Below are 57,671 nucleotides of genomic sequence, written 5' to 3'. Positions count from 1 at the left end.
CGACAAGATGGTACGCGCTATATCGCAGTTTTAGCTAACGGCGAAGAATTGAAGTTAAATTCACGTAGCGAAGCTGTTGATTACGTCTTACGTGACTACCACTTGCATCGCGGATAAGTTAATAAAAATGTAAATTTGCCGGCTAAGTTTTTCTTGGTCGGCAAATTGTATATAATAGAAAATAGGTGTAAACTAAAATGCAAAGCTATGTTAGCTAGAAGAAAGTCTCGATGTGTTCTGTTAGCTAGCTTATGTCAGGTAAATTTTAGTTGATAATAAATGCTAGTTTGGAATTCCAAGCGAGTAATTATTAAAGAAAGGGAATATATAAAGCTTTCCCCAAGTTTTTTAATTTGGTGCACATTTTATATATGTAATTACACATGCCAAGACAACAATTTTTAAGAAGGGATGAAGACAATGATGCAAGAATTGACTGGGGCATTATTTTTTCTGTCCTAGTTCTTGCGGTCATTGGGATGACATCTCTATATGTCGCTTTAACTCATGATTCGAGTACAAGTAGTGTTACGCGGGTCATGATCAGTCAAGCCTTATGGTATTTGATCGGGATCGTAGCGGTCATCTTTATCATGCAGTTTGATGCCGAACAACTGTGGAAGATTGCGCCTTTAGCGTATGGCTTAGGGATCTTACTGTTGATCTTAGTTTTGTTCTTTTATAGTCGAACTTACTATATCAATAACGGTGCCAAGAGTTGGTTTGCGATCGGGCCGTTATCATTTCAGCCTTCTGAAGTTATGAAACCAGCCTTTATCTTAATGATGGGGCGGGTCATTTCACAACACAATAGCGAATATCCAGAGCACACACCACGAACTGACTGGTTATTGCTCGGTAAATTGTTTGCCTGGACCTTACCTGTTGCGGTCTTGTTGAAGTTGCAAAATGACTTTGGGACAATGCTTGTGTTCTTTGCGATTTTAGGTGGGATGATCTTAGTTTCAGGGATCACCTGGAAGATCATTGCTCCGGTTGCTGGTGCAGTAACATTGCTTGGTGGCACGGCGATCTTTTTAGTTGTTTATGACCGTACTTTGTTAGAAAAAATCGGTTTTCAAGCTTATCAGTTTAAACGAATCGATGCTTGGCTTGACCCGTCAAGTAGTACAACGGGTAGTAGTTATCAATTATGGCAAAGTATGAAAGCAATTGGCTCGGGACAACTTTTAGGAAAAGGGTTCAATGTTTCTGAAGTTTACGTGCCAGTGCGTGAATCAGATATGATCTTTTCAGTGATCGGTGAAAACTTCGGCTTTATCGGTTGTTGTTTGTTGATCTTTATCTATTTGTTACTTATTTTCCAAATGATCCAAGTAACTTTTGATACGAAAAATGAGTTTTATGCTTATATTTCGACTGGGGTTATTATGATGATCTTATTCCACGTTTTTGAAAATATTGGGATGAATATTGGGCTGTTACCATTGACTGGTATTCCATTGCCATTTATCAGTCAGGGTGGTTCTGCTTTGATCGGGAATATGATTGGGATCGGCTTTGTCATGTCGATGAGGTATCACAATAAGAGTTATATGTTTAGTAACGGGACTGATTTTAGATAAAAAGGGGACTTTTTGATGAAAAAATTTTATTGTTATTCACGTTGCAGTACTTGTAAAAAAGCACAAAATTGGTTAGATGAACATCAAGTCCAATATGATAAGCAAGATTTAGTAGCACAACCGCCGACAAAAGAGGAATTGCTAGCAATTTTTGCTAAAAGCGAGCGTCCATTACAGTATTTTTTCAATACGAGTGGGCAAGATTATCGTAAAATGAATTTGAAAGAAAAAGTTCCTTCAATGACAAAAGAAGAAGCTGCGACGTTGATGGCACAAAATGGTAAACTCATCAAACGTCCCTTAATGGTCGATGAAACTAACGTGACTTGTGGTTTCAAAGAAGATATTTATCAAACAACTTGGTTATAATAAAAAATACGGCTGGCTCTTAACCACAAGAGTCAGCCGTATTTTTAGTTATGATTTTTTTGCGCAAACTTTTTAGCTTCACCGACAAGATGAACAAAAAGTTTAAATGAATCATCGTGTTCATTAAAAAGAGTTTCTGGGTGCCACTGAACACCAACAAAATTAAAGTTTTTTCCGATCGCTGCTTCAACGATTCCATCAGGACTGTATGCCACCGGTAATAGTTCATCGGCGAGTTCTTTAACAGCTTGATGGTGAAATGAATTGACCCGGGCTTGATCGCCAAAAGAGTCGGCAATCAAGTTTTTTTGTTCTACTTTGATCGAGTGGGTCAAAGCTTGCCAAGGTGCCGTTTTGTACTGATTATGCTTGATCGTGAGCTTTTGATAATCACTGAGATCTTGGTAAAGACTGCCTCCTAAAAAGACGTTAGCGATTTGAAGACCGCGACAAATGCCCAAAGTAGGGAGATTTTTTTCATAGGCTTGGCGCAAAAACTCGATCTCGAAACGATCAAGGTTCGAATCGATCGCACCTAATTTAAGACTGGGTTCTTCGTTATAAAAGTAAGGATCAACATCTTTTCCTCCGGGCAATAAAAGCCCATCGATCCGTTGAATAAGAGTATCAATGCTTTGAAGTGAACTGTTTGGTGAAATGATAACGGGAATCCCGCCAGCTTTAGTGACAGCATCAAGATAGGCTTGCCCGATATAAGAGATCGGAAGATTAGCGTGTTCGGGAATCAAAGTACCGTTAAAATTTCCAATAATCCCAATGATTGGTTGCACGTTATTTCCACCTTTCGAGTTATGTTTAGTACAAGTTTTCCTAATTGAAACTAATTCTCAATTCGACTACAATGATGATAGTATTATTTATTTAGTTTAGCGGAGGAATGAAAAATGTCAACTCTTGAAATAAAAAATCTCCACGTATCCATTGAAGACAAGGAGATTTTAAAAGGTCTAAATTTAAAAATGAGCACCGGTGAGATCCATGCGATCATGGGGCCTAACGGTACAGGGAAATCAACGTTATCTGAAGCAATCATGGGCAATCCTGCTTATGAAGTGACTGAAGGTGAAATTTTGTTAAATGGGGAAAATATTTTAGATTGGCCGGTCGATGAACGTGCACGTGCGGGCCTTTTTTTGGCGATGCAATATCCAGCTGAGATCCCTGGGGTCACCAATGCGGAATTTATCCGTAGTGCGATCAATGCACGTCGCCCTAAGGATGATCCAATTTCGATCCGCAAATACTTAAAAGACTTAGAAGAAACTATGGATTTCTTAGATATGCCATTTTCGATGGCGGAACGTTACTTAAATGAAGGTTTTTCTGGTGGGGAAAAGAAACGTAATGAGATCTTACAAATGATGATGATCAAGCCTAACTTTGCAATTTTAGATGAAATTGACTCGGGGTTAGACATTGATGCGTTAAAAGTTGTTTCCCGTGGGGTAAATGAAATGCGCGGACCTGAATTTGGTTCTTTGATCATTACTCACTATCAACGACTATTGAACTATATCATTCCTGATGTTGTGCATGTAATGATGGATGGTCGAATCGTTAAAGTTGGTGGCCCTGAATTGGCTAAGCGCTTGGAAGATGAAGGCTACGCTGGTTTGCGCGATGAATTAGGCTTAGACATCAAGTTAACTGATGATAAAGCATAGGGTGGTGGCTAAGATGAGTGAAAATAAAGCAGCTGTGCTAGCATTTGCCAAGCAAGTAGCAGAACCAGCGTGGTTTACCGATAAACGAGTAACTGCCCTTGAAACAGCTAAAGATTTGGCATTGCCACGCTTTGAAAAGATAAAATACCAACGTTGGCCGATCGAATTAACTAAGGATCCAAAAGTAGTCGTTAATTCTTTGCCCCAAGAAAAACGTGCGAAGATTACGGTAACTGATGATGTGGCGCTTGAATTTGGACAACACACAGAAATGATCGAACTTTCAGACGAATTAAAAGCGCAAGGGGTGATCATGTGTGACTGGCAAACAGCGCTAAAAGAGCATCCTGAATTAGTGCAAGCATATTTTATGGAAGCGGTCAAAGATGATGTCAATCGCTTAAACGCACAACATGTAGCCAAAGTAACTAGTGGCTTATTGATCTATATTCCTAAAAATGTGGTTATTAAAGAACCACTGACTTCCTATTTTATTCAAGACGCTACGGTCGACCAAGATTTTGTGCACCATGTATTATTGATCGCTGATACTAACAGTGAAGTTTCTTACTTAGAAAACTTACAGACTTATGGAGATCAAACTACAACTGCGAGCGTGATCGTAGAAGTCTTTGCTAAAGCAGGGAGTCACGTTAAATTTGCCAGCGTTGATCGTTTAGGGAAAAACACGACCGCTTATTTAAATCGCCGTGGTCATCTCGAACAAGATGCTAAAGTCGATTGGTCCATGGGGATGATGAATGATGGTAACATCGTTGGTGACTTTGACTCTGACTTGATTGGAGCTGGTTCGCACGCGGAAACTAAGGTTGTTGCGATCTCAACGGGTAAACAAGTCCAAGGGATCGATACGCGGGTCACAAACTATGGGCGTCACTCGATCGGACATATTTTGCAACACGGGGTCATTTTAGAGCGCTCTTCGTTAGTCTTTAACGGGATCGGGCATATTATTCATGGCGCTAAAGGTGCTGATGCGCAACAAGAAAGCCGGGTATTAATGCTTTCGACTAAGGCACGTGGGGATGCTAATCCGATCTTGTTGATCGATGATAATGAAGTTACGGCGGGACACGCGGCGAGTGTTGGTCGGGTAGATCAAGACCAACTTTACTATTTAATGAGTCGTGGTCTTTCCAAAGATGTAGCGGAACGCTTAGTAATTCGTGGCTTTTTAGGCCCAGTTTTAACCGCGATCCCAAGTCGTAAAGTTCAAAATGAACTTTCAGACATGATCGAAAGGAAGCTTGTTGATGGTCAAGAAAATAAGTGAGTTGCGCGCGGATTTTCCGATCTTGGATCAAACGGTCAATGGCGAACCATTGGTCTATCTTGATAATGCCGCTAGTTCGCAAAAACCAAAACAAGTGATCCAAAAGCTTGTTGATTATTATGAACATGACAACGCTAATGTTCATCGGGGCGTGCATACTTTGTCACAGCGAGCAACTCAAGCCTACGAAGCAACCCGTGATAAGGTCAAACGCTTGATCAATGCTCCAAGTGAACGTGAAGTAGTGTACACGAAAGGTACGACTGAAGCTATCAATTGGATCGCGCGGGGCTATGCCCAAAAGATATTGAAGCCAGGCGATGAGATCGTCTTATCATATGCCGAACACCATTCAAATATCGTACCGTGGCAACAAGTTTGTGAACAGACTGGCGCTAAGTTAGTTTATCTTGATTTAAATAAACGTGGCCAAGTTGAGCTAGCCGATGCCAAACAAAAGATCGGGCAAAAAACCAAGCTCGTTTCTTTAGCCCAAGTTTCAAATGTCTTAGGTGCTTTAAATCCGATTAAAGAAATTGCAGAGTTGGCACATGCTAACCAAGCGATCATGGTCGTTGATGGTGCGCAATCAGTCCCACATATGCCAGTTGATGTTCAGGCATTAGACATTGACTTTCTTGCCTTTTCTGGCCATAAGATGTTAGGTCCGACTGGTACTGGGATCTTGTGGGGCAAACGTGAATTACTTGAACTGATGTCACCCCTTGATTTTGGGGGTGAAATGATCGATTTTGTCGAACTAGATCACTCGACCTTTAAAGAAGTACCATGGAAATTTGAAGGTGGGACCCAAAATATTGCTGGAGTGATCGGCTTAGGTGAAGCCATTGATTACTTATTATCTATCGGATTAGACCAGATCCAAGCCCACGAACAAGCTTTGATGGCGGATGTTTTGCCTAAGTTACAACAAATTGAAGGCTTTGAACTTTATGGTTCGCCTGATCCAAAAGATCACTTAGGGATCATTTCATTTAATCTAGCCGGGCTTCATCCGCATGATACGGCAACGGTTTTAGATATGGAAGGTGTTGCAGTGCGTGCAGGTCATCATTGTGCCCAACCGATGATGCGTAAATTAGGTGTCCCAGCAACGGCACGAGCAAGTTTTTATCTCTATAATACGCAAGAAGACGCAGATAAATTAGTTGATGCGTTACAAAAGACAAGGGAGTTTTTTAAATGAGTTTATCGAGTTTAGATAACCTATACCGCCAGATGATCTTAGAACATGCTAACCAACCACATCACCATGGCAATTTACCCACAGCAGATAAGCAGATCGAGTTACGTAATCCAACTTGTGGAGATGTGTTAGAGTTAGCTGTAAAACTCGATGACAGTGGTAAAATCGCCGATGTGGCATTTAGCGGTACGGGGTGTACGATCTCACAGGCCTCGGCTTCAATGATGACCGATGAAGTGATCGGTAAGACTCCAGCCCAAGTGGCAGAAATGGTTGAAGCTTTTTCAGAAATGATCACAGCTAAAACAGACAAAGATTACGAAAAACTTTTAGGTGATGCGGTCGTATTAGAAGGTGTGGCGCAATTCCCAGCGCGCATCAAATGTGCAACGCTTGCCTGGAAAGCAATTTATCAAGCCTTACAAGAAGGGGGACATGAGCATGAGTGAAAATACAATGCCCGAACTAGGTGGCGAATACAAATACGGTTTTAAAGATGACATTGAACCGCTCTTTACAACTGGTGAAGGATTAACCGAAGACATCGTAAGAGAGATCTCGGCTGCTAAAAATGAACCAGAATGGATGTTGGATTTTCGGTTGAAAGCTTATGAGTTATACCGGAAGTTACCAATGCCTGATTTTGGTCCGGATCTTTCACCCCTTGATTTTGAACATATCAATTACTTTAGACGTGATTCTGATCGCGTTGCGCGTGATTGGGATGATGTTCCCGAAGAAATCAAAAAAACCTTTGATCGTTTAGGGGTACCTGAAGCTGAACGTAAGTATTTGGCAGGTTCTTCGGCACAATATGAATCTGAAGTAGTATACCATAATATGCGTAAAGAGTTTGATAATTTAGGGATCGTCTTTATGGATACTGATTCAGCGGTGCAAGAATACCCTGAATTGGTCAAAAAATATTTTGGTAAATTGATCCCACCAGCTGATAATAAAATGGCAGCGTTAAATTCAGCGGTATGGTCAGGGGGAACTTTCATCTATGTTCCTAAAGGCGTTAAAGTTTCGGTTCCGATCCAAAGTTATTTCCGGATCAATGCAGGAAATTCGGGTCAGTTTGAACGGACGTTGATCATTGTTGATGAAGGCGCAAGTATCAATTATGTTGAAGGCTGTACTGCACCAAACTATTCTGAAGATAGTTTACACGCAGCCGTCGTCGAAGTTAATGTCTTAAAAGATGCTTATTGTCGTTACACCACGATCCAAAACTGGTCGGATAACGTGTACAGCTTGGAAACTAAACGGGCCCGCGCATTAGAAAATGCAACAATGGAATGGGTCGATGGTAACTTAGGTTCAAAAGTTACGATGAAATATCCAAGTGTCTATCTTGATGGACGTGGTGCTCGTGGGACAATGTTGTCGATCGCCTTTGCAGGAAAAGACATTGATTCTGATACGGGTGCACGAATGATCCATAATGCAAAAAATACGTCTTCTTCGATCGTTTCAAAATCTTTATGTAAAGATGGTGGGCGCGTTGACTATCGGGGCCATGTTCGCTTTGGACGCCATTCTGATGGTTCATTTGCGCATATTGAATGTGATACGATCATTATGGATGATAAGTCAGCCAGTGATACGATCCCATTTAATGAGATCTTAAACGGTAATGTCTCGATGGAACACGAAGCAAAGGTTTCTAAGATCTCCGAAGAACAACTCTATTACTTAATGAGTCGGGGAATCTCAGAAGAAAAAGCAACGGAAATGATCATCATGGGCTTTGTTGAGCCATTTACGAAAGAATTACCAATGGAATATGCCGTTGAATTGAATCGTTTGATCGAATATCAAATGGAAGATTCGGTCGGATAAGTCTAAACGCATCTTAGCTAGAGCTAGGGTGCGTTTTTTTAGTATCAAAAGAGAAAAAGGATAAAAGAACCTAACTACTGTAAGTAGTCAGGTATAAATCTTACGCAATCTCAAATGGATCAGGCATGAGATGCTTCTCTAAGAGATAAGCGGTTAGAAAGTTTAGTGTGGCTGGGGTTAATTGTTGGTAGTTTCTTTGTTCTGGGGTGGTAATCTGAACGCTTAAGTCTACAAGTGGGAAATTGCCAGCTTGAATGGTCACCTTACTTGCAATAAAGTAGCAAGTGTCTTGCGGATTAGTACTAATGATCGTGCAATCGGTCAAGAAATCCGCAATTGCTTGCGATTTTTTAGCTGCTAATAATAGGTTAGCATGAGCTTGAAAATCAAGTGTTTTTAACTCTTGGGTGTGAGAAGTAAGAGTAAAATCAAGAACTTTAGTTATTAGTTCCTCCATTTTAGTTTGATCATAAGACATTGTGTGCATCTTAAGTACCTCCAATTATTTAATGTACACACAAAGAGCCAGGGCGAGTTTCTCGCCCCAAAACAAAAAGCAGCCAATTTTGGCTGCTTTTTGCGATTTTATTGTAATTTTTACTCTTCAGTCGAGATTTCTAAGATACGTAAAAATGTTTGGCTATATTCGTTAGCTTTAGTATTGTCTAGTTTTTCTAAGCGATTAGCGAGTTCGGATACGTTTGGATTTAAATAAGTTGGTTCAGAGGTTGATTCAGAGACAGAAACAAGTGTTGCAAGTGAAATTTCAAATGCTTCAGCAATTTTTATGAGTGTCTTGATACTAACATTTTGGTCACTAGTTCTTTCCAAGCGTGAAATAAAATTGACTGAGAGTCCGCTTTTTTCAGCTAGTTGTTCTTGGGTCAAGTGAAATTTTTTACGAAAGTATCGGACGTTATTACCAATATTTACTATTTTAGAGACCCCCTTTATCTCTTATATAGTAATTAAAATTTTAAAGTTGTATAACGGCATAGATAAATACTTTTGTTATTGATTATAAACAATTTCTGCACATGTTTATATAATGATTATTTACCTTTGTGAAATATTCACTTGTGCACAGTTTTGTGGTATAAAATATGTGTATTTTAAATGTAAAGGAGCCAAATAAACATGAAAAATAAAAAGTTATTATTTGGGGCAACTGCATTAGCTGCAACGCTCACGACTGGAGTAAAGGCTCAAGCTGATAGCGTCAATACTACCCAAGCAACTACCCAACAAGCAACCACCCAATCACCAGCTGACCAAGTAACGGCTGCACAAGACAACTATGCACAAGCTAATAGTGCTGCAAGTCAAGCAGAGCAAGCTGCAACAGATGCACAACAATCAGTTGATAGTGCAAAAGAAGCTTTGGATTCAGTTCAAGCAACCAAAGATCAAGCGACTGATGAAGCAATCACGACAGCCAAAAATGAACTTACGGCAACAAACACGGCTAAAGAAGATGCTGAGAATACGGTTTCAGATTTGCAAACAAAAGTAGATGACCAACAAAAAGTTGTTAATCAGGCTCAAAGTGAATTAAATCAAGCTAACGATAATTTGACAGCTGCAACTGACGCTAAAAATAGCGCAGATGCAGCAGTTTCGCAAGCTCAACAAGCTGTAACTGACCAACAGCAAGCATCTGAATTAGCATCTCAATTACAAAATCAAGCTAATACCGAACAACAAGCTGTTGATTCCGCTCAAGATGCTTACGATACCGCCCAAGCTCAACAAACAACCGCTGAAAAGAATTTATCTGATGCTCAAACAAACAAAGAAACAGCCGATGCTCAAGTTGAAACTAAAACAGCGGAAGTAAGCCAAGTCCAAGCGGATGTTGATTCAGCACAAAAAGCTTTAGATTCTCAAGGTGCTAGTGATACATTATCACAAACACAAACAGATTACGATAATGCTGTTACTGCACAAAAAGATGCCGAATCTGATGTCACAGCTAAAACTGAAGCTAAACAAAATACTGATAATCAATTAGCTGATGCACAAAACGCATTAAATGATGCAACTACAGCGCAACAAAGTGCTCAAACAGCTGTCGACAATGCTACTTCTGCCCAACAAGCACAAGCATCTGAAGTTGCAAAACTTGAACAACAATTAGCTAATGCTAATCAAAGTACCCAAACAAGCAATATTCAAGTTTCTGTAACTGACGAGTTGAAAGCAGCGGTACAAAAATATGTTAATGATACTTATGCAGGAGCAGATAAAACAACCTTAAGTAATGATGCTAAAGCCATTCAAGGTGCTTGGGATACTCAACGGACAACACCTGTTAGTGTAACTTCAACAAAATATTCAGGTAGCGAAGCAATTATCATTACGACTAATGATTATTCGCCGATTATCATTAATTACACCCCTAGTCAATCAGATTATGACTTATTACCGCAAGCGGATCAATATAATGAGTACGGAGAACTTAGTCATATGACAAAAAAATTAACTCCATCCCAAATTTTAGAAATTGAACAGTTTGTTGCTGATATGATTAATGCGACGCGTGATGCTTTTGGTATCAGCGATAAAGTTGGTCACGTCATTTTAAATCAAGATGCTATTGATCTTGCTCAAGAACTTGCTTACCAAGACCCAGTTACTGTAAATAAAGATCTTGCTAAATCAATTGCCGAAAAATATGGTGTGTCGTACGCGACACTTTTAAATGAACTTCTTTATGAACAAACAGGCACTTATCTAGAATCACCAGATTTTATGTATAAATATCAAATGGTTTGGTTAAAAATTGATGTTGCTAGAACATTTCCAGGTTTACTTAATAGGGATTATAAAATTGTTGGTGGTAGTCTTGTCAATAAAAATGGAAACACTATTTATGATAACAATACTGTTGGGGCATACAGTAAATCAATTTTAGGTATTTCACCTTATCAACTAAGTCAAGTTAAGGACACTACTAATAAAGATTCATACTTTGGATTTAATACTGCTAGTTTACCACCACAGGATACTACAAATCCAATGGATCGTTTCATCTACATTTATCCAAGTATGATCACCGACCCAAGCAAATTTGATACGACTTCCTTGTCGCCATCAACTACAGATACTAGCGCTTTACAAAGTCAATTAGCCACTGCTAAAGACAAGCTCAATACTTTAAACTCTGCTTTAAGTCAAGCACAAGCTAATTTAGACTCCGCTAATACGGCTTTAACTAATGCACAAAATGCTTCTAATGCTTTGACTTCAGCTCAAGCTACTTTGCAAGCTGCTAACGACAATTTAGCAACGGCTACGACTGCTTTAGCCCAAGCAAAACAAGCTTATGAAGATAGCTTAAAAGACACTGCTACTAAAGAAGCAAACTTACAACAAGCACAAAATATTTGGTAGAAGTCACGGGAAAAAAGACTGCTGCGCATTATGCTACGTTAGAAGAAATTCTACTATTTCTAGTAAAAGGGGTAAAAATAGATGAAAGGACTACTATATAAAGATTTTCAACAAATTTGGGCGCATACAGCGTATTTTATTTTTAGTGGCAGCACTTTTGGTAATGCTTTTTTTAAAGGAAGCTGGAACGTTATTTTTGGCAATGATCTTACCTTTAACTCTAGCAGCATTACCAACCAGTTTGCTAGTGGCTGACCATGAAAGTGGCTGGGAACAATTTGTTGGTGTCTTTCCGCTTTCAAAAGGCAAAATAGTCCTAGCACGTTACTTGTTTTGTTTGTTGTTGATAATTTTAGTGAGTGGGCTAGTTTTAGCTTTGAGCTTGGTAGCACATGCTATTTTTGGACAATACAGTTTAGAACTTCATTTGATCATTGTGGGAGTTGGTTTGTTATTTGGCATTTTGTATGTCGTGGTTTTATTACCTTTTATTTATTCTTTTGGAACTTTTGGAAATACGATCGTTAATATAATTTTTTTAGCATTGATCATGGGTGGGGGTTATGCACTACAAAAAACAAGTTTTGGGGTAACCTTTATTACTTGGCTTACCCAAGTCAATAAGGTTTTGTTAATAATAGGAACAGTGTTGTTACTTCTTGGTGGCACACTTATTTCTTTACAGGCATCCATCATGATTTATACACGAACGTTTACTGCTTAAGAAAGGAAGCTATCATGAAAAAGAAACATTATCATCAACTAGCACTTGGCTTAGCGTTCATTTCAGTTATTTTGGCACTAGGACTGCTCATTTGGGGTGAATGTGGGACGGTTTTTATCGCAATTATTCCAGTCTTACTGGCGGGGGTATTAGAACAAATGAGTCGGCGCTAAAAAAATTAGTCTAATTGCAGTAAGTGCGCTACAATTAGGCTGATTTTTGGTATAGATAAACAATAAATGAGGTAAAAAGAGGCGAAAAAATTGCGTAACTATGACTATGAAGATGAGCCTAAAAAATATTTAACACCAGAAATCGTAAATTTGATCAGTAAATTATATGAACACAAAGGAAAGCAAGAGTTATTTATTGAAGCTAATGCTGATGAACTAACTACTCCCAACTAAGAATATCATTTTACAATTACACCGAGATCTGTATTCTTTTGCGGGGGATGGCGGATATTTTAAAACGAGTGATAATCAGATAACAGAAATCAGTGTAACCGGTGAAAAGAAAGTTCGCTTTAAACCAGTCCATGCTTTTGAAACTGAGCGTGCAATCGACAATTTAAGTTGAAAATTTTTTACAAGCATTACAAGTTAAAAAATTGATCCACTGCTTTTGATTCCAATATTTATTTTAGATTTTTTAAGTATCCATCCCTTCAATGATGGCAATGGGCGCATGAGTCGCTTATTGACACTGTTACTTTATTATCGCACTGGATTCATTGTGGGAAAATACATTAGTTTAGAAATGTTGATCGAGCAAAGTAAGCAGACTTACTATGAAGTTTTGCATGATAGTTCTGTAGGGTGGCATACAAATGAAAATGATTATGGACCATTCATTAGATATTATTTAGGAATTTTGTTAAAGGCCTATACGGAATTTGAAGATCGGGTAGAGCATTTACGCTATCGCCATTTAACAAAGCCACAGCGAATTGGAGTAATAATTGAACGGTCGTTAGGCAAGATCACTAAAAAAGAAATCCTAGCCCAAGCCCCAGATATCAGTAAGACTACGGTGGAAAGGACCTTGCTTGATTTACGGAAAAAAGGGAAAATCATAAAAGTTGGACGCGGAAGAGCGACAGCTTACATCAAAAAACTACTTCATAAATCAATTATCTACGTCATTTTCCCCAAAAATGACGTAGATAATTTAAAAATGACATAGAAAAAGAAGGGATTCACCGCAATTAGGTAGCGACCTAACGCAGATGAGTCCCTTCTTTTTAGTTTTGGCGCGGTTTTTTGTGTGCGATCACAACTAAGAGCGCTAACGCAATAATGACCTCTAAGACGATGTAAACAAGGCGTAAGGCGATCTTAGTTCCGCCTAGCCAAACATCAAAGATCACGGAAAATGCAACTAACCCGATCATTAAGTACCACTGTGAACGATCAAAGGCTGTCCCATATTTGAGTTCACGACGTCTGATCGAAGGTAACAAGGCACCTAATCCGATCAAAACAACGACCGAAACGATATTGATCACCAATTCGTACCACCAAGTATGACTAAAAGTCGTAACATCTTGGGGGGCAATCCCTAAAATCGTGGCTAAAGCAGTTACTGCTAGTAATAAGAAACCAACGAGATAAGCAAGCTTGTCGTTTTTAATGAAAACGTATTGGGATGGATATTTTTCAGGATTTTTGCGAATTCGCATGAAAGCATAAAAGATCCAACAAGTTACCCCAGGTGAAATGATCCCATTTAGATTTAAGAGCCAGTTAAAAATATCATTCATTTCTGGTAAAAAGACCCCTAAAAACATGATAAAGGCACACAGAACACAGGTGAGAATATAACCATTGACTGGTAAACCGTCTTTGTTAGTCTTACGTAAAAATTCTGGCATGTATTTATCACCGGTATCTGAGATCAACATACGTGTCATCGCATCCAATAAGACTGCCAGTAACGCACACATATAAATCACCGAAGTCCACGCATAAATGTACATAAAGGTGTCGCCTAAGCCAAACTGTTCTCCTAAAGCGCGAAAGGCATAGTAAGAACCGTTCATTTTTAAGTCATTGGGTAGATGATAGGCGTTAAAGTAGATCCCTAAGGCAAAAGAACCAAAGATCGTCAGAAAAGCAGTCATCACAGCTAAAGCGATCATGGCTTTAGGAAATTCGCGTTGGGGCTTTTTCATTTGGGTAACGTAAGGCGCGATAAGTTCACATCCGTTAACGGCATAGATCAACATCCCCAGTGTTGTCCAGTATTTCAAATCAAAATTAGGAATGATCGTATGGACCGTCATCGGTTTAGTCGCCATTTGACCGCCATTTTTTGCTAAGCCGATAAAGGCTAACACGACAAATAAGATCGTCATGATAAACATCATGCCCCCGCCAACTACACTTAGAAATTCCATTGAGTTAGCCAAACGCCGTTGAATAATAATAAAAATAATGAAAATAATAAAAGTCCAAAGCGTAAATTGTGCATTTGACATGGTATCTTGGAATTTGCCTGAGCCAGTAAACGCCCAACCAAAGCCAACTACCACGGAATTGGCAGAATCGACCACGTAAGGGACTGAGGCTGCCCAATAAGTCCAGGCGGTGAAATAACCTAAAAATTCACCGTTAGTGCCCCGGATCCACGAGCTTAACCCGCCACCTTCTTGGTTAAAGACCGAACCGAGTTGTCCGACCATCAAAGAATAGGGAATAACATATAAAAAGAGCATTAAGACCCAAGAAGTGATCACGGTCATTCCTTGGTTTTTAAAATTGTACATAATATCGTCAAAACCGATCACGGTCACAAATGCCATTAATGTCAAGATCGGCCAACTAATATATTTGCCATGTGTTTGGGTATTGTCCATGAAAATAAACCATCCTTTTTTATTAAATTACAACTAAAAAGCATATCTCATGTAAGGTTAAGATTCAAGGTGTTTTAGCTTTACTTGCTCAAAAGTAGTCTTATCTACTACAATTAAGAGAGAACAAATAATAGAGAGGTTATTTATGCTGATCGATTTTTTAAATGAATATTATGATGCCAACTTAGAAACGATTCATGATGTTGCTGGCAATATGCACCTTTCAGGGCGTAGCGAGCATTATGATTGTGACTTATTTGTGAAAATTTTTAAAGATAAAGACAAGTTTTATGCCGAACAACATGTCAACCAAGTTTATTGTCCCGACATCTATCTTGATAATGTGATCTATGAAGATAACTATGTTGTTGTTTTAAAAGATCGGATAATGGAAGATATTGAAAAAGAAGATCTCAGTTTAGACCGAGTGACCTACTTTGGCGAAAAATTAGCCAAGTTTCATGAAACATTGACGGGACATGTTTTAGTTCCCGCTGATACACGTCCTTTATCTGAGCGGATCAAAGAAAAGGTCGAACTTTTCCATGGTACGCCGTATGAAACGCAGGTAAATGAAGTTTTCAAACTCATTCAAGCTGACTTAGAGCCGGCTGATATCGACTATGAGTTATTACCTAAAGTTGTTTTGCATGGTGACTTTAGTATTCGTAATCTGATGGTCTATCAAGATAATGATGTTTTGATCGACTTTGAAAGGGCGCATTTAGGGGTCGCTTACGAAGATCTGATCAAGTTTTTCTATAATGAGGTTCAAGATCTTGGTTTGCGCAATGCCTTTTTAGCCGGGTATCGTAAGCAAAAAGAATTAGAGATCCCCAATTATAGTTTGCAACACTGCTTGTTGTTCCTATGTGCCTTAGATATTTTGGAATTTCATTTAACGCATGAAAAGCAAAAATTTGGTGAAATGGCTAGTGAAATGTTAGCCACGATCAAAAAAGGTGACGCTGATCTTGCCTTATAAAAGTAGGTGAGTTTTATTACCCAAATACATGACAAAGACAGACTTTTCGTGGTATTATTTTCTTAGTTATTGGAAAATAATTTCTGATAAAAGCCGTATAATAATTTTAAATAATAGAGGATGGAAAAACCATTATGGCAGATAAGAAAATGCATATTGCATTGCTTTTTGGCGGAAACTCGTCTGAACATGACGTTTCAAAGCGTTCCGCGCACACAGTTTACGACGCATTAGATAAGGACAAATATGAAGTAACAGTCTTCATGTTTACTAAGGATGGTTTCTTATTAGGTAACGAAGATTCCATGAAGATCTTTAATGGAGCACCTGAAGATGAAGTTGTCGCTGAAGCAATCAAGGATGTTGACTTCTCAAATCCGCTTGCAAACCTTCAAAATCTTTCTGAAGTAAAGGATGTAGATCTTTTCTACCCAGTTATCCACGGTAACATGGGTGAAGATGGAACAGTTCAAGGCTTATTCCGTTTATTGAACAAACCTTATATCGGAAGTGGGATCGCTTCTTCTGCTGTTTCCTTTGACAAAGACCTTACAAAGCAATTATTAACACTTCATGGGATCCGTAACACAAAATACGTTGTGGTAACGCCAGAAACACGTGCTGATCATCCATATGAAAAATGTGCTGCTGACTTAGGTGAAACACTTTTCATCAAACCAGCACGCCAAGGTTCTTCAGTTGGGATCCACAAAGTATCTGATAAGAAAGCCTTTGAAGAAGCTTTAGATGATGCTTTCCGTTATGACTACAAAGTCTTGATCGAAGAAACGATCAACAGCCCACGTGAAGTAGAATGTTCGATCTTAGGTAACCGAACAGCTAAGGCATCTAAATTAGGTGCAGTTGTGGTACCAGAAGGTGATGATTTCTACGATTACAACAACAAATTCGTGGATGCTTCGGGAGTTGTCTTTGAAATTCCAGTTGAATTACCAGAAAAATTGACTAAAGAGATCCAACAAATGTCACTTGATGCTTTCCGCGTTTTAGATAACCGTGGTATGGCACGCATGGACTTCTTAGTTGATGAAAATGATGTACCTTACTTTGGTGAAGTAAATACTTTACCAGGATTTACTAACATTTCCTTGTATCCTCAAATGTGGGCCGTTTCTGGTATCAACTATAAAGAATTGATCGATGAATTGATTCGCTTAGCAATCGCTGAATTTGAAGATAACGCTAAGTTACACTATGATTTCCAAGAATTAGGTTCTGAAAAACTTGGTAAGGGTCTTTTAACAGACGAAGATAAGAAGTAAAAAAATAACAAGGGATGCGGTTTGACCGTGTCCTTTTTTTTGTGAGAGAGGGAGAGATGATGACAAACTCAAGATCTGATCAAGGATTGCTGATCTTAAGTTTTATAATTATTTTTTGTAATAGTTTGATGTTATACTTACCGGTAACAGCTTGGCTCTTAGTATTAGGCTTACCGTTAGTGATTACATTATTGACGCACCAAAATAATAAGGGGTATTTTGCCAAACTATTTTATCTAGTAGTTTTACTTTTCTTGTGGTTGCCCTTTAGCGCGCTTAGTTTTTCGCTAGAACGCTTAAACCAATGGGCGCTACCGCTGACGTTAAGCTCGTGGATCTTTGCTAATCGTTATTGGTTACTTGCGCTAGTCGGGATAGTCGTGGGTATCTTATATTATTTGGCGTTGCGTAGTGCAACTAAGATCTGGGATTATTTTACGACCCCGGCTTCATTTAAAGAGACGCTCAAAACCAGTTGGCAGCAAACTAAGGGCCATTTTTGGCATTATGCTAAATATTATTTTTTGTATGGCTTTGGCTTATGGCTCTTTGATTTTCTAGGATTATGGGGGACTGCTTTAGTAACTACTAAATGGTTTGCAATTATTTATGCCGTTGTTTTTTGGTTATTAAAACAAGGACTAGTCTTGAGTGCTGTTTATTTTACTTTGCAAAAGACAGCGACGAAAAAATTACAGATAGTACCTAAAAAAGGTTGGTTTTATGGGAGTTGTGGCTTACTTTTAGGCGCGCTTTGTCTACAAGTTTTCTTAGCTTATCAGGGATTAAACGTTGATCCTGGAAAAACGCCGATCGTGATCGCTCATCGTGGTGTTGATGGCAATAACGGGGTCCAAAATACACTAACAGCGCTCAAAAATACCGCTAAAAAAGCTAAGCCTGCCTATGTTGAATTAGATATTCAAGAGACGGCCGACCGGCGTTTTGTAGTCAGTCATGATAGCAATTTGCGTAAATTAGCACATAAAAATATGAAGATCGCTGATAATTCATTAGAACAGTTAATGCAAGTTAAACTGACCGAAAAGGAAAAGCATGCTTATCTAGCAAGCTTTGATAGTTATTTGGCTCAAGCTAAAAAATTAAACCAACCGTTATTAGTCGAATTAAAAGTAAACCAAGGTAGCGGAAAAGAATTTAGTGAGTATTTTTATCAATTATATGGTACGAAATTAGCGAAAAAAGACCTGGTCCATTCAGTGGATCTTTTGGCGATCAATGCACTAAAGAAAAATTCCTCGCAGTTAAAAGCAGGTTATATTTTGCCATTTAATCTCTTCAGTTTAGCCGATAATCCAGCCGATTTTTATTCGTTAGAGTATAAAACGGCAACTAAAAACTTTATCACTCAGGCACATGAAAATAATAAAAAAGTTTATTTGTGGACGATCAATTCACAAAAACAAGCGTTAATGGCTTGGGTCTTAGGGGCGGATGGGGTGATCACCGATGAACCAAGTAAGATCAAACAAGTCTTTAATTCCCATCCGACTAAAACTTATGTGACTGCTAATCTGAAATTATATTTAAAGGGGATGATTTAATGCCACGTTGCAATTGGGCCGATATTAGTCCAGAAATGACAACTTATCATGATGAAGAATGGGGGAAGCCATGTCATGATGACCAAAAGCTGTTTGAATTGATGAGTTTAGAATTGATGCAAGCTGGGCTTAGTTGGCAAACTATTTTAGCTAAACGCCAAGCTTTTCGGGAAGTCTTTTATGACTTTGATCCTAACAAAGTCAGCCAAATGACAGAAACAGATGTTAAGCGACTTTTAGCTGATCCGCGCATTATTCGAAATGAGCGAAAAATTTTAGCAATCATTAATAATGCCCAACTTGTTGTTAAGTTACAACAACAAGGAAAAAGTTTAGCCGATTTGTTATGGCAAGAAGTCGATTTTTCGCCTAAAAACAATCAATTTACTGCGGAAAAACAAGTTCCCGCTAAAACAGAATTATCAGAAAGTATCGCTAAAAAACTAAAAAAACAGGGCTTCAAGTTTATGGGTCCAACGATCGTGTATTCTTTGATGCAGGCCAGTGGGATGGTCAATGACCACTTAGTCGGTTGTAGTGAACAATAACTAAAAAGACAAGCCAACAAATACGCTGGCTTGTCTTTTAATTTAGGTGCTTATTTTTTGTCTTTCTTGTCTTTTTTAAGTGCAGGATTGTTTTCCAAGTCAGTTCTGACAACTAAAACATCACAATCAGCAGTACGCGTTACATATTCTGTAACTGAACCGATCAAGAGACGTTCAACGGCGTTTAAACCAGTTGCACCGATCATGATCAAATCAATGTTCTTTTCTTCAGGTAGATCCTTAGCGATCACTGCCTTAGGAGCACCATATTCAACGGAATAAGAAACATTTACTAACCCTTCAGCCTTAGCTTGTTCAGCGTATCCGTCCATTGTTTTCTTTGCAGTTTCAGTTACTTGTTCGACCATTGCTGTATCAAAACTAGAAATGTTTTGGAAAGCACGTGTGTCAACAACGTGAACTAAATACAAGTTAGTATCTTTACCATTACGTTTAGCTACGGCAACAGCTTTTTTGAAAGCTAATTCTGATTCGTGCGAACCATCTACCGGCACAAGAATGTTTTTATATCTTTGTAACATATTAGGATCACCCTTTCTTCTTTATCAATTTTATTTTACTTTATTTGTTTCAAAATTGAAAGTAAGAACAATTATAGTAACAAATGCTTAATAGTAATATGTAGATAAGTGCTAAGTAATATTTAAAATTAGCTAACCAGACAATGTACTACTTATTGAGATCATAAATGATCATTTAGCTAAATATCGAACTAGATCTGCAAAAGGCAGATACTAAAAAAGACAAACCTCATCTTAGGTAATGAGTGTTTGTCTTTTACTAGTCTAAATAATGCTTATAAGCGCAGATAGGTAGGCATGAAAAATGAAAGGATCAAGACAAAAAACGCATCTAACAATAGCATAATGACTTGGAATAAAACGATACCGACAAAAGCAGAAATGATCGTAAAAATGCCTAAAATGATCAAGATGATCGCCCAGATCCGCATGGCTTTTTGGAGTGAGGGATTTTCTTGGGGATGAAACACACCAAAGAATGATTTTTCAAGATGTGTAGCCAAAAAGATCCCCATATATAAGACGATCGCGCCTAAAATGACCGTCAAACCTAAGGTCAAAAGTTCTTTCACGAGCTCAAATTCCTTTCTTAAAGAAAGCTAGCGGTCAAGAATAAATCTCAACCGCTAGCTAAAGTTTTTAACTTTAGAATATCCGATGATGCCGTTAATCATCCTTGTAGTTGAACCCGCGTGTAAGCAGGAAAATGTATCACTAGTCTAACTTTTGATTTCTAATAAAAGCATATCAGCCATTAGACATCGTTGATAACAAAACTTAAAGTTGTTCGGTCAACCTTACATTTATAGGATAACGCGTACACCTCAGAAGTTCACTATCATAGTAGCACAATTTTTTTAAGAATGCAACGAAACTAATAAAAGCGTTACCAATCACTACTCATTAAAGTTTATTAGGCGTTCATACTGTTCTTTTAAGGCTTTTTCATAACGACTGCTATCTTTTGGATGGTAGTAATGCGTATCTTTTAGCTTATCAGGTAAGTATTGTTGTTTGACCCAACCATGAGGATAATCGTGGGGAAATTTGTAGCCGATCCCGCGTCCTAATTTTTTAGCGCCTTGATAGTGGGCGTCACGTAAATAAGCAGGGACCTCACCATAATTACCCTTGGAAACATCAGCTAAAGCTTCGTCGATCGCAGTGATCGCAGAATTTGATTTAGGGGATAGACACAATTCGATGACCGCATTAGCTAGCGGGATCCTTGCTTCAGGGAGTCCAATTTTTTCGGCAGCCGTGATGGCTTGAACTGCGTGGGCTGCAGCATTAGGATTTGCCAAGCCAATGTCTTCGTAGGCGATCGTTAATAATCGCCGTACGATCGAAGGTAAGTCACCAGCTTCAAGCAAGCGTGCCATATAGTGTAGCGCCGCATCCGTATCCGAACCACGGATCGATTTTTGAAAGGCGGAGATCACATCATAGTGAGCGTCCCCATCTTTATCTTGGACCAGGGCCTTTTTTTGCACACATTCTTCGATGATAGCAAGATCAAGCTTGATGACACCATCTTCAGCTGGAGAGGTAGATTTAACGGCTAACTCTAAGCCATTTAGCGCACTTCTAAGATCACCATGAGTGGCACGTGTCAAGTGAGTTCTTGCTTCAGGGGTCAAAGTGATCTTTTGGTTTCCTAGACCGTTTTCTTTATCAGTTAAAGCACGAGTGATCGCTTGATCAATATCGTGTTCGCTCAATGGTTTGACTTCAAAGATCTGGGTCCGACTGCGAATAGCGGGATTGATCGTGATGTAAGGATTTTCGGTAGTTGCACCGATTAAAATGATGCTCCCTTTTTCAAGGTGGGGTAATAAGAAGTCTTGTTTTGGCTTAGTTAAGCGGTGGATCTCATCTAAAAGTAAGATAACTGTCCCACTGATCTTAGCTTCTTCGGCGACCATTTCAAGTTCTTTTTTTGAATCAGTCGCAGCATTTAAGATACGAAAAGCGTATTTAGTTGAACCAGCGATCGCACTTGCAATACTAGTCTTTCCAGTTCCCGGTGGTCCGTACAAGATCATCGAAGAGAGCAACTTTGCTTTGACCATGCGCGCTAGGATCTTACCCGGCGCCACTAAATGCTGTTGCCCCACGATATCTTCGATTTTTTTAGGTCGCATGCGATAAGCTAACGGCTTCAAACTAATCATCCTTTCACATAAGAGTAATAATGTAACCATTATAGCAAACTAAAATAATTCCACAATAAAACAAGAGAATTTCATATTTAGTAAAAAAACGGTGATAATAGTACAAAATAAAGGCAATTTGTTATAATTATAAAAATGATAACTGTAAAGGATGATCAAAGTGAAATTTGATGAAATTGGAAATCAGATCATTGATTCAGAGCTCACCGAAGCTTTACATGCAACTGCCTTTCAAGTTGTACGTCAATGGCAAATTTTAACTAAAGATAAAAATTTAAATACCACGGAGTTTTCATTAGTTGGGACAAATAACCAGTTTGTTAAAGCCGATAAAAATCAAGTGATGTTAACTACTAAAAAGAATTTGACGTTAGAAAAAGTATTAGATGACTTAACGTTACAAGCAGAAGCGGTGCGTAAAAAACTAGGGCATGAACTAGTTTTGTGGCCGTTTTCGGAAAAATTACATGCTAGTTTGGCTAATAAAGTAGGTTCGCAAATTAGATTAACGTTACCAGAAAAACTTTTCAGTGAATTATATGCGGCTAAATTTAGCAAATCAGAGGTTCCATACGTTGATTTTAGAAACCAAGTCTATTTTAAGTTGTTACGCGAATTTAGTTTACACCAAGCCTTTTTAGTTTATCTCTTTGGTGCAACTCCATATGCTTGGGCGGTGCAGACAAATGAAACCAATGCTTCACCTAAACGAAGTATGGCAGCAGCTAGTTTGCAAGAAGCCACGGGAACGATCGACTATAGTTCGCTTGAAAATTATTTGAATTCGCTCAAAGCTAAGGATCTACCTTTAAAATTAGCTGGGAATTACCGTGACCCGCTTGAAATGAAAGCAAGTGGGGTTCATTATCTAGAGCTAGATCTCATCGACCTTGATCCATTTCACGCTCAAGGGGTAACAGCGCATCAATTACGCTTACTCGAAGTGATGAGTGGTTATTTCTTGATGAATGAAGAGAAAGCTACAACTGAATCCTTGGCAGAAGCTAATGAATTAGCTAAAGCAGTGGCCAATGAAAATCCGTTTGCAAAGACCAAGATTTTTGCAAAAGCATATGCATTCTTAAAAGAACTAGATCGTTTTGCTAAAAAATTCAATTATCCAAAATGGCAGGGAACATTCGATGTTTTAAAGAAACGGCTTGAAAAATCTGAAGAAACACCGACAACACGTCTGTTGCGGACACAAGGCAAACATGAGACTTTAGCCGATTATGGGATGTTTTTAGCCCAAAAATATCAAGAATCAGCTTTAATAAAAGAAGTAACGTTGGATAAGAACACCCAATTGATCTTAGATGAAGCTGTTGTCGCCGGAATCGATTATCATACTGTTTTACCACAGGCAGGGATCTTACAGTTGAACGGAAAGCTATTAAAGCAGGGGATCCAAACTACCAAAGATAGTGCGGTCATGAGTGAGCTATGGCAACACAAACAGACTGCTAAAGAGTTTTTGGGTAGTCAAAACGTTAATGTTTCACGGGGCTTTGTTGTAACTTCTAGACAAGAGGCCAAGGCAATTTATCCCTTACTTAAAGACAAAGCAGTAGTTATTAAAAATGCGGTGGCACCATCTGATAAAACTACGCGACTTTTCCGCATGCCACCAACTGAACACGAGTTATTAGCCGTGGTCGAACAACAATTAAAACAAACAGCAGCTGTTTTGATCGAGCAAGTTGTAGTTGGTTCGGTCTATCGTGCACTAGTTGTTAATGATGAGATCATTAGTTTAGTTGAGCGGATCCCAGCTAATGTTGTTGGCGATGGGCGTTTGACGCTTAAGGATCTGATCAGTCGCAAGAATGCACGAGCGCGGGCTGAATTTGAAATGATCGAATTAGGTGAGGTTGAAAAGGCGACTCTCAAATCACAAGGCTTGACTTTAGAAAGTGTGATCCCGCGTGGCATCCAAGTCTTATTGCGCTATGATGCAACGTATAATACGGGCTCACAAGCTTATGAAGTTTTAGATGAGATCGATCAAAGTTATTTGACCGAATTAAAACGGCAAATGGACTTGTTACAACTGCATGATGGGTCATTAGATGTGGTGATCCCTAATATTTATCAACCATATAGTGAACCAACGCACTTGACCTTTTTAAATGCGCATGCCTATCCAGCTTTAGCCTTAAATGAATTTGTCTTGTTGAAACAAGAAAAACAACCGATCGCTCAAAAAGTCTTAGCACAATTTAAATAATTACTAAAAAAGGAACGCCTCAAAAATGATAGGCGTTCCTTTTTTTGACTATTTAAAAAGATCACGTAAAGAAAAATGTTTTTTAGTTTCTTTGTCAGTGTCAGTTGTCTGAGTTAGCGGACATTTTTGAGCAACGTCGACATCATTGATATGCAAGGCAGTATCTTTTGAGCAGACTACTACAGCTAAGTCATCTGGCCCGTGTTTTAAAGTGCTATCGGTGTTGCAAGTAAACGAAACATTAGCATCTTGGGCAAATTTCATCAGCTCAGAAAGTTCAGGATTTTGCACTTTACCATTGATGATCATGTGTAATTCTGGTTGCTCTTTTAATTCTTTGGCAAGTTCAGCTAGATAAGCTGAATTTTTTAATTGTGCAAAGGTTAGGGTCAAAGCAACTCGTTCCCGAAATGTACCGAGATATTTCCGCTTTTCATCGGGTTTTAACTGCGGTGTCCCATACATTCCTTTGTTCATATGATCTTGAAGTTCATCTCCACTCATCTTATAACCACCTTTCTCATCCATTTAGTATAGCAGATTTTTTAGTTAAAAAAAGAGCCCAGCTAAAAGCTGAACTCTTAATGATAATATCAAAAATGATATTAAAGTTTGTTGTAGTATTCAACAACAAGTGATTCGTCGATGTTTGCATCGAGTTCATCACGTTCTGGTAAGCGTACTAATGTACCTTCCATTGTGTTTTCATCAAAAGAAACAAATGGTACGCGACCAACGATTGATTCTAATGCTTCCTTAACAACTTTCAAGTCTTTTGAACGTTCACGCAAGGAGATAACTTGGCCTGGTTTTACTTCGTATGAAGGGATATCCACGCGCTTGCCATCAACTGTGATGTGACCGTGGTTTACCAATTGACGAGCTTGACGACGAGTTGTAGCCAAACCTAAACGGTAAACAACGTTATCCAAACGGCGTTCCAACAATACCATGAAGTTATCACCGTGTTTACCTTCGCGGATCTTACCAGCCTTTAAGAAAAGGTTAGCAAATTGGCGTTCAGATAAACCGTATGTCATACGAAGCTTTTGTTTTTCACGCAATTGCAAACCGTATTCAGATAACTTACGACGGTTGTTTTGACCATGTTGGCCTGGTGCGTATGGACGACGAGCTAATTCTTTACCTGTACCTGAAAGAGAGATTCCTAAACGACGGGAAACTTTCCAGGATGGACCTGTATAACGAGACATTAAAAATTCCTCCAATGATTTATTTGGAGTAAAATAATGTGTGAGTTTAGTATTCGTGCATTTTATTTTGCGATTTTCACCCTTGCAGCCGAAGGGGTACTGATCGAACCTAATTGGCAATAAAATGTTGACGAGCTTACCGCTCACTGCTGCATTATTTTACACAAACGCCATTTTAGCAATTTTTTTGAGCTGTGTCAACTTAACTGAAAAAGTTTTTGTTGTACTTTACTTTTTTAGTGCTTAAAATGATTGTATTGAAATGGGGGATAAAAATGTTAAAAAAATACCATGGGGTTATGTTAGGGATTATTTTAGGACTTTTATTTTCAGTGGTCTCAGTAAATGCAGCCAAGAGTAAAACTAAGTGGGTGACCCAAGCTCAACCGGTAAAAATTCCGATCTTAATGTACCACAGTATTGAAACGCGCCCGGGAAACAGTTTATGTGTGCCAGAAAATGAGTTTGCTGAGCAGATGAAATATTTGCATGAGCAAGGGTATGTCACCTTAACTCCAGCAGAAGTTTATCATGCCTTTAGCAAAAATAAATTACCACAAGATAAAAAAGTCGTCATGCTGACTTTTGATGATGGTTATGCTAATAATTATACGGCGGCCTATCCGATCTTAAAAAAATATCATCTTAAAGCAACCATCGGGATTATCACCAGTAAGATCGATACGCCAGATATGTTGACAAGTGCGCAATTAAAAAAATTAAAGAAAAGTAAGTTGATCAGTTTAGTTAGCCATACGGTCAATCATTTCGAATTAAACCAACTCTCAGCCAAAGCCCAGTTGGAGGAGTTAACGGCTTCTAAGCAGTGGTTAGATGAAAATTTTCACCAAAAGACTAGACTAGTTATTTATCCTGTGGGACGCTACAGCGAACAAACACCGGAATTGGCTAAGCAAGCTGGCTACGATTTAGGGCTAACGACGCATCCAGGATTAGCTACTAAGGACCAAGGAATGTATCAATTGCATCGACAACGAGTTGTTCTGGGAATGTCAGAACTTGGCTTTAGTGAGTTAGTAAAAACAGCGAGCTAAATAAAAAGAGACTGAAAACCAGTCTCTTTTTTAGTAATCATTAGGGTCAGCTGTTAGTGGTCCATATTCATCCATTTGGCTATCGCGATAGTCCCACCATTCGTTTTCATAGCCGACAAACCCCGCTTCAAGCATCGCATCATTTAAAATGTGATAATATTTGGCTGCCGCAGATAAAGGAGCTGCTTTGCGGCTAGCAGCGGCAGAAAAGTCATCAAAAGCCGTGGGCATCGGGAGTTCTTGACCGTCTTGGTCAATCAAAGTCAAATCAAAGGTCACGCCTTTTTGATGGCTAAAATTGGGATCTGGTTGGGCCACAAAGTTAGGGTCAGGATAGACTTCAAAAAGTCTTTTTTGAGCGGATACCGGACGATAGGCATCCCAGACTTTAAGCCGGTAGCCTTGCTGTTTAACCAGCTGACTGGCATGCGCTAACTTTTGTGCGGTTCCCGTACGTGCGATCGCAGTGGTAAAGTTATAGATCACTTGACCCGTAAAATTATCTGTCGTAGCGTACTTTAAATCAACGATAATGTCTGGATCAAGTTTTTGGATGTTAGTAAATCCTGTTAAATTTTTATCCATAAAAACTACCCCCTAAACTATTTTGATCCCCCTAATTTTTACACGAGAAATAGGGGATGTTATTAAAGATGTTTGAGTAAAGCTTCAACAAAGGCGCTTAATTTCTGTTCATCTTCGGCGCTAAAGCGGTCAAGCTTAGGTGAATCAATGTCTAAAACACCAAGAATCTCTCCATCTTTAACTAACGGAAAGACGATTTCAGAATTTGAAGCACTATCACAGGCAATGTGGCCTGCAAATTCATGAACGTTTGCAACGCGCAAAACTTTATTTTCTTTTAAGGCTGTCCCGCAAACGCCAACTCCATTTTGGATATGCATGCAAGCAACTTTACCTTGGAATGGCCCTAGATCAAGTTGATCGGTTTGGGGATCATACAGATAAAAGCCGACCCAGTTGATATCAGCTAAAGAATCATTTAATAAAGCCGAAGCGTTTGAAAGGTTAGCGATCAAGTTAGTTTCATTTTCTAATAAAGCATCAATTTGTGCAGCTAAAAGTGACAAGGAAATACCTCCTATTTAAATATAGCGTTTTATAGTGTATCAAAATTAACAACTATGATATAATTAGCTTTAGATTTTATACGCATTTGTCAAAGATGGCAAGTAATTAATTTTAAGCTAGCAATTTTAAAGGATGGGACAGTAGATGGTAGTAGTATTGGTGGCAATTGTACTGATTGCAGTCGCAATTTATGCAGCGGTACTCTTTTTTCAACGCTCATGTGAAGAGCGAATCGCAAACGCTAAAAACAGCATAGAAGAAATTATTGATTCACCGCTAGAAGAAGAATTAAGAGCTGTAAGAGAACTACCGCTTTCAGGCGATAGTTTAGCGGAATTCGAGCAAGTTGAACATGATTATCATGCTTTAATAAACCAACAATTGCCCGAAATTTCCGAATATTTGAATCAGATCCATGAACAATTGCAGCAATATAAATTCTTCAAACTTTCAGGCGAATTAAAGCAAAAAGAATTGCAAGTCGAAAATGCAAAAGAGCGTTATGCTCAATTAAACCGAAAATTAGTTGAGCTAAAGAAAACCGCTGAAGTGCATAAAAAAGCTATCAACGAATTAAAAGAAGAATATCAAACGATCAGAAAGACACTTTTAGCAAAGAACTTTTCATACGGCCCAAGTATCGATAAATTAGAGGCTGATCTAGCGGGATTAGAAAAAGATTTTGATGATTATGCAAAAGTTACCGAAGAAGGGGACTACGCTAAATCAAGCTCTTTATTAGAAAAATTACAAGCCAAGACGCATAGTTTGAAGATCGCGCTCAAGAAATTACCGCCAGTTTATCGCAACTTAAAGAATGTTTTTCCGGAACAACTTGAGGAATTACAGTCAGGATTTAAACAATTGAGTTCTGAAAAATATGGTTTTCCTAAAGATATGGAAAAACAACTCAAGACGATCGCAGACTTGATCAAAGAAAACGAAGAGAATTTAAAGCAAGTTGAAGTTTCTAGAGCAGAGGCCACAGATAAAGAACTGGCTGATTTGATTGATGAAGCTTATGATGTAATGGAACGTGAGTATAACGCACGCTTGAAAGTAAAACGCCAAGAAAAACACTTTGCTGATTTCTTGGAACACGCTCAAGCCCAAGAAAAAGAGCTTTTGATCGAGCTTGACCGCTTGAGTCAAAACTATACGTTGAATCACAATGAACTTGAAGAAGCACATACTTTAAATGAACAGCTTAAAAAAATCAAAAAAGAATTCGATGCTTATTTAGAAACTAAAGATAAAGAGGCACTTGTTTACTCTGAGATCCAAAAACGTCAAGTTGCTGTTTTAGAAAGCATGGAAAAAATCGAAGAAAAACAAAAAGAAATCGGTGATAGTGTCGCAGATCTCTTTGAAGAAGAAAAAGAAGCTCAAGCAGCCGTTCAAGGCTTCGATAATGATATCCATCGTTTGAAACGCGAGATCGAGTTATTGAACTTGCCAGGCTTACCAAGTGAGTATGTGGAATATTTCTTTAAAGTTGGGCGTGAGATCGAGAATTTAGATCGTGACTTAAATAAGATCCAACTAAATATGGAACAGATCGCCCGCGAATTGATCAATACTCAATCTGACTTGGATGTCTTAGCCCAAAAGACCCAAGAGATCATTGATAGCTCGGCTTTAACTGAAGAAATGTTGCAATATGCTAACCGCTATCGTTCCCGCTATCCTGAAGTAGCATCGGCATATCAACATGCATATGATCTGTTCAATCGGGACTATGATTATGTAGGCGCACTTGATATTATTTCCCAAGCGTTAGAATCAGTAGAACCAGGTTGCTATAAACGGATCGAAAATGACTACAAGGAAGGTAGCAAACGTCGCGTTGTTAGTTAATAACTAGGAGAATAATTAAATTATTGAGCTTAAGGACTAAAGCCAAGTTGCATCACAAGGCTTTAGTCCTTATAATTTGTAGTGGCAAATTTAGTTGTGATTTTACGAGTTATAAATTACAATAAGTAAGTAAAAAATTTAAAGAGGGTTCATTATTAATGATATATTTTGATAATAGCGCAACGACCAAGGTCCATCCTGATGTTTTGAGCACTTATGATAAAGTAAGTGAAAGCATCTGGGGCAACCCGTCATCTTTGCATAAAATGGGTGAAAATGCCTACAATTTATTAGAGCAATCACGCACACAAATCGCTAATTTACTTGGCTGTCAAAAAGAAGAGATCTTCTTTACTAGTGGTGGTACTGAAGGTGATAACTGGGCGATTAAAGGGACTGCGATCGAAAAAGGTATTTATGGCAAACATTTGATCACAACGATGGTCGAACATCCAGCGGTGATCAATTCAATGAAACAACTTGAAAAGTTAGGCTTTGAAGTGACTTATCTGCCAGTAGATAAGCACGGTCAAATCTCGGTGGCTGACTTAAAGAATGCTTTACGTAAAGATACGATCTTAGTTTCGGTCATGGCTGTCAATAACGAGATCGGTGCGATCCAACCGATCAAAGAAATCGCCGAAGTGCTAAAAGATCATCCTAAAGTGCATTTTCACGTTGATGCAGTTCAAGCAGTGGGTAAAGGCTTAACTGACTTGATCATGGATGAAAGAGTCGACCTCGTTACTTTTTCAGGGCATAAATTTCATGCACCACGTGGCGTCGGTTTCTTGTATAAAAAAGCTGGTCGAAAGTTAGCCCCCTTACTTTCGGGTGGCGGACAAGAACAAAACTTGCGGAGCAGTACGGAAAATTTACCTGCGATCGCTGCGATGGCGAAGGCTTTACGGTTGTTATTAGAAAATGAAACTAACAACGTTGCCCACGAACAAGCAATTCGTGAAAAAATCTATGATCATTTACAAAAATTTGAAAAAGTTACGATCTTTTCAGAATTAGGAGATAAATTTGCCCCTCATATCTTGTGCTTTGCAATCGAAGGAGTACGTGGCGAAACGATCGTCCATGCGTTTGAAGATCAAGGTGTCTTTATTTCAACGACTAGTGCTTGTTCTTCGAAAAAAGGTCAAGTCTCCTCGACTTTACACGCCATGCAAATTGATGATAAAATTGCTACTTCAGCTGTTCGGGTAAGTTTAGACGAAAATAACACGCTAGCGGAAGCAACAGAATTCAACCGTATTTTCGATGATATCTATCAAAAATTCTTAAAGATCAATTCTTAGTTAAAGGAAAGGAAACAAGATGCAATATACAGAAATTATGGTTCGTTACGGCGAACTTTCAACTAAAGGAAAAAATAGACGTAATTTCATTGATCGTTTAGGTTTCAATGTGCGTCAAGCAATGCATGATTTCCCTAAACTTGTGGTCAAAGCCCACCGTGATCGCATGCATATTCAATTGAATGGCGAAGATTCAACTAAAGTGATGGCACGCTTAAAGCAAGTATTTGGGATTCAAAACTTTTCACCTTCGATTCGGGTCGAACGCGATATTGAAGCGGTTAAAGAAGTTATTACACAAATGGTTGCCGAAAAATTTCATGAAGGAATGACCTTTAAGATCAACACACGTCGTTCTGACCACCATTTTAAATACGATACTAACGAATTAAATGACATGTTAGGTGGTCATATCTTAAAGACCGTTCCTGGCATCAAGGTCAAGATGAAAGAACCTGATATGATCTTGCGCGTTGAAGTTCGGGCTAATGGGATCTATTTATCACATGAAACGATTGATGGTGCAGGTGGTTTGCCAGTTGGAACGGCTGGTAAAGCAATGTTGATGCTTTCAGGTGGGATCGATTCTCCGGTTGCAGGTTATTTAGCAATGAAACGTGGGGTAGATATTGAAATGGTTCATTTCTTTAGTCCACCTTATACTAGTGAACAAGCTTTAAATAAAGCCAAAGAATTAACGGCTAAATTGACACCATATGTCGGGAAGATCCAATTTATCGCCGTACCGTTTACGGAGATCCAAGAAACGATTAAAGAAAAAGTCCCATCAGGCTATTTGATGACCATCCAACGGCGTTTTATGTTACGGTTAAGTGAAATGATTGCTAAAAAGCGGAATGGTTTAGCGATCTTTAACGGTGAAGCTTTAGGGCAAGTCGCTTCACAAACCTTGGAAAGTATGGCTGCCATCAATGATGTGACTACGATGCCAGTTTTACGTCCAGTGGTTTCGATGGATAAAAATGAGATCATTAAGATCGCACAAGATATCGATACATTTGATTTATCGATCCAACCATTTGAAGATTGCTGCACGATTTTTGCTCCACCAGCACCAAAAACTAAGCCAAAGATCGATAAGGCACGTTATTACGAAGAACGCCTTGATATCGATGGCCTTTTAGCTCGTGCAATGGAAGGGATCCAAGTTACCGATATCAAGATCGGCGATGAATTTATGAATGAAAAGCAGGCTGATTTTGCGGAATTACTATAAAATTGCTTGACGCTTCCTTATTTCAAGGCTAAAATACAACTTATAAGCTTTGAACAAGAGGATTTGACCAGGGACTGTTTTTAGAGAGAAGCGGGTCGGTGCAACGCTTTAGCAGTTGGTCAAAGAGTAGCTTGGGAGCTGTCCTACTGAAATTTTTAGTAAGTAAGACCGGATATCTATTCGTTAACGCAGATCAAAGAGGGGATAAAAGCCCAATTTAGGTGGTACCACGGCACTGTCGTCCTAAGCGGATGGCAGTGCTTTTTTGTCTAGAAAACCGGTCAAATAAGGAAAGGAAGATGAAAATGGCACGTGAAATAGAGATGTCTACTAAATACGATCCAAGTCAAGTTGAACCTGGTCGTTATCAAAAATGGGTCGATGCAGGCCTATTTAAACCAAGCGGCGATAAAAACGCCAAACCATATTCGATCGTGATCCCACCACCAAACGTAACTGGGAAGTTGCACTTAGGTCATGCTTGGGATACTACGTTACAAGATATGTTGATCCGTCAAAAACGGATGCAAGGATTCGATACTTTATGGCTTCCAGGGATGGATCATGCTGGGATCGCAACGCAAGCTAAGGTTGAAGCGCGTTTAGCTGAAGAAGGGATCTCTCGCTATGACTTAGGTCGGGAAAAATTCATTGATAAAGTTTGGGAATGGAAAGGCGAATATGCCGACATTATCCATGCACAATGGGCTAAATTAGGTCTATCTTTAGATTATGACCGGGAACGCTTTACTTTAGATGAAGGTTTATCTAAAGCCGTTAGACGGGTCTTTGTAAAATTATACGAAAAAGGCTTAATCTATCGTGGTGAATACATCATCAACTGGGATCCTAAAGCACGCACAGCTTTATCAGATATTGAAGTTATCCACCAAGATGATGAAGGTGCCTTTTATCACGTGAAATACCCATTCGTTGATGGTACGACATTTAACGGCAAAGATTATATTGAAATTGCAACGACTCGTCCAGAGACGATGATGGGTGACGTAGCGGTAGCTGTTAATCCAAAAGATGAACGTTATAAAGACCTTGTTGGTAAAGAAGTGCTCTTACCATTACAAGGACGTCATATCCCAATTATTGCTGATCAATACGTTGATCCTGAATTTGGGACTGGGATGGTGAAGATCACGCCAGCACATGACCCTAACGACTTTGAAGTTGGTAACCGTCATGATCTTGAACGGATCAATACGATGAACGATGATGGGACGATGAACGAACGTGCCGGCAAATATAATGGTATGGATCGTTTTGACGCTCGTAAAGCGATCGTTAAAGATCTTGAAGATCAAGGCTACATGCTAAACATCGAAAAGATTACGCATAGTGTTGGTCACTCAGAAAGAACAGGTGTCCCAGTTGAAGCTCGTCTTTCAACGCAATGGTTCGTGAAAATGAAACCATTAGCAGAAGCTGCTTTAGCAAACCAAGATTCTGCTGATCGAGTAGATTTTGTTCCGGAACGCTTTGAAAAGACCTTTACACAATGGATGGAAAATGTCCATGATTGGGTAATTTCACGGCAATTATGGTGGGGTCACCAAATTCCAGCTTGGTACAATAAAGAAACTGGTGAAACTTATGTTGGTGAAGAAGCTCCAGCTGATATTGAAAATTGGGAACAAGATCCAGACGTATTAGATACATGGTTCTCTAGTGCTTTATGGCCATTTTCAACGATGGGTTGGCCAGATACACAAGCACCGGACTTTAAACGTTACTTCCCAACTAATACATTAGTTACTGGATATGATATCATCTTCTTCTGGGTTTCACGGATGATCTTCCAAAGTGTTGAATTTACAGGGCGTCGTCCGTTTAAGAACGTCTTGATCCACGGTTTGATCCGCGATGAACAAGGGCGTAAGATGAGTAAATCACTTGGTAACGGGATCGATCCAATGGATGTTATCGATAAATATGGGGCTGACGCTTTACGTTGGTTCTTATCTAACGGTTCTACTCCGGGTCAAGATGTGCGCTTCTCTTATACTAAGATGGATGCTGCGTGGAACTTTATCAACAAGATCTGGAATGCAAGTCGTTTTGTGATCATGAACCTTGATGACGATACCACAGCTACTTTACCACCTAAAGCAGAATGGCAATTAGCTGATAAGTGGATCTTAAGTCGCTTAAATGACACCGTTAAAGACGTGACACGCTTCTTTGATAACTTTGAATTTGGTGAAGCTGGTCGTGCCTTGTACAATTTCATTTGGAATGATTTTTGTGACTGGTACATCGAAATGGCGAAGGAAAACTTGACAAGTGAAGATCAAAAATTAAAACAAAATACCCAAAATATTTTGTGCTACGTTTTAGATCAAACGCTTCGTCTCTTACACCCGATCATGCCATTTGTCACCGAACAAATTTGGCTCGAAATGCCTCATGAAGGTGAATCTTTAGTTACAGCAGCTTATCCAGTGGAACATGCAGAATTTGATGATCAAGCTGCGGAAGCTCAAATGGATAATTTGATTGAATTGATCAAAGCTGTGCGTAACAACCGGGCCGAAGTTAACGCCCCAATGTCTTCGGCAATTGATATTTTGATCAAGACAACTTCAGAAACAACTAAGGAAATCTTTGAAAATAACAAAGATTACATTGAACGTTTCTGTCATCCAAAAGAACTCGTGATCGCTTCAGATGTTACGCCACCAGCATTGGCAATGACATCTGTGATCACAGGGGCCGAAGTATATCTACCATTGGCTGATTTGATCGACTTAAATGAAGAAATCAAACGTCTGCAAAAAGAAGCTAAGAAGCTAGAAGCTGAAGTTACTCGTGGTGAAAAGAAACTCGGCAATGAACGCTTTGTAGCTAATGCTCCAGCTGAAGTTGTCGAAAAAGAAAAAGAAAAATTAGCTGGTTACCGTGAAAAATTAAGTGCAACTAATGACCGAATCGCACAATTAGAAGCACAACTTTAATATTTTTAAACGCTTGCTCTTTGGGTGAGCGTTTTTTATTATAGTCAACTTTACTGTTTAGTGGTCGTTATGTCCTAGATTTGTTATACTAGCCTTAAGATTGTAGATGATAAGAGGCTAAAAAATGCAGATCCAAAATTATGCTGAAGCACTTGCTTTTATTCACGGCAGAAGAAAATTTACTAAATCCCCTGATTTGGCACGAATGCGCAAATTTGCTCACTATTTAGGTGATCCGCAACAAAAAGTAAAATTTATCCACGTGACAGGTACAAATGGTAAAGGCTCGACCGTTGCATATTTGAGTAATTTATTGCAAAGTCAAGGGTTTACCGTTGGCACCTTTACTTCACCTTTTATTACCCGGTTTAATGAGCGGATCGCAATCAATGGGATTCCGATCGCCGATGAAAAATTAGTCGAATTGGTTCAAAAAATAAAACCCGTTGTGGAACGACTTGATGCTGAATATGCTGGTGAAGGACCAAAAGAATTTGAAGTCGTCACGATGCTGATGTTTTTATATTTTGCCGAAATAGTGCCTGACTATGCGGTGGTTGAAGTTGGGATCGGTGGAACTTATGATTCAACTAATATTTTAACGCCAGTACTTTCCGTGATCACTGAGGTCGCCCTTGATCACACCCAAATTTTAGGCGACACTTTAGCTCAGATCGCACAAGTTAAGGCAGGGATCATCAAAGCTAAGCGTCCGGTTGTTGTCGGCGCATTAGATGCTGAAAGTCTGCAAGTCATTACGCAAGTTGCTAACGAAAAAGAGGCTAAATTGTACACAACGCCAAGCGATTATTCTTGGAGTTTAGCTAAAACGCAAGACTTTTGGGGGCAAATTTTTACGTATAATGGCTTTGGAAAAAGTTACCGTAAGTTAAAAATCAAGCTTTTAGGTGATTATCAAGTAGCGAATGCTAGCTTAGCGCTCAGTGCATTTTTATGCTTAGCTCAGCTTGAAAAATTTACTCCTCGTGAATCTGAGATAAGAAAGGCACTGATAACGACCAGTTGGCCAGCTAGATTTGAACTGATCAATGAAGAACCCTTAGTAGTCTTAGATGGGGCTCATAATCTCGATGCTGTGAAAAAATTGGCCCAGATTTTAAAAACACGTTTTTCTGAGCGGCAGATTTACGTTGTGATGTCGGTTTTAGCCGATAAGCGTGCGCCTGAGATGTTTGCTTGTTTACAAGCATTGCCTAATGTAACGTTAAGTGCGGTTGAATTTGATGCCCCGCGAGCAGTGGCAGATTTTGAATTTTTACAGGGAGATGGTGCAATCAAGTATTACTCTGACTGGCGTGAAGTTTTGCCGATCGTATTGCGGGAAATGTCGGCGGATGACATGTTACTTTTTACAGGGTCTTTATATTTTGTTTCAGAAGTTAGAAATTATTTTGTTTAGGAAGGAAAAACTGTATTTTTTAATATAGTGGTGAAAAAATGAAAGTAAAATTAGTGATTTTTGATATGGATGGTGTCGTTTTTGACTCGGAAAAGGTTTACTTTGAAGCTAATAAAATGGCTGCTGACCAATTGGGAATGAAAAATTATACGCTAGAATACTATCAACAATTTATCGGTGCAGGTACTGAACCAATGCTTGCACAAATGGCTAAGGATTATGGTAGTCGCGAATTGGTCGATCGTTTTTATGCGATGAGTATGGAAAATGTTTATCCGATCGTCGAAGCTGGTAAATTAGCGCTTAAACCAGGTTTTAAAGAATTGACTGCTTATCTTGATGAGCAAAATATTCCCTATGTGATCGCTTCAAGTAATTTTAGAAAAGATATTGAGTATTATTTAGAAGAAACTGGGATCAGTGGCAAATTTGCGCATATCGTTTCAGCAGATGATGTGACCCATGCTAAGCCTTCGCCTGAAATTTTCAATAAGGCATGGCAAAAAATGGGGAATGTAGCAAAGGAAGAATCATTGGTCATTGAAGATTCGATCAATGGGGTCAAAGCGGCTAATAATGCTGATATTCCAGTGATCATGGTCCCAGATATCATTCAACCAACTGAATATGAAAAAGAACATACTTTAGCGATCTTACCTAATTTAGTGGCAGTAAAAGAATTTATCGCTAAATAAAATATTTCCCTTGCTTTTTGCGAATTTATAAAGCAGGGGAGATGAACGAAATGAATTATAAAAAAATAAAGATAACACAAAAACTAGAACGTTTGACCGATCAAGAACTCTTATTAGCGATTTGGCAAGTATTTTTAACGTTACCACAGGCTACCAAAGAAATTTTACGAGATAAACAGATTTCGGAGTTTAAAAATTATACGGTGACAGATTGGGAAAATTTCACTGCTGAGCGGTTTTTATGTCAAGGGTTAATGCTGTGTGAATTTGCTAAACGCTACGATAAGTGCCCAGATTTGCCTTTAGGCGTAGTCTGTTCGAGTAAGGTGATCGGAGAATATATGATCGAAAAGCTAAGTGGTGTCAAACAAGAAATGCTAATAGGTGTATACTTAGATACAAAGAATCAACTTTTAGCGGAAAAAAGATCTTTGTCGGGACTCTGGATTCAGCAACAGTGCATCCGCGTGAAATTTTCAAGCACGCTTTTAGTTACAGTACTGCCAGATTTATTGTCGTGCATAATCATCCTAGTGGACAAGTTAGTCCTTCGGCAAATGATTTAGCAGTCACTAAGCGGCTAGCTACTAGTGGTGAATTGCTAGGGATCACTTTGCTAGATCATATTATTGTTGGCAAAGATGCATATTTTAGTTTTCGTGAAAATGAAATTTTGAAAAAATAAAGTAAATAAGGTGAAAAAACATGTTACAAGGAACAGTTCGTCGTTTTAACAAAGACAAAGGGTACGGTTTTATTACTCCTGATAATAATAAAAAAGAAGATTTGTTTGTCCACTATACGGCAATCGTTAAATCGGGCTATAAAATTTTAGAAGAAGGTCAACGCGTTGAATTTGTTGAAGTAGAAGGGAAAAAAGGCTTTCAGGCAGCGTTAGTTTCAATCGTGTAAAACTTAAGATATTTTAAAAAAAGGTAGCTCAGCGATAAAATTACTGGACAAAGTCTAATTTAATTGCCAGTTTTATGATATAATATCGGCGTGGCAAAAACATGAAAATATGTTGGAAACAGGGCTATTCAATGTTACAATTAGAATATCTTGAAATAAGGGCTCGTAATTAGAGTTTGTGAAGGGATGAAACAACGTGTTCGGAATCGGAACAAAAAATATTGGGATCGACTTAGGGACGGCAAACACGATCGTTTATGCTGAAAATAAAGGAATTGTGTTACGCGAACCTTCAGTCGTAGCTAAAAATACTAAAACTGGTGAAGTTGTCTCAGTTGGTTCAGAGGCGCGCGATATGATCGGGCGTACACCAGCTAGTATCGTAGCAATCCGTCCAATGAAAGACGGTGTTATTGCTGATTATGATACAACTGTATCTATGATGAAATATTATATTGAAAAAGCTGTTGGTAGCAAGAGCGCTAAGCCTTACGTAATGGTTTGTGTACCAAGTGGGGTAACAGAAGTTGAAAAACGTGCTGTAATTGATGCAACTCGAGTAGCTGGCGCTAAAGATGCTTACGTGATCGAAGAACCATTTGCTGCTGCGATCGGTGCAGGTCTACCTGTAATGGATCCAACCGGTAGCATGGTCGTTGATATCGGTGGTGGTACCACAGACGTGGCTACGATCTCTCTTGGTGGGATCGTTTCAAGTCGTTCGATCCGTATGGCAGGCGATAAGATCGATGATTCGATTATTTATTATGTACGTAAGAACTACAACTTATTGATCGGTGAACGGACAGCAGAACAATTGAAGATCAATGTTGCATCTGCATCAGTTGAAGCTGCTAAAGAATTAGATAGCCAAACGATTCGTGGTCGTGACTTAGTAACAGGCTTACCTAAGACGATCGAAATTCGTCCACAAGATGTCGCTGAAGCAATTCAAGAAGTTGTCCAAGAAATTATTACAGCGATCAAAGAAACGCTCGAAGAAACATCTCCTGAAATTGCAGCTGATGTTATTGATCATGGTATCGTTTTAACTGGTGGTGGTGCTTTATTACGTCACTTACCAGATGTGATCTCCGAAGCAACAAAAGTTCCCGTCTTTGTAGCACAAGATCCATTGGACTGTGTTGCAGTCGGAACTGGGGAATCATTAAAGAGTATCGATGTTATGAAGAAAAGATAAGATAGGCGGTTAAGTCTAAATTTAGGAGGTTGGGGTTTAGTCGTCCAGCCTCTTAATTTTTAGCGCAAATTTTATCAGATCCAGGAGGCGTTTTATGCAGAAGTTTTTTTTCAATAAAAAGCTCGTTATTACATTAGTAGCACTGATCGTTAGTTTCTTGCTGATTACTTTTTCAATCGTAGTTCGGAATAATCGCTCGACGCCAACGATCATCCAGCAAATAGGAAATGAAGCATTTGGTTTGGTCGATCGACTTGTTAGTTACCCAGTAGCAGCGGTAACTAGTGTAGGTAGTAATGTTTCTGATCTGTTGAATACGTATAATGAAAACAAAAAGCTTAAGCAACAGGTCGATAGCTTAGCTTCACAAAAAGTTGAAAATCAAACTTTGGAAAAGGAAAATAAGCAATTAAAACAACAACTTAAGCTTAATAAGAGCTTAACTAATTATACGAAGATCACGGCTTATGTCTTATCACGTTCTCCTTCAACCTGGGAAAATCAAATCGTGATCTCAAAAGGTTCATTATCAGGTGTAACGAAGAATTCGGCCGTTGTTTCTAACAAAGGTTTGGTTGGTCGTGTTGTTGAGGTCAATAAATCTAACAGTAAAGTTGAGTTGATCACGACTCAAAATGATTCTTCTGACCGTTTTGCGGTTCAATTGGAAGTAAATGGTGAAGTTATCAATGGGTTGATCACTGATTACAATAGCAAGAAAAACTTATTGGTAATGGGACAGATCACTTCTAAAACAAAAATCAAGAAAAATACAAAAGTTATTACTTCAGGAATGGGTGGAAATACCCCTAAAGGTCTGTTAGTCGGAACCGTTGCAAGTACTGCAGATGATGACGACGGTTTAGCAACGAAAGTTTATATTAAACCTGCTGCAGATCTGACCGATCTAAGTGTCGTAACTGTGGCTAAGAGAACAGATTAGATAGGAGTAAAAGCATGAAAAATTATAATATGCGGTATTATTTTCCTATTGGTTTGTTAATATTTATCTTTTTAGATGGATCTTTAAGTAATGTATTTGCGCGCGAATTTTTTACTGGCGGGATTTCGATCGAAAGTCTGCTAGTTTTACTTTGGTTAGTGATGGCGATTTTTTATGGTGAAGTGGATCGCTTGATGCTATGGGCTTTTGTCGCAGGCTTGATATTTGATATGTATTATACGGGGATCTTAGGGATCTATATGATCATTTTCCCGTTAGTGGTTTATTTAAATCGGCAAGTGTGTCGTTTTTTTACTTCTTCATTCCTTGTGGTACTATTAATATATCTGATAGATTTAACGCTAGTATCGGCTCTAGCATTTTTGGCTAATTCATTGATCGGGTTAGCTAATATCAGTTTGGCGGACTTTTTTGTCGCTGATCTAGGACCGACACTTGCGTATAATCTAGCGTGGTTTGCGATACTATATATTCCAATAAAAAATTTCTTTGAAAAATTCTCTTGAGATAAAAAGGAGTGTGCACGCTGATGCAGGCAGCTGTATTAAAAGGTTATAAAGATGGCTACGAACTGATACTTAGAGATAATGCCGACTTTGATAAGATTTTAGTTGAACTAAAAGATTTGTTTCGAAAACTTCAATTAGATACGATCGAAGAAGAAAAACAAGTTTCTTTTACCGTTAACTCAGGTAATCGCTTGTTAGATGCTAAACAAAAACAAAAAATCGAAAAATTAGTCGGCAATTACCAACGTTTTTCGATCCATAAATTTGTTTCAGATGTTATTCGAACTGAAGATGCTTTAGAATTTATGGAAGAACATACGGTCCACTTAAATACTGACACGATCCGTAATGGTCAAGTAAAAACGATCACTGGTGACGTGTTATTTTTAGGAAATGTCCATAAAGGCGGTATTTTACAAGCTACGGGCAGTATTTTTGTGTTGGGCTCTGTTGAAGGTGTCTTGCATGCTGGCTATCGAGATAACGTAATTGCTGTTATTGCGGGTAATTTCAAAGAAGCACAACAAATTCGGATCAGCGATCTAGTTGACATTATCGAAACAGATAAGCAGGAGAAAAATGTAGTGGCTTATGTAAATGACCTGCATGCCGTGAGCTACACTACATTATCGGAACTAAAGACGCTCAGACCGAAAATTTTTACACAAGTAGGAGGGTTTTAAATGGGTAAATCGATTGTTATTACATCAGGTAAAGGCGGTGTCGGCAAAACGACTACAACTGCCAATTTAGGTGCCGCTTTAGCACTTATGGGTAAAAAAGTATGTTTGGTCGATCTTGATATCGGTTTAAGAAATCTTGATGTGATCTTGGGCTTGGACAATCGTATCATTTATGACATTGTTGATGTTGCTAAGGGGAGAGCAAAGTTACCACAAGCTTTGATCAAAGATAAACGCTTTGAAGATAAGCTGTTTCTTTTGCCTGCAGCGCAAAACACGGATAAGTCTGCGCTTGAACCAACCGAAGCAAAAGCAATCGTCGATGAATTACGCTCCGAGTTTGACTATGTTCTCTTAGATTGCCCAGCTGGGATCGAGCAAGGGTTTGCCAATGCTGTTGCTGGTGCTGATGAAGCGATCGTAGTTTCAACGCCAGAAATTTCTGCAGTTCGTGATGCCGATCGCGTAGTTGGCTTGTTAGAACAACAAAGTCTAGATGAACCACCAATGTTGATTATCAATCGAATCAAGAAAAAAATGGTCAATGACGGTCAGATGATGGATGTTGATGAAATTACGCGCCACTTATCGATCAAATTGATCGGGATCGTTTTTGATGATGATAATGTGATCGGTTTTTCTAATAAAGGTGAGCCAGTCATCTTAGATGAAAAGTCAGAAGCTTCTAAAGGGTATCGCAATATTGCGCGCCGTCTTGAAGGGGAAACAGTTCCTTTGATGACTTTGAAAGAGCAAGAACGTGGCGGATTTTTCCACAAAATGGGTTCATGGTTTAGACGGAAATAATTAATTTCTCATTGACATAAAATGGTATCCATGTTAATCTTTATGAAAAATTATTAAACGATTATGAGCGGAAGAGTAGAAAGTTGATTTCTGGAAAAGAGACTATCTGGTAGCTGAAAAGGATAGAGAATAGGCTTTTGAACCACATCCGTGAATTGGCGTATTGAACTTAGAGTAGGTACGTTCGGCTAAAGACCGTTATTCTTGAGTTTATTAACTCACTGAGGCTTGTTTTGTGAAAAGCAAGTGAATATGAGGTGGAACCGCGGAAGACGCCCTCTTAGATCATTGATCTAGGAGGGCGTTTTTTATTTTAATGAAATGGAGTGATACTTATATGGATTATATTTTAGAAATTATGCCTTCGTTGTTTTCAGGGATGGGCGTGACTTTATCGATCTTTTTTTGGACTTTAGTTGGCTCATTACCTTTAGGGTTGATCGTTGCTTTGGGCATGATCTCGCCATTTAAAATTTTACAAAAAATATTAGGTATTTATGTTTGGTTGATGCGAGGGACGCCATTGTTGCTCCAATTGATCTTTGTCTTTTACGGTTTGCCACTTTTGGGCACGGGGATCGTTTTACCACGTTATGAAGCAGCTTTAGTTGCATTTATTTTAAATTACACGGCTTATTTTGCAGAAATCTTTCGGGGCGGTTTACAATCGATCGATAAGGGACAATATGAAAGTGCTAAGGTATTGCGCTTAAATTATTGGCAAACGATCAGAAAGATCATTGCACCTCAAGTGATGAAAATCGTGATCCCTTCGATTGGTAATGAAGTTATCAATTTAGTTAAAGACTCAAGTTTAGTTTATGTGATCGGTCTAGGTGATCTTTTACGGGCCGGAAATGTGGCTACAAGTCGTGATGTGACTTTGGTGCCATTGATCTTAGTAAGTTTAATGTATTTGTTGATGACAGCCTTTTTCACCTATGTGCTAAAGAAAATCGAACAACACTACAGTTATTGGAAATAAAGGAGGGATATTAAAATGCTAGAGTTACAACAAATTACTAAAAAGTTTGGTGAACGGACGATCTTAGATCATGTTGATTTAACCATTGAAGATGGCAAGATCTTGTGTATCGTTGGTCAATCTGGTGGTGGTAAGACCACTTTACTACGATGCATTAGTGGTTTAGAGCAAATTGATAGTGGCAAGATTTTAGTAAATGGCAAGGAATTTGATCCCTATGTTAATTCCAATAACGAAGCGGTGATCGGGGTGGTATTTCAAGAATATAATCTTTTTCCACATTTGACCGTTTTAGAAAATGTGATGTTAGCGCCACAAATGGTTTTGAAAAAAGATAAAGAAACAGCTACGCGTGAAGCTAATGAGTTATTAAAAAAATTAGCACTTGGTGATAAAGGTAACCTATACCCTTGGCAATTATCAGGTGGACAAAAACAACGGGTCGCGATTGCACGCGCTTTAGCGATGAAACCACAGATCTTATGCTATGATGAGCCCACGTCAGCCCTTGATCCTGGTCTAAGAGATACTGTTAAAGAGATCATTTTAGACCTAAAAAAAGAAAAAATGACGCAGATCATCGTTACTCACGATATTGAGTTTGCAAAAGAGATTGCAGATGATATTTTGAAAGTTAAGCCATTGAGTAATTAAAGGAATGAGAGCAAATGAAAAGATATGTAAAATTTGTCGCCCTTTTTTTCGGCTTATTCCTGGTCATGAGTCTTTCTGGGTGTACAAACGTTAAGAAAAAAGCCGATACAACTGATACTTGGTCACAAATCGTGGCCAAAAAGAAAGTCGTGATCGGTTTAGACGATAGTTTCGTTCCGATGGGATTTCGGGAAAAAAATGGGAAATTGGTAGGCTACGATATCGATTTAGCTAAAGCAGTTTTCAAATTATATGGCATCACGCCTGATTTTCAAACGATCGATTGGTCAATGAAAGAAACGGAATTACGTAATCAAACGATCGATCTGATTTGGAATGGTTACACTAAGACAACTTCAAGAGCAAAAAATGTGGCCTTTAGTGATCCATATTTAACAAATGAGCAAGTTTTAGTTACAAAAACAGCACAAAATATTACTTCTACCGCAGATATGAAAGGTAAGATCTTGGGGCTTCAAAGTGGATCTTCGGGTTATCAAGCCTATATCGACCAACCTAAGGTCTTGAAACAATATGTTAAAGAAGCCATTCAATACGATACTTTTAATAATGCGTTTATGGACCTTGATGTCAACCGGATTCAAGGGCTCTTGATCGATAGTGTTTATGCGAACTACTATGTTTCACATAAATCAGACCCAAGTAGTTATCGAACGGTAAAAACAGGTTTTGCTTCTGAATCTTTTGTAGTGGGGATGCGTAAAGGCGATAAGACATTAAGAAAGAAGATCAATCGTGCGCTTAAGATTTTAAAAGAAAATGGGACGATCGATCGCTTAAATAAAAAGTGGTTTGGGACAACTAATACAAATACCAATTAATGAACTCTTGATGGGGAATTTAAGTTTTGAACTGACATAAAAAAACATTGAGTGTATACTCATAATGAACCTATTTTGAAGGGATGGAAAGTTAAGTTGATTAATGTAGTAGGAATTCTCAGTATTATTTTGCTGCTAAATATTATTGCGGCGATCATTACGGTCTTTAAAGAACCGCGTGATATTACAGCAACTTGGGCGTGGTTATTAGTTTTAAATCTTTTACCTGTTATTGGTTTTGGGATTTATTTACTAGTTGGTAAAAAAATATCGAAAGAAAAGATGTTTGATTTAAAGATGCAAAAGCGTCTGGGGTTAGACCAATTAGTTGAATTACAAAAGGAACAGTGGAAAGAAGAAGAATTATTGCCAGAAGGCCTCCGGACACATGAAGTTCGGCAAACCGTTCATCTCTTGTTAGAAACAGACCATGCGATCTTAACTAAAAATAATCAAGTTGATGTCTATATTGATGGACATGATAAGTTTGCGCAATTGATCACAGATATCGAACATGCTAAACATCATGTTCATTTAGAGTATTATTCCTTTTTCAGTGATCGGATCGGTCATAAAATTCTCAAGAGCTTAGAAGATGCAGCTAAGCGTGGCGTCAAAGTGCGGATCATCTATGATAGCATGGGTTCGCGGGGGCAAGCGCGTGATTTCTTTAACAAGCTAGAAGCTTTAGGTGGCGAAGCACAACCATTCTTTGCTTACAAAAAAGCGTTGATCCACAGTCCGCGGATCAATTATCGTGAACACCGCAAGCTAGCGATTATTGACGGAAAAATCGGCTATATTGGTGGCTTTAACATTGGGGACCAATATTTGAGTCGGACTGAAAAGTTTGGTTATTGGCGTGATACGCATTTGCGCGTAGTTGGTAATGCGGTCATTTCAATGCAATCACGCTTTTTAATGGACTGGAATGCAACGATCAAAAACGTTAAAGGCAAAGAACCCGTTAAATACAGTGAAACTTATTTCCCATTGCAACGTCAAAAGGGCAATATTGGGATCCAAATTGTTTCTTCTGGTCCAGATAGTGAAGTTGAAGCGATCAAGAAGGGCTATTTAAAATTGATCAGTCGGGCTAATGACTACATCTACATTCAAACGCCCTACTTGATCCCTGATGATTCTGTCTTAGAAGCCTTAGTTGTGGCAGCTAAGTCTGGGGTCGATGTTAAGATCATGATTCCATGTATGCCAGACCATGCCTTTGTTTACCGCGCAACTGAGTACTATGCTAAATATTTAGTAAGTAAGGGTGTTGAAGTCTATAAGTATGATGCTGGCTTTATTCATGCCAAAACTTTTGTTGTTGATTCCCAACTTTCCTCGGTTGGTTCGGCTAACGTAGACTTTAGAAGTTTCAAATTAAACTTTGAAGCAAATGCCTTTTGTTATGACCGTACTCTAGCCAAAAAACTAAAGGGGCTCTTTGAAGCCGATTTGGATAAATGTACTAAATTAACTCCAGAATACTTTGATAAACAATCTAGTTGGCGTAAATTTAAGCAATATTTCTCCAGATTGTTATCACCTATTTTGTAAAAAGGAATTTTTATAGGGCATGAAAAAACGGAAGAAAAAAATAATTACGATCATAATTGGGCTATTGGCCATAGCATTTTTAGGCGTAAATGCATATTTAGTCAACTATGCTTTCGTTAGAGACTCAGCTAGTTTAGGGGCACCAGCGGCTAAAAAAGCTAAGATCTTAAAAAAAGATCAAGCCTGGCTAAAACAAGTTTCCAAGCAAACATGGACGGAAAAATCTTATGATGGTAAATTAACGTTAAAAGCAACTTATGTACCAGCTACTAAAAAAACTAACAAAACGATCGTCATAGCTCATGGCTACCGTGAAAACAGTACACGAATGGCGAGTTATATCAGAATGTTTCATGATCTAGGCTATAACGTATTAGCGCCAGACGATCGGGCTGCTGGAAGAAGTGAAGGTACTTTTATTACTTTTGGTTGGTTAGATCGCTTGGATTATAAGAAATGGCTCAATGAAGTTATTGCTAAAAATGGTAAAAATTCAGAAATTGGTCTTTTTGGTGTAAGCATGGGTGGGGCAACAGTTATGATGCTTAGTGGTGAAAAGTTACCTAAACAAGTTAAAGTAATTGTAGAAGATTGTGGCTATTCTTCGATCTATGAAGAATTAGGTGAACAGTTGACTGCCCAATTTGGCTTACCAAAAGAACCGATCTTAACTACTGCTAGTTGGCTCGCTCATCCATTTATTGGTTTTAATTTTAAAGAGGGTAGTGCAACCGCCCAATTAAAGAAAAATAATTTGCCGACACTCTTTATCCACGGAAGTAAGGATACGTTTGTCCCGACAAGAATGGTCTATCAAAACTATCAAGCTTCTAAGGGTAAAAAGGAACTCTGGGTCGTAAAAGGTGCAGCTCATGGGATGTCATACTATGAAGATCCAAGTGCATATACTAAAAAAGTTGGCGACTTTATGGCAAAATATTTGAAATAAAATAAAAAAGAACTTCTTAACCAGTCGAGTTAAGGAGTTCTTTTTTGTGTGACTTTTAGAAAAAGGCACTAAACGATCCCAAGATCAAGCTAGCTAATGTAAAGATCAACATTAGCCAAACAACGACCATCGTGATTTTTTGGAACGTTGTGCGTTTCTTTTTTTCTCTCACGTTAAATTACACCTTTCAAATTTTTACTACCACTATACCGTTAATCGCTAGAAGATGTCAAACAAATAAAAATTGATTTGTGCTAAAAATGATTGGTATAATGAGAGTAATATTTTACAATTAAGGATGATAAACATGTTAGAAGTGCTAGAGGCTTGGTATGTAACACCAATTAGTCTAATTTTACTATGGATAGTACTGTCTTTTTTGAAACGATATCTAAAGAAAATCTGGCCTAAAAAACTTAGAGTAGTCGACATCATGATGTTATTTTTGGTTGTGGCGATCGCTCAACTATCCGTAGAGTTGACAGGGCTTTCGTTGTTGCCATTTTTAGCGTTTGCAGTGAGTGCATATGGTTTAGCCTTAACAGTTTATTTAGTATACATGGAAGATGATTTTCGTTTGAAACGCTTTATTGTTGTATATTGGCGGACTTTAGATATCTTAATGTTACTCGTTTATTGCGTTTTATTGTTTATCAAAACAGCACAAGAAACTGGATTTCTTTAGTAAATTTTGAAAATTGCAGATAATAATTTTTAAATATGTAAAACGTTTGATAAAAAACACCAAATTGTTAGCTATTATAGTGGTTGAAAATATCGAACTATGGTAATATTTAATTGTATAACATCTAATTTAATACATATTTATCTACTCGCACTGATTATTTGTTAGTTATAATTAATTGATAGATGATAATACTTGTTATATAGGAAGAAAGATGAAAGCTGTAGGGATCAAAAATGACGGAATTTAAGCACGTGACTGTGTTATTAAATGAAGCAGTCGAACAACTTGATATTAAGCCAAATGGCGTTTATGTGGACTGTACCTTAGGTGGGGGAGGTCATACAAGTTTGATTCTGTCGAAACTTTCGGATGAGGGGCGACTATTCTCATTTGATCAAGATCAAACAGCGATCGACTATAATACAGGTAGATTAAAAAATAACCTTGAAACCGGGAAATTGACCTTTATTAAAAGTAATTTTCGTAATTTAAAGAGTTGTTTAGCTGAGTACGGTATTTTCAAAGTGGATGGGATCTTATATGACTTAGGGGTTTCGTCACCACAGTTTGATGTGGGGGAACGAGGCTTTAGTTATCAACATGATGCAATACTTGATATGCGAATGGATCAAACCCAAGCTTTAACGGCTAAAAAGATTATTAATGAATGGTCTTATCAAAATTTAGTTCGGATTTTTGCTAGATATGGTGAAGAAAAATTTGCTAAATCGATCGCTCGTCGGATCGAAGCACAGCGTAAGCAAGCACCGATCGAAACGACTGGTGAGTTAGTTGAACTTATTAAAGCAGGTATTCCTGCTAAAGCAAGACGTAAGGGTGGACATCCAGCTAAAAAAGTATTTCAAGCAGTTAGGATCGCTGTTAATGATGAACTTGGTGCCCTTGAAGAATCATTGGAGCAAGCCTTAGAAATATTAAATGTTGGCGGTAGGATCAGTGTTATTACTTTCCAATCTCTAGAAGATCGTTTAGTAAAGACCATGTTTAAAGAAAAATCAAGTCTGCCAGAAATTCCCGTAGGATTACCTGTGATTCCCGCAGAGTTTGAACCAGAATATAAAGTAGTGACTAGAAAACCTATTTTACCAACGAAAGCAGAGCTAGAAGCAAATCATCGTGCTCATTCTGCAAAGCTGAGAGCCATTGAAAAAATAAAGTAAAGGATGTGAAGATTTGGAACAATCAGCTGCTAAGAGATTTGAGGCTCAACCTCAAACACCACAAACCAAAGTTGAACGATCACCTAAAGTGCGTAAAGCAAAACAACCTAATAAAAATCCGTATTTTAAAGCAGAAAGAAATGCGTTTATTGGGCTTGGGGTATTAGTGATGGCAATGGCTTGTTTAGTTATTTGGTCGAATACGACGGTAACATCAGTTCAAGCTAAAATCCAAACTATCAATCAGAAAGTCTCAGTTTTGCAGACTTCAAATGCCAATATGAAAGAAGAAATTAGTGAGTTATCAAGTCGTTCGCGGTTGATGAAAATTGCTAAGAAAGTTGGCTTAACTATGAATGATCAAAACATAAGGAATGTTACTAAATGAGAATTAAAAAACGGCAAATAAATGTAAAAAAAGATCAACGAAACCGAAGTTATTTTGGCAGAGCGCTATTTTTTATCGTTACCCTCGTCTTCATTACATTTATTGGTCGTTTTTTTTATGTGGCAATTACCCATACTGCCCATAATAAAAACTTGACTAAATTAGCACAGGCGATGTATGCCGAAAAAACTGTGATCAAGGCAACACGTGGGACGATTTACGATGCAAATAATCAGCCGATTGCTGAGGACACGACAACGTATTCGATTTACGTTGTCTTATCTAAAACAGCGAAGACTTCGGATGGAAAACCGGACTATTTGCAAGATTCACAAAAGACAAAAGCAATTAATGTTTTAAATAAATATTTAGGGATCAGCAAAACGACTTTGAAGAAACTCTTCAATTCTAGTGATGGTCTTTATCAGGTAGAACTTGGAAATAAAGGGAAAAACATTTCCATGGAAACTAAGAAAAAGATTGAAGCTGCCAAAATCAGTGGGATCAAGTTTACTTCTTCGCAAGCTCGTTTGTATCCAAATGGAATTTTTGCCTCACACTTGATTGGGTTAGCTGAAAATGAAAACTCAAGTTTAGTTGGGGTCATGGGACTTGAAAAAGTCTTTAATAAGCAACTGACAGGGGTCGATGGCGTAAATAACTCGACGATCGATTCGCGGGGAACGACTTTGCCAAATTCAAAGAAGAAGTCCAAAAAAGCTAAGAACGGGGCTAATGTTTATACGACTTTAGATACGCGAACACAAACTTATCTTGAGACTTTAATGAGTAAAGCTCAAAAGACGTATAAACCTAAGTCAATGACAGCTGTTTTGATGAATGCCAAAACGGGTGAAATAATTGCGGCCAGTCAAAGACCGACCTTTAACCCACAAACTGGTTCGGGTTTGAGCGCAATGTGGCGTAATATCTTATTAGAAGATGCCTATGAACCTGGTTCGATCATGAAGATCTTGACCATGGCAGCTGCGATAAATAGTGGAAATTACAATGCTAGTTCGACCTTTAAGTCGGGAACCTACCAAATTGATGGGCAAACGATCAGCGATTGGAATTCAGCAGGTTGGGGTGAGATAACTTATCGTGAAGGTTTCATTCGCTCATCTAATGTCGGAATGGCTAAATTAGAGCAAGCTATGGGTGCAAAAGTTTGGCTAAAATATATCAAGAAATTTGGTTTACTAAAATCGACTAATGCTGGTTTAGGAACCGAAGCGTCTGGAAGCATTGAGTATAATTATCCGTTTGAACAAGCCAATACTGCTTTTGGTCAAGGGATCAACGTCACAGTGTTCCAAATGCTTCAAGCAATGTCGGCGATCGCCAATAACGGTAAAATGGTCAAGCCTTATTTAGTAAGTAAGGTCGTGGATTCAAACACTGGTAAAACTATTTCTTCGCAAAGTACTAAGGTTGTTGGGACTCCGATCAGCAGTTCGACCGCTAAAACGGTACGTTCAATGATGCAAGATGTTGTTACTAGTGAAAACGGTACTGGGACAGCCTATAAGATCGATGGCTATGATGTCGGGGTAAAAACCGGGACGGCACAGATTGCTAATTCAAGTGGGACAGGTTATTTGACCGGTGAGACTAATTATTTATTCTCGGTAGCTGGGATGGCGCCGATCGATAATCCTAAGTATATTTTGTACATTACAATGAAACAGCCAAAAACTTTCGCTAATCAAACGGAAGGTCAAATGTTAGCTTCGATCTTTAATCCGTTAATGAAACGTGTATTAGAAGAGTCGAGTGATTCAAGTAGTGAAAGTACCCAAGTAACGGTACCAGACGTTACGGGCACATCAGCCACGAAGGCGAAAAAGACCTTAAAGAAGAGTGGCTTAACGGTTACTGTGATCGGAAGTGGCAAGACCGTCACGAAACAATCACAAACAGCTGGTACAACAATTTTAACTGGCGAGCGCGTTATTTTATTAACAAGTGGTAAAATGACTATGCCAGATGTAACTGGTTGGTCACGCCGCGATGTTTCAAAACTTGCTAGCTTAACAGGAATCAAGATAACTGTTAAGGGTAGTGGTTACGTAACTAAGCAAAGCATTGCCGCTGGCACAACAATTACTAAGAATTCTAAATTAACCATTACTTTAAGTTAAAATGGTAGTAAAAAAAGAGGAAGGAAAAATATAATGACTGTTTTTCAAATGTTGATCCCGGTGATCAGTAGTTTAATCCTAACTGCTTTATTTACACCGGTATTTATCAGCTATGCACATAAAAAAAATCAAGGGCAAATGATCCGTGAAGATGGACCTACCTGGCATAAAGCAAAAGCCGGGACCCCGACGATGGGTGGTTTTGTTTTTAACTTGGCGATCATCATTACGGGGATCTGGGTCCCAATTTGGTTGCATGATTTAGGACCAAAGATCTTAGTTTTAGACTTCATCTTGTTACTTTATGGTTTTTTAGGCTTTTTTGATGATTCGATCAAACTATGGAGAAAACAAAATGAAGGCTTGACTCCGTTGCAAAAATTGTTGGGACAAATTTTAGGTGGGGTGATCTTTTTAATTGTTTATATGCATGAAGGTCTCCCATTTTCACTCACATTTTTTGGGCATGATATTCGATTAGGTACACTTTATATTTTATTTGTACTCTTTTGGTTGGTCGGCTTTTCCAATGCGGTCAATTTAACTGATGGCTTAGATGGATTAGTTTCAGGCCAAGCGATCATTGCATATGGTGCTTATGCGATCATTGCATATCATCAGGTTCAATATGATGTCTTGATCTTTTGTTTAGCTGTTATTGGTGCTTTGATCGCCTTTTTAGGTTTCAACCATAAACCAGCGAAAATTTTCATGGGGGATACCGGTTCATTAGCTTTAGGTGGTGGCTTAGCCGCTGTTTCGATCCTAGTGCGCCATGAATTATCCTTACTTGTGATCGGGATCATTTTTGTAATTGAAACTGCCAGTGTTATTTTGCAAGTTACTTCGTTCAAACTGACCGGTAAACGTATTTTTAAGATGAGTCCGATCCATCATCATTTTGAAAAATCAGGTTGGAGTGAATGGCGCATTGATTTAACATTTTGGGCAATTGGTTTAGTTGCAGCTATTATTGCAGTAGTGGCAATAGTTTAATTTAAGGAAGTCTTTAATATGAAAAATGTAGTTAAGTATCAAAATAAACATGTTTTGGTTGTGGGTTTAGGCAAAAGTGGGATCCATGCAGCATATCTTTTAAAAGAATTAGGTGCAGATGTTACAATTAATGACAAAAATGTACCCCAAGATAAGCAAGTAGTAGCAGATTTAGAAAATGATGGTATCAAAGTTGTGGTAGGCTCGCATCCTTTGAGTTTATTGGACGATGCAGAACTGATCGTGAAAAATCCTGGGATCCCGTATAGTAATCCGTTGATCGCACGCGCACAGGAGCTAGGCTTAACGATCATTACTGAACCAGAATTAGCCTATGAAATTTCAGATGCACAGCTTGTAGGTGTGACCGGTACTAATGGTAAAACGACAACTACGACTTTGATCGCATTAATGCTTAATCAAAATGCTAAAAATGCCAAAGCTTATCCTTGTGGTAACATTGGGATCCCAGCGACAGAAACTGCTAAAAAAGCAACGGCAAACGATACTTTGGTCATGGAACTTTCGAGTTTCCAATTGATGGGGATCACGGAACTCCATCCCAAGATCGCTGTGTTGACTAATATTTATGAAGCTCATACTGATTATCATGGTTCGCGTGAAAATTATATCAAAGCTAAGTTGAGAATTTTGAAAAACCAAACTGAAGCTGATTATTTTGTAGTTAACTATGATGACGAAGAGTGGCGCAATTTAAGCCAACAAGCTAAGGCTAAGATCGTGCCATTTTCACGCACGGCCTTTACTAAAGAAGGAGCCTATGAGCTTAACGGTTTACTTTATTTTAAAGACGAAAAAATTATGGATGCAGCTGACATCAAAGTACCTGGGACACATAACCTGGAAAATGCTTTGGCTGCAATTGCAGTAGCAAAAATTGAAGGTATTTCAAACGAAGCGATCGTAGAAGTGTTGACTACATTTTCTGGTGTAAGACACCGGACACAATATGTAACAACGTTTAATGATCGTAAATTCTATAACGATTCAAAAGCAACTAACATTGAAGCAACTGAAAAAGCATTAGCTGGTTTTAATACTCCAATCGTTTTATTAGCTGGGGGGTTAGACCGTGGCTTTACGTTTGAACGCTTGATCCCTTATTTGCAAAAAAATGTTCATGCGGTTGTTTTATTTGGCGAAACAAAAGAATTGTTAAAAGATGCGGCTAAAGCAGCCGGCGTAGAAATGATCATTGAAGCTAATAATGTTGTTGATGCAGTACCGTTAGCATATCAAGCTAGCCAACCTGGTGACACGATCTTATTATCACCCGCATGTGCTAGTTGGGATCAATGGAAAACTTTTGAAGAACGTGGCGATAAATTTATTGAAGCGGTCGAAAAATTAGAAAAAGAGGAAAAGTAAGTATGAGATTATTAGTATCAGGGGGCGGTACGGGTGGTCACATCTATCCGGCACTTGCGCTCATTGAAGCGATAAAGCAACAACAACCTGACACTGAGGTTTTGTATGTTGGTACTAAAAAAGGGCTAGAAAGTAAAATCGTTCCTAACGCAGGGATCCCGTTTAAGACGATCGAGATCCAAGGATTTAAACGGTCACTTTCATTTGAAAACTTTAAAACGGTCTATCTTTTCTTGAAGAGTGTTGAAGACTCAAAAAAAATCATTCGTGAATTTAACCCAGATGTTGTTATTGGTACGGGTGGATATGTTTGTGGCTCAGTTGTTTATGCAGCTTCAAGATTGAAGGTAAAAACGATCATCCATGAACAAAATAGCGTTGCTGGGGTGACAAATAAGTTCTTGAGTCACTTTGTGGATAAGATCGGAATCTGCTTTGATGATGTCGCAAGCGAATTTCCAGCGAAAAAAGTTGTCTTTACTGGTAATCCACGAGCACAACAAGTAGCAAAGATGAAAAAGAGTGGACGCTTAAAAGAGTATCATCTTGACCCCAAACGTCCAACCGTTTTGATTTTTGGTGGTTCGCGTGGAGCTTTAGGGATCAATCGGGCTAGCTTAGCTGCAATCAAAAAGTTCAAAGGCCAACCATATCAAGTGTTATTTGTAACTGGCCGAGTTCATTACGATGAGATCATGAAAGATCCATTGGCAAAGGATTTGCCAGAAAACGTCGTGATCGAACCTTACATTGCGGATATGCCTTCGATCTTACCTGAGATCACTGTTATTGTAGGACGGGCTGGCGCAACTAGTTTGGCTGAAATAACTGCTTTAGGTATTCCGGCGATCTTGATCCCTAGTCCGTATGTGACACACGATCATCAAACTAAAAATGCTCAAAGCCTAGTTAACAAAGAGGCCGCCTTAATGATCAAGGAAAGTGGTTTGAACGCAGAAACATTATTTGACAATATTCAAGTAATGTTAGCTGATCCTAAAAAGCAAGCACAAATGGCACAAAATGCTAAAAAAGCTGGTGTGCCAGATGCAGCGGACCGCTTGATCAAGGTCATAAATGAGTTGCTTGAAGGCTAAGAGCTGGCCCCTTGCCTCTTTTATATCAGTTCGAAAGGTAAAAATGTGAGACTGATATCAGAAATCATAAGCGCAAAGCTTAGTTCAGCAGATAACTAAATTTTGGAAAGGAAAAACTATATTTCTTTCGCAGGTTAAAATGACCCGCTCGCATTTTATATAGCAGGCTTGAAGATCATAAAGTTTTGGAAAAAAAAGCGTACTGTTCAAAATAAAAAACTCCAACCTTGGTTAGAGCAACAAGCGATTCGTAAGAAAGAAAAGCCTAAAAAACAAACTGATCTATTTGATGGGAAGCTCATAAAATTGACAGAGCAAAGAAAAAAAGCTTTACGTCAACAAGCCCTTTTCCCGTTGATTTTTTTCTCGGTCATGACATTAGTTACCTTAGTCTTGATCTTACCGATTAGTCGTGTCAGTTCAGTTACCGTTAATTCAACTGATAAACCTTTGCGCACAGCAGTCATTAAGGCGAGTGGGCTACATTATTATGAGTCTCTTTTTGTAACTTGGTTCAGTGCGGATAAAATCGAACAAAAAATCGAAAACAATGTTGGCTTAGTTAAAACGGCAACTTTAAGGTATGTAAATATCAACAAGATCGTGATCGATATTAAAGAATACGCTACTGTTGGTTACGTTTATCGTGATAAAAAGTATTATCGCTTGAGTTCTACCGGTCAAACACTATCAGTTGGGGTAGACAATGTAACTGGTAGTTACCCAGTCTTTTATAATTTTAAGAATCAAAAGAAATTAAAATTGGCGGTTGAACAGTTAGGGGAACTTTCAACGAGTTTGCGTAAATCAGTTTCTGAGATTCACTATAGTCCTACAAAAGTAAATCCTAACCGAGTTAAGATCTACATGAACGATGGGAACGAAGTAATCGGTGATTTAACGAACTTAGCTAAGAAAATGGCTTACTATCCTAAGATAACCGCCAACATGGACCAAAAAGGGGTCGTGGATCTTGAAGTTGGTGCATATTCCTACCCATACAATTAAGAATTAGAATTAACTAAAAAGTTGTGTGCTAAAAATTCAATTAATGGGGGGTTGACAAGTAGCCAACAATCATATAAGTGTGGTAGAATTAAGCTATTGAATTTAAATAATAAACTATGAGAGCATTATTAAAATCATAAGGGAGGCAAATCGATGGGAAACTCTAGTATCTATGTTGGTATCGACATCGGTACGACTTCGATCAAAGTCATAATAGCTGAGTATCTCAAAGACCAGATCAACATTATTGGTTACGGCAATACACGTTCTGCCGGGCTCAATCGTGGAGTGATCGTCGATATTGACCAAGTTGTTAAGGCGATAAAAGAAGCAGTAAAACAAGCTGAAGAAAAAGCAAATATCCAAATTTCAGAAGTAAGTGTTGGTGTTCCAGCCAATATGCTTCAAATAGAGCGATGCAAAGGAATGATCGCTATTGGAAATGAGGATGGAAATTCAAAAGAGATCAACGATTTTGATGTGAAACGTGTAACCGAAGCTGCATTGGTCCAAAATTTACCACCAGAACGTGATGTGATCGATATTGTACCGGATGAATTTATCGTCGATGGTTTTGATGGGATCCAAGATCCGCGGGGCATGGTCGGTGTTCGCCTAGAAATGCAAGGCGTGATGTATACTGGTCCTAAAACCATTTTACACAATACGCGTAAATGTATTGAACGTGCAGGTTTGAAAGTTAGGGATATGATCGTAGCACCACTTGCACTTTCGCAAGTTGCCTTGAGCGACGGTGAAAAAGATTTTGGCGCTATTTTGATCGATTTAGGCGGTGGACAAACGACCGCTGCAGTCGTACACGACTACCAATTGAAGTATACATACGTTGACCAAGAGGGTGGCGACTATGTGACACGCGATATTTCGATTGTTTTGAATACATCAATTGAAAATGCTGAAATCTTGAAACGTAACTATGGATATGCAGATGTAACGCTTGCTTCAAGCGAAGACACTTTTCCAGTAAACGTTGTTGGTCAACAAGATCCAGAAATGATCACCGAAGAATATTTGGCACAGATCATCGAAGCAAGATTACAACAAATTTTTGGCAAATTAAAAGCTGATCTTGAACGTATAAATGCTTTACAGCTACCTGGTGGAATTATTTTAACTGGTGGTTTAGCTGCCTTGCCAGGCGTAAAAGAATTGGCACAAAATATTTTTGGGGTCAACGTTAATATCTATATCCCCCAAGAAATGAACTTACGGATTCCGTCATTTGCACAGGTTATCGGGTTAGTAGAATATGTAACTCAAGAAAACGAGATCGATTTGATCGTGAGACGAACGCTTGAAGGAAAAGAGTTATTAGTTGAACAAACACACGATTTTGATGATAATGATGAGGAATATATAACTCAAGACGATGAATTTGAAACTGATGATGAATTTGTTGAAGTTGAAGAAAATCCTAAGAAAAAGAAGAACAAAAAAAATAACGATGGTAAGCCTCGGGGAATGGAGCGCTTCAAAGCAATGATCAATAGTTTATTTGATTAAGAGATTAGGAGATGGAGGAATTAGGTATGGAATTTTCATTAGATGCAGATCAACTGCAACAAG

General features: G+C 38.5%; 59 protein-coding genes and 2 other annotated features (2 of these 61 cut by a window edge). Of the genes, 47 read left to right on the top strand and 12 right to left on the bottom strand.

The window, feature by feature from the left end:
• From FC32_RS09720 to FC32_RS09710, 3 genes are all read left to right on the top strand, one after another.
• On the top strand, positions 1–117 hold the 3' portion of the coding sequence (locus FC32_RS09720; RefSeq protein WP_025086822.1) for a DUF2969 domain-containing protein. 105 nt of this gene lie to the left of the window's left edge; the window shows 117 of its 222 coding nt (coding positions 106–222); its start codon lies beyond the left edge, outside the window; it ends in the stop codon at positions 115–117.
• A 266-nt stretch (positions 118–383) separates the two neighbouring features.
• On the top strand, positions 384–1,586 hold the full coding sequence (locus tag FC32_RS09715) for an FtsW/RodA/SpoVE family cell cycle protein (protein WP_025086823.1): 1,203 nt from the start codon (positions 384–386) through the stop codon (positions 1,584–1,586).
• A 15-nt stretch (positions 1,587–1,601) separates the two neighbouring features.
• Positions 1,602–1,955 (top strand): arsenate reductase family protein, encoded by a 354-nt coding sequence (locus FC32_RS09710; RefSeq protein WP_025086824.1) that lies wholly within the window; start codon positions 1,602–1,604, stop codon positions 1,953–1,955.
• A gap of 44 nt (positions 1,956–1,999) precedes the next feature.
• Here FC32_RS09710 and FC32_RS09705 read toward each other — a convergent pair whose 3' ends face one another.
• Positions 2,000–2,746 (bottom strand): gamma-glutamyl-gamma-aminobutyrate hydrolase family protein, encoded by a 747-nt coding sequence (locus tag FC32_RS09705; protein WP_025086825.1) that lies wholly within the window; start codon positions 2,744–2,746, stop codon positions 2,000–2,002.
• Positions 2,747–2,860: 114 nt separating this feature from the next.
• On the opposite strand from FC32_RS09705, the gene sufC reads away from it, so the two are divergent.
• Genes sufC through sufB form a run of 5 tightly spaced genes read left to right on the top strand, consistent with a single transcriptional unit; the run spans position 2,861 to position 7,986 of the window.
• Positions 2,861–3,640 carry a Fe-S cluster assembly ATPase SufC gene (gene sufC / locus FC32_RS09700; RefSeq protein ID WP_056957419.1) on the top strand — a complete coding sequence of 260 codons (780 nt, stop codon included), beginning with the start codon at positions 2,861–2,863 and terminating at the stop codon, positions 3,638–3,640.
• Between the two features lie 13 nt (positions 3,641–3,653).
• Positions 3,654–4,934: a Fe-S cluster assembly protein SufD gene (gene sufD, locus FC32_RS09695; RefSeq protein ID WP_155891437.1), complete on the top strand. Its 1,281-nt coding sequence runs from the start codon at positions 3,654–3,656 to the stop codon at positions 4,932–4,934.
• Entirely contained in the window at positions 4,915–6,141 is a 1,227-nt protein-coding gene (locus FC32_RS09690; RefSeq protein ID WP_025086827.1) for a cysteine desulfurase, read from the top strand. The genes sufD and FC32_RS09690 overlap by 20 nt, the downstream gene beginning before the upstream one ends.
• Positions 6,138–6,590, top strand: a complete 453-nt coding sequence (gene sufU / locus FC32_RS09685; RefSeq protein WP_025086828.1) for a Fe-S cluster assembly sulfur transfer protein SufU — start codon at positions 6,138–6,140, stop codon at positions 6,588–6,590. Before FC32_RS09690 ends, sufU begins: the two co-directional genes overlap by 4 nt.
• Positions 6,583–7,986: a Fe-S cluster assembly protein SufB gene (sufB, locus tag FC32_RS09680; RefSeq protein WP_025086829.1), complete on the top strand. Its 1,404-nt coding sequence runs from the start codon at positions 6,583–6,585 to the stop codon at positions 7,984–7,986. The genes sufU and sufB overlap by 8 nt, the downstream gene beginning before the upstream one ends.
• Before the next feature lie 100 nt (positions 7,987–8,086).
• Here the strand turns inward: sufB and FC32_RS09675 are convergent, their stop codons facing one another.
• Together FC32_RS09675 and FC32_RS09670 are read right to left on the bottom strand one after the other, a co-directional pair.
• Positions 8,087–8,473, bottom strand: a complete 387-nt coding sequence (locus FC32_RS09675) for a hypothetical protein (RefSeq protein ID WP_025086830.1) — start codon at positions 8,471–8,473, stop codon at positions 8,087–8,089.
• Between the two features lie 110 nt (positions 8,474–8,583).
• Positions 8,584–8,913, bottom strand: a complete 330-nt coding sequence (locus FC32_RS09670; protein ID WP_257576438.1) for a helix-turn-helix domain-containing protein — start codon at positions 8,911–8,913, stop codon at positions 8,584–8,586.
• Between the two features lie 210 nt (positions 8,914–9,123).
• Between FC32_RS09670 and FC32_RS09665 the strand changes: the two genes are divergently transcribed.
• From FC32_RS09665 to FC32_RS11025, 5 genes are all read left to right on the top strand, one after another.
• Positions 9,124–11,379, top strand: a complete 2,256-nt coding sequence (locus FC32_RS09665; protein ID WP_025086832.1) for a hypothetical protein — start codon at positions 9,124–9,126, stop codon at positions 11,377–11,379.
• Positions 11,380–11,542: 163 nt separating this feature from the next.
• Positions 11,543–12,103, top strand: coding sequence for an ABC-2 transporter permease (locus FC32_RS09660; protein WP_235722464.1), 561 nt, complete (start codon positions 11,543–11,545; stop codon positions 12,101–12,103).
• Positions 12,104–12,117: 14 nt separating this feature from the next.
• Positions 12,118–12,276, top strand: a complete 159-nt coding sequence (locus tag FC32_RS10645; protein ID WP_155891438.1) for a hypothetical protein — start codon at positions 12,118–12,120, stop codon at positions 12,274–12,276.
• Between the two features lie 90 nt (positions 12,277–12,366).
• Positions 12,367–12,510 (top strand): hypothetical protein, encoded by a 144-nt coding sequence (locus FC32_RS11030; protein WP_235722466.1) that lies wholly within the window; start codon positions 12,367–12,369, stop codon positions 12,508–12,510.
• Between the two features lie 217 nt (positions 12,511–12,727).
• The gene (locus FC32_RS11025; RefSeq protein ID WP_235804347.1) at positions 12,728–13,288 is read left to right on the top strand and encodes a Fic family protein; all 561 of its coding nucleotides are present in this window, start codon (positions 12,728–12,730) and stop codon (positions 13,286–13,288) included.
• Positions 13,289–13,346: 58 nt separating this feature from the next.
• Here FC32_RS11025 and FC32_RS09650 read toward each other — a convergent pair whose 3' ends face one another.
• The gene (locus tag FC32_RS09650) at positions 13,347–14,960 is read right to left on the bottom strand and encodes an APC family permease (protein ID WP_025086833.1); all 1,614 of its coding nucleotides are present in this window, start codon (positions 14,958–14,960) and stop codon (positions 13,347–13,349) included.
• A gap of 145 nt (positions 14,961–15,105) precedes the next feature.
• Between FC32_RS09650 and FC32_RS09645 the strand changes: the two genes are divergently transcribed.
• The 4 genes from FC32_RS09645 to FC32_RS09630 all read left to right on the top strand — a co-directional run bounded on the left by FC32_RS09645 (position 15,106) and on the right by FC32_RS09630 (position 19,341).
• The gene (locus tag FC32_RS09645) at positions 15,106–15,945 is read left to right on the top strand and encodes a phosphotransferase (protein WP_025086834.1); all 840 of its coding nucleotides are present in this window, start codon (positions 15,106–15,108) and stop codon (positions 15,943–15,945) included.
• A gap of 134 nt (positions 15,946–16,079) precedes the next feature.
• The gene (locus FC32_RS09640) at positions 16,080–17,228 is read left to right on the top strand and encodes a D-alanine--D-alanine ligase family protein (RefSeq protein WP_056957418.1); all 1,149 of its coding nucleotides are present in this window, start codon (positions 16,080–16,082) and stop codon (positions 17,226–17,228) included.
• 59 nt (positions 17,229–17,287) lie between these two features.
• Positions 17,288–18,793, top strand: coding sequence for a glycerophosphodiester phosphodiesterase (locus tag FC32_RS09635; protein ID WP_025086835.1), 1,506 nt, complete (start codon positions 17,288–17,290; stop codon positions 18,791–18,793).
• Positions 18,793–19,341, top strand: a complete 549-nt coding sequence (locus FC32_RS09630; protein WP_025086836.1) for a DNA-3-methyladenine glycosylase I — start codon at positions 18,793–18,795, stop codon at positions 19,339–19,341. Before FC32_RS09635 ends, FC32_RS09630 begins: the two co-directional genes overlap by 1 nt.
• 50 nt (positions 19,342–19,391) lie before the next feature.
• Here FC32_RS09630 and FC32_RS09625 read toward each other — a convergent pair whose 3' ends face one another.
• The 3 genes from FC32_RS09625 to FC32_RS09615 all read right to left on the bottom strand — a co-directional run bounded on the left by FC32_RS09625 (position 19,392) and on the right by FC32_RS09615 (position 22,048).
• Entirely contained in the window at positions 19,392–19,883 is a 492-nt protein-coding gene (locus FC32_RS09625; RefSeq protein ID WP_025086837.1) for a universal stress protein, read from the bottom strand.
• Between the two features lie 275 nt (positions 19,884–20,158).
• Positions 20,159–20,455, bottom strand: coding sequence for a hypothetical protein (locus FC32_RS09620; protein WP_025086838.1), 297 nt, complete (start codon positions 20,453–20,455; stop codon positions 20,159–20,161).
• Positions 20,456–20,779: 324 nt separating this feature from the next.
• On the bottom strand, positions 20,780–22,048 hold the full coding sequence (locus FC32_RS09615) for a replication-associated recombination protein A (RefSeq protein ID WP_025086839.1): 1,269 nt from the start codon (positions 22,046–22,048) through the stop codon (positions 20,780–20,782).
• Between the two features lie 169 nt (positions 22,049–22,217).
• On the opposite strand from FC32_RS09615, the gene FC32_RS09610 reads away from it, so the two are divergent.
• Positions 22,218–24,284: a bifunctional glutamate--cysteine ligase/glutathione synthetase gene (locus tag FC32_RS09610; protein ID WP_025086840.1), complete on the top strand. Its 2,067-nt coding sequence runs from the start codon at positions 22,218–22,220 to the stop codon at positions 24,282–24,284.
• Between the two features lie 48 nt (positions 24,285–24,332).
• Here the strand turns inward: FC32_RS09610 and FC32_RS09605 are convergent, their stop codons facing one another.
• Positions 24,333–24,788 carry a YueI family protein gene (locus FC32_RS09605; protein WP_025086841.1) on the bottom strand — a complete coding sequence of 152 codons (456 nt, stop codon included), beginning with the start codon at positions 24,786–24,788 and terminating at the stop codon, positions 24,333–24,335.
• 101 nt (positions 24,789–24,889) lie between these two features.
• The gene (gene rpsD, locus FC32_RS09600; protein WP_025086842.1) at positions 24,890–25,498 is read right to left on the bottom strand and encodes a 30S ribosomal protein S4; all 609 of its coding nucleotides are present in this window, start codon (positions 25,496–25,498) and stop codon (positions 24,890–24,892) included.
• A gap of 275 nt (positions 25,499–25,773) precedes the next feature.
• On the opposite strand from rpsD, the gene FC32_RS09595 reads away from it, so the two are divergent.
• A complete protein-coding gene (locus FC32_RS09595) occupies positions 25,774–26,553 on the top strand; it encodes a polysaccharide deacetylase family protein (RefSeq protein ID WP_025086843.1) in 780 nt (259 codons plus the stop codon).
• A gap of 30 nt (positions 26,554–26,583) precedes the next feature.
• On the opposite strand, the gene FC32_RS09590 is transcribed toward FC32_RS09595, so the two are convergent.
• Positions 26,584–27,138, bottom strand: coding sequence for a M15 family metallopeptidase (locus tag FC32_RS09590; RefSeq protein WP_025086844.1), 555 nt, complete (start codon positions 27,136–27,138; stop codon positions 26,584–26,586).
• A 62-nt stretch (positions 27,139–27,200) separates the two neighbouring features.
• Entirely contained in the window at positions 27,201–27,650 is a 450-nt protein-coding gene (locus FC32_RS09585; RefSeq protein ID WP_025086845.1) for a GAF domain-containing protein, read from the bottom strand.
• Between the two features lie 139 nt (positions 27,651–27,789).
• On the opposite strand from FC32_RS09585, the gene ezrA reads away from it, so the two are divergent.
• The 18 genes from ezrA (at position 27,790) to FC32_RS09495 (ending at position 47,193) form a co-directional block, all read left to right on the top strand.
• The gene (gene ezrA / locus FC32_RS09580; protein ID WP_025086846.1) at positions 27,790–29,502 is read left to right on the top strand and encodes a septation ring formation regulator EzrA; all 1,713 of its coding nucleotides are present in this window, start codon (positions 27,790–27,792) and stop codon (positions 29,500–29,502) included.
• Between the two features lie 158 nt (positions 29,503–29,660).
• Positions 29,661–30,809: a cysteine desulfurase family protein gene (locus tag FC32_RS09575; protein WP_025086847.1), complete on the top strand. Its 1,149-nt coding sequence runs from the start codon at positions 29,661–29,663 to the stop codon at positions 30,807–30,809.
• 19 nt (positions 30,810–30,828) lie between these two features.
• Positions 30,829–32,046 (top strand): tRNA uracil 4-sulfurtransferase ThiI, encoded by a 1,218-nt coding sequence (gene thiI / locus FC32_RS09570; RefSeq protein WP_025086848.1) that lies wholly within the window; start codon positions 30,829–30,831, stop codon positions 32,044–32,046.
• A 40-nt stretch (positions 32,047–32,086) separates the two neighbouring features.
• Positions 32,087–32,295 (top strand) — a binding site (T-box leader).
• Between the two features lie 56 nt (positions 32,296–32,351).
• Entirely contained in the window at positions 32,352–35,012 is a 2,661-nt protein-coding gene (locus FC32_RS09565) for a valine--tRNA ligase (RefSeq protein ID WP_025086849.1), read from the top strand.
• A 124-nt stretch (positions 35,013–35,136) separates the two neighbouring features.
• Positions 35,137–36,432: a bifunctional folylpolyglutamate synthase/dihydrofolate synthase gene (locus tag FC32_RS09560; protein WP_025086850.1), complete on the top strand. Its 1,296-nt coding sequence runs from the start codon at positions 35,137–35,139 to the stop codon at positions 36,430–36,432.
• A gap of 38 nt (positions 36,433–36,470) precedes the next feature.
• Positions 36,471–37,127: an HAD family hydrolase gene (locus FC32_RS09555; RefSeq protein WP_025086851.1), complete on the top strand. Its 657-nt coding sequence runs from the start codon at positions 36,471–36,473 to the stop codon at positions 37,125–37,127.
• Between the two features lie 337 nt (positions 37,128–37,464).
• Positions 37,465–37,812 carry a JAB domain-containing protein gene (locus FC32_RS11020; protein WP_476703349.1) on the top strand — a complete coding sequence of 116 codons (348 nt, stop codon included), beginning with the start codon at positions 37,465–37,467 and terminating at the stop codon, positions 37,810–37,812.
• A 20-nt stretch (positions 37,813–37,832) separates the two neighbouring features.
• Complete coding sequence (locus FC32_RS09545) at positions 37,833–38,039, top strand: cold-shock protein (RefSeq protein ID WP_025086852.1); 207 nt, start codon at positions 37,833–37,835, stop codon at positions 38,037–38,039.
• Positions 38,040–38,235: 196 nt separating this feature from the next.
• On the top strand, positions 38,236–39,240 hold the full coding sequence (locus FC32_RS09540) for a rod shape-determining protein (protein ID WP_025086853.1): 1,005 nt from the start codon (positions 38,236–38,238) through the stop codon (positions 39,238–39,240).
• A 94-nt stretch (positions 39,241–39,334) separates the two neighbouring features.
• Complete coding sequence (mreC, locus tag FC32_RS09535; protein ID WP_056957417.1) at positions 39,335–40,183, top strand: rod shape-determining protein MreC; 849 nt, start codon at positions 39,335–39,337, stop codon at positions 40,181–40,183.
• A 14-nt stretch (positions 40,184–40,197) separates the two neighbouring features.
• Positions 40,198–40,710 (top strand): rod shape-determining protein MreD, encoded by a 513-nt coding sequence (gene mreD, locus FC32_RS09530; RefSeq protein ID WP_025086854.1) that lies wholly within the window; start codon positions 40,198–40,200, stop codon positions 40,708–40,710.
• Between the two features lie 23 nt (positions 40,711–40,733).
• Positions 40,734–41,396: a septum site-determining protein MinC gene (locus tag FC32_RS09525; protein ID WP_035459641.1), complete on the top strand. Its 663-nt coding sequence runs from the start codon at positions 40,734–40,736 to the stop codon at positions 41,394–41,396.
• The gene (minD, locus tag FC32_RS09520) at positions 41,397–42,203 is read left to right on the top strand and encodes a septum site-determining protein MinD (RefSeq protein ID WP_025086856.1); all 807 of its coding nucleotides are present in this window, start codon (positions 41,397–41,399) and stop codon (positions 42,201–42,203) included.
• A 54-nt stretch (positions 42,204–42,257) separates the two neighbouring features.
• Positions 42,258–42,486 (top strand) — a binding site (T-box leader).
• A 54-nt stretch (positions 42,487–42,540) separates the two neighbouring features.
• Positions 42,541–43,188 (top strand): amino acid ABC transporter permease, encoded by a 648-nt coding sequence (locus tag FC32_RS09515; protein WP_025086857.1) that lies wholly within the window; start codon positions 42,541–42,543, stop codon positions 43,186–43,188.
• Between the two features lie 15 nt (positions 43,189–43,203).
• Complete coding sequence (locus tag FC32_RS09510) at positions 43,204–43,842, top strand: amino acid ABC transporter ATP-binding protein (RefSeq protein ID WP_025086858.1); 639 nt, start codon at positions 43,204–43,206, stop codon at positions 43,840–43,842.
• Positions 43,843–43,856: 14 nt separating this feature from the next.
• Positions 43,857–44,684 (top strand): amino acid ABC transporter substrate-binding protein, encoded by an 828-nt coding sequence (locus FC32_RS09505; RefSeq protein WP_025086859.1) that lies wholly within the window; start codon positions 43,857–43,859, stop codon positions 44,682–44,684.
• Between the two features lie 96 nt (positions 44,685–44,780).
• On the top strand, positions 44,781–46,244 hold the full coding sequence (gene cls / locus FC32_RS09500; RefSeq protein WP_025086860.1) for a cardiolipin synthase: 1,464 nt from the start codon (positions 44,781–44,783) through the stop codon (positions 46,242–46,244).
• A gap of 19 nt (positions 46,245–46,263) precedes the next feature.
• Positions 46,264–47,193 carry an alpha/beta hydrolase gene (locus FC32_RS09495; protein WP_025086861.1) on the top strand — a complete coding sequence of 310 codons (930 nt, stop codon included), beginning with the start codon at positions 46,264–46,266 and terminating at the stop codon, positions 47,191–47,193.
• 55 nt (positions 47,194–47,248) lie between these two features.
• On the opposite strand, the gene FC32_RS10460 is transcribed toward FC32_RS09495, so the two are convergent.
• Positions 47,249–47,365 (bottom strand): DUF4044 domain-containing protein, encoded by a 117-nt coding sequence (locus FC32_RS10460; protein ID WP_025086862.1) that lies wholly within the window; start codon positions 47,363–47,365, stop codon positions 47,249–47,251.
• A gap of 126 nt (positions 47,366–47,491) precedes the next feature.
• On the opposite strand from FC32_RS10460, the gene FC32_RS09490 reads away from it, so the two are divergent.
• The 10 genes from FC32_RS09490 to ftsZ all read left to right on the top strand — a co-directional run.
• A complete protein-coding gene (locus FC32_RS09490; protein ID WP_338033179.1) occupies positions 47,492–47,878 on the top strand; it encodes a DUF3397 family protein in 387 nt (128 codons plus the stop codon).
• A 236-nt stretch (positions 47,879–48,114) separates the two neighbouring features.
• The gene (rsmH, locus tag FC32_RS09485; RefSeq protein ID WP_025086864.1) at positions 48,115–49,062 is read left to right on the top strand and encodes a 16S rRNA (cytosine(1402)-N(4))-methyltransferase RsmH; all 948 of its coding nucleotides are present in this window, start codon (positions 48,115–48,117) and stop codon (positions 49,060–49,062) included.
• A 13-nt stretch (positions 49,063–49,075) separates the two neighbouring features.
• Positions 49,076–49,450, top strand: a complete 375-nt coding sequence (gene ftsL / locus FC32_RS09480) for a cell division protein FtsL (RefSeq protein ID WP_025086865.1) — start codon at positions 49,076–49,078, stop codon at positions 49,448–49,450.
• A complete protein-coding gene (locus FC32_RS09475; protein WP_056957416.1) occupies positions 49,447–51,594 on the top strand; it encodes a penicillin-binding transpeptidase domain-containing protein in 2,148 nt (715 codons plus the stop codon). The genes ftsL and FC32_RS09475 overlap by 4 nt, the downstream gene beginning before the upstream one ends.
• A 33-nt stretch (positions 51,595–51,627) precedes the next feature.
• Positions 51,628–52,590, top strand: a complete 963-nt coding sequence (gene mraY / locus FC32_RS09470; RefSeq protein ID WP_025086866.1) for a phospho-N-acetylmuramoyl-pentapeptide-transferase — start codon at positions 51,628–51,630, stop codon at positions 52,588–52,590.
• Between the two features lie 18 nt (positions 52,591–52,608).
• Positions 52,609–53,979, top strand: a complete 1,371-nt coding sequence (gene murD / locus FC32_RS09465; RefSeq protein ID WP_025086867.1) for a UDP-N-acetylmuramoyl-L-alanine--D-glutamate ligase — start codon at positions 52,609–52,611, stop codon at positions 53,977–53,979.
• Positions 53,980–53,981: 2 nt separating this feature from the next.
• The gene (murG, locus tag FC32_RS09460) at positions 53,982–55,076 is read left to right on the top strand and encodes an undecaprenyldiphospho-muramoylpentapeptide beta-N-acetylglucosaminyltransferase (RefSeq protein WP_025086868.1); all 1,095 of its coding nucleotides are present in this window, start codon (positions 53,982–53,984) and stop codon (positions 55,074–55,076) included.
• 168 nt (positions 55,077–55,244) lie between these two features.
• The gene (locus tag FC32_RS09455) at positions 55,245–56,084 is read left to right on the top strand and encodes a cell division protein FtsQ/DivIB (RefSeq protein WP_025086869.1); all 840 of its coding nucleotides are present in this window, start codon (positions 55,245–55,247) and stop codon (positions 56,082–56,084) included.
• A 153-nt stretch (positions 56,085–56,237) separates the two neighbouring features.
• Complete coding sequence (ftsA, locus tag FC32_RS09450; RefSeq protein ID WP_025086870.1) at positions 56,238–57,608, top strand: cell division protein FtsA; 1,371 nt, start codon at positions 56,238–56,240, stop codon at positions 57,606–57,608.
• A gap of 26 nt (positions 57,609–57,634) precedes the next feature.
• A protein-coding gene (gene ftsZ / locus FC32_RS09445) for a cell division protein FtsZ (RefSeq protein ID WP_025086871.1) crosses the window boundary here: on the top strand, positions 57,635–57,671 show its beginning. It continues 1,235 nt past the right edge of the window; 37 of the gene's 1,272 nt are visible here — the first part of the coding sequence; it begins with the start codon at positions 57,635–57,637; its stop codon lies off the right edge, out of view.

Origin of the sequence: Ligilactobacillus apodemi DSM 16634 = JCM 16172 (assembly GCF_001434405.1) — a bacterium.
Taxonomy (GTDB): Bacteria; Bacillota; Bacilli; order Lactobacillales; family Lactobacillaceae; genus Ligilactobacillus; species Ligilactobacillus apodemi.
The sequence above is the reverse complement of the archived record's forward strand: the minus strand, read 5'-3'. Positions and strand labels throughout refer to the sequence as shown.

Excerpts from the sequence above, each read along its gene's own strand:
- FC32_RS09715 (WP_025086823.1), top strand. The coding sequence starts at position 384 with ATGCCAAGACAACAATTTTTAAGAAGGGATGAAGACAATGATGCAAGA.
- FC32_RS09710 (WP_025086824.1), top strand. The coding sequence starts at position 1,602 with ATGAAAAAATTTTATTGTTATTCACGTTGCAGTACTTGTAAAAAAGCA.
- sufC (WP_056957419.1), top strand. The coding sequence starts at position 2,861 with ATGTCAACTCTTGAAATAAAAAATCTCCACGTATCCATTGAAGACAAG.
- sufD (WP_155891437.1), top strand. The coding sequence starts at position 3,654 with ATGAGTGAAAATAAAGCAGCTGTGCTAGCATTTGCCAAGCAAGTAGCA.
- FC32_RS09690 (WP_025086827.1), top strand. The coding sequence starts at position 4,915 with ATGGTCAAGAAAATAAGTGAGTTGCGCGCGGATTTTCCGATCTTGGAT.
- sufU (WP_025086828.1), top strand. The coding sequence starts at position 6,138 with ATGAGTTTATCGAGTTTAGATAACCTATACCGCCAGATGATCTTAGAA.
- sufB (WP_025086829.1), top strand. The coding sequence starts at position 6,583 with ATGAGTGAAAATACAATGCCCGAACTAGGTGGCGAATACAAATACGGT.
- FC32_RS09675 (WP_025086830.1), bottom strand. The coding sequence starts at position 8,473 with ATGCACACAATGTCTTATGATCAAACTAAAATGGAGGAACTAATAACT.
- FC32_RS09665 (WP_025086832.1), top strand. The coding sequence starts at position 9,124 with ATGAAAAATAAAAAGTTATTATTTGGGGCAACTGCATTAGCTGCAACG.
- FC32_RS09660 (WP_235722464.1), top strand. The coding sequence starts at position 11,543 with ATGCTTTTTTTAAAGGAAGCTGGAACGTTATTTTTGGCAATGATCTTA.
- FC32_RS10645 (WP_155891438.1), top strand. The coding sequence starts at position 12,118 with ATGAAAAAGAAACATTATCATCAACTAGCACTTGGCTTAGCGTTCATT.
- FC32_RS09650 (WP_025086833.1), bottom strand. The coding sequence starts at position 14,960 with ATGGACAATACCCAAACACATGGCAAATATATTAGTTGGCCGATCTTG.
- FC32_RS09645 (WP_025086834.1), top strand. The coding sequence starts at position 15,106 with ATGCTGATCGATTTTTTAAATGAATATTATGATGCCAACTTAGAAACG.
- FC32_RS09640 (WP_056957418.1), top strand. The coding sequence starts at position 16,080 with ATGGCAGATAAGAAAATGCATATTGCATTGCTTTTTGGCGGAAACTCG.
- FC32_RS09635 (WP_025086835.1), top strand. The coding sequence starts at position 17,288 with ATGACAAACTCAAGATCTGATCAAGGATTGCTGATCTTAAGTTTTATA.
- FC32_RS09630 (WP_025086836.1), top strand. The coding sequence starts at position 18,793 with ATGCCACGTTGCAATTGGGCCGATATTAGTCCAGAAATGACAACTTAT.
- FC32_RS09625 (WP_025086837.1), bottom strand. The coding sequence starts at position 19,883 with ATGTTACAAAGATATAAAAACATTCTTGTGCCGGTAGATGGTTCGCAC.
- FC32_RS09605 (WP_025086841.1), bottom strand. The coding sequence starts at position 24,788 with ATGAGTGGAGATGAACTTCAAGATCATATGAACAAAGGAATGTATGGG.
- rpsD (WP_025086842.1), bottom strand. The coding sequence starts at position 25,498 with ATGTCTCGTTATACAGGTCCATCCTGGAAAGTTTCCCGTCGTTTAGGA.
- FC32_RS09595 (WP_025086843.1), top strand. The coding sequence starts at position 25,774 with ATGTTAAAAAAATACCATGGGGTTATGTTAGGGATTATTTTAGGACTT.
- FC32_RS09590 (WP_025086844.1), bottom strand. The coding sequence starts at position 27,138 with ATGGATAAAAATTTAACAGGATTTACTAACATCCAAAAACTTGATCCA.
- ezrA (WP_025086846.1), top strand. The coding sequence starts at position 27,790 with ATGGTAGTAGTATTGGTGGCAATTGTACTGATTGCAGTCGCAATTTAT.
- FC32_RS09575 (WP_025086847.1), top strand. The coding sequence starts at position 29,661 with ATGATATATTTTGATAATAGCGCAACGACCAAGGTCCATCCTGATGTT.
- thiI (WP_025086848.1), top strand. The coding sequence starts at position 30,829 with ATGCAATATACAGAAATTATGGTTCGTTACGGCGAACTTTCAACTAAA.
- FC32_RS09565 (WP_025086849.1), top strand. The coding sequence starts at position 32,352 with ATGGCACGTGAAATAGAGATGTCTACTAAATACGATCCAAGTCAAGTT.
- FC32_RS09560 (WP_025086850.1), top strand. The coding sequence starts at position 35,137 with ATGCAGATCCAAAATTATGCTGAAGCACTTGCTTTTATTCACGGCAGA.
- FC32_RS09555 (WP_025086851.1), top strand. The coding sequence starts at position 36,471 with ATGAAAGTAAAATTAGTGATTTTTGATATGGATGGTGTCGTTTTTGAC.
- FC32_RS09545 (WP_025086852.1), top strand. The coding sequence starts at position 37,833 with ATGTTACAAGGAACAGTTCGTCGTTTTAACAAAGACAAAGGGTACGGT.
- mreC (WP_056957417.1), top strand. The coding sequence starts at position 39,335 with ATGCAGAAGTTTTTTTTCAATAAAAAGCTCGTTATTACATTAGTAGCA.
- mreD (WP_025086854.1), top strand. The coding sequence starts at position 40,198 with ATGAAAAATTATAATATGCGGTATTATTTTCCTATTGGTTTGTTAATA.
- FC32_RS09525 (WP_035459641.1), top strand. The coding sequence starts at position 40,734 with ATGCAGGCAGCTGTATTAAAAGGTTATAAAGATGGCTACGAACTGATA.
- minD (WP_025086856.1), top strand. The coding sequence starts at position 41,397 with ATGGGTAAATCGATTGTTATTACATCAGGTAAAGGCGGTGTCGGCAAA.
- FC32_RS09515 (WP_025086857.1), top strand. The coding sequence starts at position 42,541 with ATGGATTATATTTTAGAAATTATGCCTTCGTTGTTTTCAGGGATGGGC.
- FC32_RS09510 (WP_025086858.1), top strand. The coding sequence starts at position 43,204 with ATGCTAGAGTTACAACAAATTACTAAAAAGTTTGGTGAACGGACGATC.
- FC32_RS09505 (WP_025086859.1), top strand. The coding sequence starts at position 43,857 with ATGAAAAGATATGTAAAATTTGTCGCCCTTTTTTTCGGCTTATTCCTG.
- FC32_RS09495 (WP_025086861.1), top strand. The coding sequence starts at position 46,264 with ATGAAAAAACGGAAGAAAAAAATAATTACGATCATAATTGGGCTATTG.
- FC32_RS09490 (WP_338033179.1), top strand. The coding sequence starts at position 47,492 with ATGATAAACATGTTAGAAGTGCTAGAGGCTTGGTATGTAACACCAATT.
- rsmH (WP_025086864.1), top strand. The coding sequence starts at position 48,115 with ATGACGGAATTTAAGCACGTGACTGTGTTATTAAATGAAGCAGTCGAA.
- FC32_RS09475 (WP_056957416.1), top strand. The coding sequence starts at position 49,447 with ATGAGAATTAAAAAACGGCAAATAAATGTAAAAAAAGATCAACGAAAC.
- mraY (WP_025086866.1), top strand. The coding sequence starts at position 51,628 with ATGACTGTTTTTCAAATGTTGATCCCGGTGATCAGTAGTTTAATCCTA.
- murD (WP_025086867.1), top strand. The coding sequence starts at position 52,609 with ATGAAAAATGTAGTTAAGTATCAAAATAAACATGTTTTGGTTGTGGGT.
- murG (WP_025086868.1), top strand. The coding sequence starts at position 53,982 with ATGAGATTATTAGTATCAGGGGGCGGTACGGGTGGTCACATCTATCCG.
- ftsA (WP_025086870.1), top strand. The coding sequence starts at position 56,238 with ATGGGAAACTCTAGTATCTATGTTGGTATCGACATCGGTACGACTTCG.